The sequence below is a fragment of the Streptomyces sp. DH37 genome (assembly GCF_029813835.1).
In the GTDB taxonomy this organism is placed as follows: Bacteria; Actinomycetota; Actinomycetes; order Streptomycetales; family Streptomycetaceae; genus Streptomyces.
This window is the reverse complement of the sequence record NZ_JARVKV010000038.1, coordinates 1-57,041: the sequence shown is the minus strand read 5'-3', so window position 1 is coordinate 57,041 and position 57,041 is coordinate 1. Positions and strand designations below refer to the sequence as shown.

The 57,041-nt window shown below is 75.1% G+C and carries 50 protein-coding genes (1 of these 50 running past the window's edge); 26 read left to right on the top strand and 24 right to left on the bottom strand.

The genetic code is table 11. From position 1 onward, the window contains the following. The 6 genes from galE to QC029_RS19235 all read right to left on the bottom strand — a co-directional run. On the bottom strand, positions 1–891 hold the 5' portion of the coding sequence (gene galE / locus QC029_RS19260) for a UDP-glucose 4-epimerase GalE (RefSeq protein ID WP_279556953.1). It extends 117 nt beyond the left edge of the window; only the first 891 of its 1,008 coding nucleotides appear in the window; the start codon lies at positions 889–891; its stop codon lies beyond the left edge, outside the window. 158 nt (positions 892–1,049) lie between these two features. After that, positions 1,050–2,297, bottom strand: coding sequence for a M20 family metallopeptidase (locus QC029_RS19255; RefSeq protein ID WP_279556952.1), 1,248 nt, complete (start codon positions 2,295–2,297; stop codon positions 1,050–1,052). 203 nt (positions 2,298–2,500) lie between these two features. Next, complete coding sequence (locus QC029_RS19250) at positions 2,501–3,592, bottom strand: hypothetical protein (RefSeq protein WP_279556951.1); 1,092 nt, start codon at positions 3,590–3,592, stop codon at positions 2,501–2,503. Between the two features lie 198 nt (positions 3,593–3,790). Beyond that, the gene (locus QC029_RS19245; RefSeq protein WP_279556950.1) at positions 3,791–4,726 is read right to left on the bottom strand and encodes an N-acetylneuraminate synthase family protein; all 936 of its coding nucleotides are present in this window, start codon (positions 4,724–4,726) and stop codon (positions 3,791–3,793) included. 2 nt (positions 4,727–4,728) lie between these two features. Next, entirely contained in the window at positions 4,729–5,958 is a 1,230-nt protein-coding gene (locus QC029_RS19240) for an acylneuraminate cytidylyltransferase (protein WP_279556949.1), read from the bottom strand. A gap of 77 nt (positions 5,959–6,035) precedes the next feature. Next, positions 6,036–7,337: a DUF6716 putative glycosyltransferase gene (locus tag QC029_RS19235; RefSeq protein WP_279556948.1), complete on the bottom strand. Its 1,302-nt coding sequence runs from the start codon at positions 7,335–7,337 to the stop codon at positions 6,036–6,038. Positions 7,338–7,575: 238 nt separating this feature from the next. On the opposite strand from QC029_RS19235, the gene QC029_RS19230 reads away from it, so the two are divergent. The 3 genes from QC029_RS19230 (at position 7,576) to QC029_RS19220 (ending at position 10,460) form a co-directional block, all read left to right on the top strand. Next, a complete protein-coding gene (locus QC029_RS19230) occupies positions 7,576–8,595 on the top strand; it encodes a glycosyltransferase (protein WP_279556947.1) in 1,020 nt (339 codons plus the stop codon). Continuing rightward, positions 8,592–10,001, top strand: a complete 1,410-nt coding sequence (locus QC029_RS19225) for a hypothetical protein (protein ID WP_279556946.1) — start codon at positions 8,592–8,594, stop codon at positions 9,999–10,001. The genes QC029_RS19230 and QC029_RS19225 overlap by 4 nt, the downstream gene beginning before the upstream one ends. Before the next feature lie 282 nt (positions 10,002–10,283). Beyond that, a complete protein-coding gene (locus QC029_RS19220) occupies positions 10,284–10,460 on the top strand; it encodes an SCO1431 family membrane protein (protein WP_279556945.1) in 177 nt (58 codons plus the stop codon). A gap of 63 nt (positions 10,461–10,523) precedes the next feature. On the opposite strand, the gene QC029_RS19215 is transcribed toward QC029_RS19220, so the two are convergent. Next, positions 10,524–12,134, bottom strand: a complete 1,611-nt coding sequence (locus QC029_RS19215; protein ID WP_279556944.1) for a methylmalonyl-CoA mutase — start codon at positions 12,132–12,134, stop codon at positions 10,524–10,526. A 267-nt stretch (positions 12,135–12,401) separates the two neighbouring features. Between QC029_RS19215 and QC029_RS19210 the strand changes: the two genes are divergently transcribed. After that, complete coding sequence (locus tag QC029_RS19210; RefSeq protein ID WP_279556943.1) at positions 12,402–13,358, top strand: L,D-transpeptidase family protein; 957 nt, start codon at positions 12,402–12,404, stop codon at positions 13,356–13,358. A 224-nt stretch (positions 13,359–13,582) separates the two neighbouring features. Here the strand turns inward: QC029_RS19210 and QC029_RS19205 are convergent, their stop codons facing one another. Then, positions 13,583–14,788, bottom strand: a complete 1,206-nt coding sequence (locus QC029_RS19205) for a hypothetical protein (protein ID WP_279556942.1) — start codon at positions 14,786–14,788, stop codon at positions 13,583–13,585. Next, the gene (locus QC029_RS19200) at positions 14,785–15,429 is read right to left on the bottom strand and encodes an RNA polymerase sigma factor (RefSeq protein ID WP_279556941.1); all 645 of its coding nucleotides are present in this window, start codon (positions 15,427–15,429) and stop codon (positions 14,785–14,787) included. The genes QC029_RS19205 and QC029_RS19200 overlap by 4 nt, the downstream gene beginning before the upstream one ends. Before the next feature lie 545 nt (positions 15,430–15,974). Between QC029_RS19200 and QC029_RS19195 the strand changes: the two genes are divergently transcribed. From QC029_RS19195 to QC029_RS19175, 5 genes are all read left to right on the top strand, one after another. Then, complete coding sequence (locus QC029_RS19195) at positions 15,975–18,731, top strand: FG-GAP-like repeat-containing protein (protein ID WP_279556940.1); 2,757 nt, start codon at positions 15,975–15,977, stop codon at positions 18,729–18,731. Between the two features lie 304 nt (positions 18,732–19,035). Further along, positions 19,036–19,665 carry an RNA polymerase sigma factor gene (locus QC029_RS19190; protein ID WP_279556939.1) on the top strand — a complete coding sequence of 210 codons (630 nt, stop codon included), beginning with the start codon at positions 19,036–19,038 and terminating at the stop codon, positions 19,663–19,665. Positions 19,666–19,700: 35 nt separating this feature from the next. After that, positions 19,701–20,894, top strand: a complete 1,194-nt coding sequence (locus QC029_RS19185) for a hypothetical protein (RefSeq protein ID WP_279556938.1) — start codon at positions 19,701–19,703, stop codon at positions 20,892–20,894. 166 nt (positions 20,895–21,060) lie between these two features. Continuing rightward, positions 21,061–23,871, top strand: coding sequence for an alpha/beta fold hydrolase (locus QC029_RS19180; protein WP_279556937.1), 2,811 nt, complete (start codon positions 21,061–21,063; stop codon positions 23,869–23,871). After that, the gene (locus tag QC029_RS19175; protein ID WP_279556936.1) at positions 23,868–24,749 is read left to right on the top strand and encodes an ABC transporter permease; all 882 of its coding nucleotides are present in this window, start codon (positions 23,868–23,870) and stop codon (positions 24,747–24,749) included. Before QC029_RS19180 ends, QC029_RS19175 begins: the two co-directional genes overlap by 4 nt. Positions 24,750–24,933: 184 nt before the next feature. On the opposite strand, the gene QC029_RS19170 is transcribed toward QC029_RS19175, so the two are convergent. Continuing rightward, on the bottom strand, positions 24,934–26,595 hold the full coding sequence (locus QC029_RS19170; RefSeq protein ID WP_279556935.1) for a glycoside hydrolase family 20 protein: 1,662 nt from the start codon (positions 26,593–26,595) through the stop codon (positions 24,934–24,936). A gap of 206 nt (positions 26,596–26,801) precedes the next feature. Here QC029_RS19170 and QC029_RS19165 point away from each other — a divergent pair, with 206 nt between their 5' ends. The 5 genes from QC029_RS19165 (at position 26,802) to QC029_RS19145 (ending at position 30,948) form a co-directional block, all read left to right on the top strand. Next, positions 26,802–27,443: a 2-oxo-4-hydroxy-4-carboxy-5-ureidoimidazoline decarboxylase gene (locus QC029_RS19165; protein WP_279556934.1), complete on the top strand. Its 642-nt coding sequence runs from the start codon at positions 26,802–26,804 to the stop codon at positions 27,441–27,443. Positions 27,444–27,577: 134 nt separating this feature from the next. Next, positions 27,578–27,958, top strand: a complete 381-nt coding sequence (sdhC, locus tag QC029_RS19160) for a succinate dehydrogenase, cytochrome b556 subunit (RefSeq protein ID WP_279556933.1) — start codon at positions 27,578–27,580, stop codon at positions 27,956–27,958. A 4-nt stretch (positions 27,959–27,962) separates the two neighbouring features. Further along, positions 27,963–28,394: a succinate dehydrogenase hydrophobic membrane anchor subunit gene (locus QC029_RS19155; RefSeq protein WP_279556932.1), complete on the top strand. Its 432-nt coding sequence runs from the start codon at positions 27,963–27,965 to the stop codon at positions 28,392–28,394. Positions 28,395–28,417: 23 nt separating this feature from the next. Further along, on the top strand, positions 28,418–30,172 hold the full coding sequence (gene sdhA, locus QC029_RS19150; RefSeq protein WP_279556931.1) for a succinate dehydrogenase flavoprotein subunit: 1,755 nt from the start codon (positions 28,418–28,420) through the stop codon (positions 30,170–30,172). Continuing rightward, entirely contained in the window at positions 30,172–30,948 is a 777-nt protein-coding gene (locus QC029_RS19145) for a succinate dehydrogenase iron-sulfur subunit (RefSeq protein ID WP_279556930.1), read from the top strand. Before sdhA ends, QC029_RS19145 begins: the two co-directional genes overlap by 1 nt. 128 nt (positions 30,949–31,076) lie before the next feature. Here QC029_RS19145 and QC029_RS19140 read toward each other — a convergent pair whose 3' ends face one another. The 4 genes from QC029_RS19140 to QC029_RS19125 all read right to left on the bottom strand — a co-directional run bounded on the left by QC029_RS19140 (position 31,077) and on the right by QC029_RS19125 (position 34,634). After that, on the bottom strand, positions 31,077–32,252 hold the full coding sequence (locus QC029_RS19140; protein WP_279556929.1) for a DUF6596 domain-containing protein: 1,176 nt from the start codon (positions 32,250–32,252) through the stop codon (positions 31,077–31,079). Between the two features lie 7 nt (positions 32,253–32,259). Then, the gene (locus QC029_RS19135; RefSeq protein ID WP_279556928.1) at positions 32,260–32,667 is read right to left on the bottom strand and encodes a YciI family protein; all 408 of its coding nucleotides are present in this window, start codon (positions 32,665–32,667) and stop codon (positions 32,260–32,262) included. Positions 32,668–32,921: 254 nt separating this feature from the next. Continuing rightward, positions 32,922–34,316: a metallophosphoesterase gene (locus tag QC029_RS19130; protein WP_279556927.1), complete on the bottom strand. Its 1,395-nt coding sequence runs from the start codon at positions 34,314–34,316 to the stop codon at positions 32,922–32,924. A gap of 69 nt (positions 34,317–34,385) precedes the next feature. Continuing rightward, complete coding sequence (locus tag QC029_RS19125; RefSeq protein ID WP_279556926.1) at positions 34,386–34,634, bottom strand: SCO4848 family membrane protein; 249 nt, start codon at positions 34,632–34,634, stop codon at positions 34,386–34,388. 111 nt (positions 34,635–34,745) lie between these two features. Between QC029_RS19125 and QC029_RS19120 the strand changes: the two genes are divergently transcribed. Then, positions 34,746–36,242 (top strand): D-alanyl-D-alanine carboxypeptidase family protein, encoded by a 1,497-nt coding sequence (locus tag QC029_RS19120; RefSeq protein ID WP_279556925.1) that lies wholly within the window; start codon positions 34,746–34,748, stop codon positions 36,240–36,242. 85 nt (positions 36,243–36,327) lie between these two features. Here QC029_RS19120 and QC029_RS19115 read toward each other — a convergent pair whose 3' ends face one another. Beyond that, positions 36,328–36,909, bottom strand: a complete 582-nt coding sequence (locus QC029_RS19115; RefSeq protein ID WP_279556924.1) for a 2'-5' RNA ligase family protein — start codon at positions 36,907–36,909, stop codon at positions 36,328–36,330. A 57-nt stretch (positions 36,910–36,966) separates the two neighbouring features. Next, positions 36,967–37,980 (bottom strand): tryptophan--tRNA ligase, encoded by a 1,014-nt coding sequence (gene trpS / locus QC029_RS19110; protein WP_279556923.1) that lies wholly within the window; start codon positions 37,978–37,980, stop codon positions 36,967–36,969. Positions 37,981–38,216: 236 nt separating this feature from the next. Here trpS and rocD point away from each other — a divergent pair, with 236 nt between their 5' ends. Next, a complete protein-coding gene (gene rocD, locus QC029_RS19105; RefSeq protein ID WP_279556922.1) occupies positions 38,217–39,539 on the top strand; it encodes an ornithine--oxo-acid transaminase in 1,323 nt (440 codons plus the stop codon). Positions 39,540–39,564: 25 nt separating this feature from the next. Here the strand turns inward: rocD and QC029_RS19100 are convergent, their stop codons facing one another. Beyond that, positions 39,565–41,058 carry a PLP-dependent aminotransferase family protein gene (locus QC029_RS19100; protein ID WP_279556921.1) on the bottom strand — a complete coding sequence of 498 codons (1,494 nt, stop codon included), beginning with the start codon at positions 41,056–41,058 and terminating at the stop codon, positions 39,565–39,567. A 47-nt stretch (positions 41,059–41,105) separates the two neighbouring features. On the opposite strand from QC029_RS19100, the gene QC029_RS19095 reads away from it, so the two are divergent. The 6 genes from QC029_RS19095 (at position 41,106) to QC029_RS19070 (ending at position 45,832) form a co-directional block, all read left to right on the top strand. Then, a complete protein-coding gene (locus QC029_RS19095) occupies positions 41,106–41,600 on the top strand; it encodes a carboxymuconolactone decarboxylase family protein (RefSeq protein WP_336621601.1) in 495 nt (164 codons plus the stop codon). Next, complete coding sequence (locus tag QC029_RS19090) at positions 41,597–42,349, top strand: isocitrate lyase/phosphoenolpyruvate mutase family protein (protein WP_279556919.1); 753 nt, start codon at positions 41,597–41,599, stop codon at positions 42,347–42,349. The genes QC029_RS19095 and QC029_RS19090 overlap by 4 nt, the downstream gene beginning before the upstream one ends. Positions 42,350–42,516: 167 nt before the next feature. Next, complete coding sequence (locus QC029_RS19085) at positions 42,517–43,128, top strand: toxin (RefSeq protein WP_279556918.1); 612 nt, start codon at positions 42,517–42,519, stop codon at positions 43,126–43,128. Next, positions 43,125–44,321: an MAB_1171c family putative transporter gene (locus QC029_RS19080; protein WP_279556917.1), complete on the top strand. Its 1,197-nt coding sequence runs from the start codon at positions 43,125–43,127 to the stop codon at positions 44,319–44,321. Before QC029_RS19085 ends, QC029_RS19080 begins: the two co-directional genes overlap by 4 nt. A gap of 30 nt (positions 44,322–44,351) precedes the next feature. Then, entirely contained in the window at positions 44,352–45,335 is a 984-nt protein-coding gene (locus QC029_RS19075; protein ID WP_279556916.1) for a DNA-binding protein, read from the top strand. Then, on the top strand, positions 45,332–45,832 hold the full coding sequence (locus QC029_RS19070; RefSeq protein WP_279556915.1) for a DUF3574 domain-containing protein: 501 nt from the start codon (positions 45,332–45,334) through the stop codon (positions 45,830–45,832). Before QC029_RS19075 ends, QC029_RS19070 begins: the two co-directional genes overlap by 4 nt. A 118-nt stretch (positions 45,833–45,950) precedes the next feature. Here QC029_RS19070 and QC029_RS19065 read toward each other — a convergent pair whose 3' ends face one another. The 4 genes from QC029_RS19065 to QC029_RS19050 all read right to left on the bottom strand — a co-directional run bounded on the left by QC029_RS19065 (position 45,951) and on the right by QC029_RS19050 (position 49,128). Continuing rightward, the gene (locus tag QC029_RS19065) at positions 45,951–46,130 is read right to left on the bottom strand and encodes a hypothetical protein (protein ID WP_279556955.1); all 180 of its coding nucleotides are present in this window, start codon (positions 46,128–46,130) and stop codon (positions 45,951–45,953) included. Positions 46,131–46,459: 329 nt separating this feature from the next. Further along, positions 46,460–47,449, bottom strand: coding sequence for a malate dehydrogenase (locus tag QC029_RS19060; RefSeq protein WP_279556914.1), 990 nt, complete (start codon positions 47,447–47,449; stop codon positions 46,460–46,462). Between the two features lie 304 nt (positions 47,450–47,753). Further along, complete coding sequence (locus QC029_RS19055; protein WP_279556913.1) at positions 47,754–48,266, bottom strand: DUF3017 domain-containing protein; 513 nt, start codon at positions 48,264–48,266, stop codon at positions 47,754–47,756. After that, positions 48,256–49,128 (bottom strand): bifunctional methylenetetrahydrofolate dehydrogenase/methenyltetrahydrofolate cyclohydrolase, encoded by an 873-nt coding sequence (locus QC029_RS19050; protein ID WP_279556912.1) that lies wholly within the window; start codon positions 49,126–49,128, stop codon positions 48,256–48,258. Before QC029_RS19050 ends, QC029_RS19055 begins: the two co-directional genes overlap by 11 nt. 382 nt (positions 49,129–49,510) lie before the next feature. Here QC029_RS19050 and QC029_RS19045 point away from each other — a divergent pair, with 382 nt between their 5' ends. Next, positions 49,511–50,182, top strand: a complete 672-nt coding sequence (locus QC029_RS19045) for an RDD family protein (protein WP_279556911.1) — start codon at positions 49,511–49,513, stop codon at positions 50,180–50,182. A gap of 228 nt (positions 50,183–50,410) precedes the next feature. Next, positions 50,411–50,974, top strand: coding sequence for a hypothetical protein (locus tag QC029_RS19040; protein WP_279556910.1), 564 nt, complete (start codon positions 50,411–50,413; stop codon positions 50,972–50,974). A gap of 130 nt (positions 50,975–51,104) precedes the next feature. Here the strand turns inward: QC029_RS19040 and purH are convergent, their stop codons facing one another. After that, complete coding sequence (purH, locus tag QC029_RS19035; protein WP_279556909.1) at positions 51,105–52,682, bottom strand: bifunctional phosphoribosylaminoimidazolecarboxamide formyltransferase/IMP cyclohydrolase; 1,578 nt, start codon at positions 52,680–52,682, stop codon at positions 51,105–51,107. Further along, positions 52,675–53,328, bottom strand: a complete 654-nt coding sequence (gene purN, locus QC029_RS19030) for a phosphoribosylglycinamide formyltransferase (protein WP_279556908.1) — start codon at positions 53,326–53,328, stop codon at positions 52,675–52,677. Before purN ends, purH begins: the two co-directional genes overlap by 8 nt. A gap of 222 nt (positions 53,329–53,550) precedes the next feature. On the opposite strand from purN, the gene QC029_RS19025 reads away from it, so the two are divergent. Continuing rightward, positions 53,551–54,510, top strand: a complete 960-nt coding sequence (locus QC029_RS19025) for a hypothetical protein (protein WP_279556907.1) — start codon at positions 53,551–53,553, stop codon at positions 54,508–54,510. 79 nt (positions 54,511–54,589) lie between these two features. Here the strand turns inward: QC029_RS19025 and QC029_RS19020 are convergent, their stop codons facing one another. Then, positions 54,590–55,828 carry a DUF6350 family protein gene (locus QC029_RS19020; RefSeq protein ID WP_279556906.1) on the bottom strand — a complete coding sequence of 413 codons (1,239 nt, stop codon included), beginning with the start codon at positions 55,826–55,828 and terminating at the stop codon, positions 54,590–54,592. A gap of 262 nt (positions 55,829–56,090) precedes the next feature. Here QC029_RS19020 and QC029_RS19015 point away from each other — a divergent pair, with 262 nt between their 5' ends. Then, a complete protein-coding gene (locus tag QC029_RS19015) occupies positions 56,091–57,014 on the top strand; it encodes an RNA polymerase sigma factor (protein ID WP_279556905.1) in 924 nt (307 codons plus the stop codon). Positions 57,015–57,041 lie beyond the last annotated feature (27 nt).

The following is a 57,041-nucleotide window of genomic DNA, read 5'->3' as shown; positions in this document are numbered from 1 at the left end:
GGAGGCGTACGCCCCCGCGCTGTCGCCCGGGCGGCGGCCGGTCTCCACCACGGGCAGCGGCCTGCCGGTGACGTTCTCGAAGGCGCGGACGAGCTCGCGGACCGTGGTGCCGGTGCCCGTGCCGAGGTTGATCACCCGGTACCCGTCCGCCCCGCCCGCCGGGAGGATGCCGTCGAAGCGGCGGAGGGCCTTGACGTGCGCCGCGGCCAGGTCCCACACGTGCACGTAGTCGCGGATGCCGGAACCGTCGCGGGTCGGCCAGTCCACACCGGTGATGTGGAAGTCCTCGCCGCTCCGGAACGCCTCGATCATCTTGCCCAGGGCGTGGGTGGGCCTGCGCACCTGGAGGCCGGTGCGCATCTTCGGGTCGGCGCCGATGGGGTTGAAGTAGCGCAGCGAGACGACGCGGATGTCCCCGGCGCCGCTGATGTCCTCCAGCGCGGTCTCGAACACCGCCTTGGTGCGCGCGTAGGGGCTCAGCGGCCCCAGCGGGGAGTCCTCGTCCACCGCGAAGTCCTCGCCGGTCCTGTAGATGGACGCGGAGGAGCTGAAGACGAGGCGCTCGCACCCGTTGCGGATCACGTGCCCCACGAACTCGATGCCCTTGGCGACGTTCTCGCTGTAGTAGCGCAGCGGCTGCGCCACGGATTCGGGGACCACGATCAGCGCGGCGCAGTCGATGACCGCCTCGATCTCCGGGTGCTCGGAGAAGACGGTGTCCACCAGTTCCCCGTCGGCGATGTCGCCCTCGTAGAAGATCCGGCCGGTGGTGAACTCCCTGCGTCCGGTGACCAGGTTGTCCAGCAGGACGGGCTCGATGCCGCTGTCCAGGCAGGCGGAGGCGATGGTGCTGCCGATGAATCCGGCACCGCCGGCGATGAGAACCTTCATGGGATTCCTTGCGTCGGGCCCGCGACCGGGCGGTCGGGCGAAAACCTGCCGCCATCGTGCCGCAGGCCGCCCCCGGGGAACCCGGCGGCCCCGGGCCGCCCGGCCGGCCGCCGGCCCGTACGCCGTGCGCGCCCCCGGCCGGCCCGCGCGCCGCCGGGCTACTCGCGCTCGGCGTCGAGCAGGGCGGCGGCCGTGAACAGCTCGACGCCCGCCGCGATGGCGTTCTCGTCGACGTCGAAGTCGCCCTGGTGCAGGTCGCGCGGCGCACGGTCGCCCGGCGGGCGCACTCCCAGCCGGGCCATCGCGCCGGGGACGTGCTCCAGGTACCAGGAGAAGTCCTCGCCGCCCAGGCTCTGTTCGGTGTCCTCGACCGAGTCGTGGCCGCGCCGGGCGACCATGGCGTCGCGCAGCAGTTCGGCGGTGGTCCGCTCGTTGACCACCGGCGGGACGCCGCGGATGTAGTTGAGCTCGAACTTGGCGCGGTGCAGCGTCGCGACCTCGTCGATCGCCGCGTGCACCAGGTCGGGCGCGACCCGCCAGGCGGGCAGGTCCAGGCAGCGGATGGTGCCGGACAGCTCGGCGTGCTGCGGGATGACGTTGGGGGCGTGGCCCGCCTCCAGCCGCCCCCAGGTCAGGGCGAGTCCGGCACGGGTGTCCACGCGGCGGGAGAGCACCGCCGGGACCTCGGTGACGATCTTGGCCGCCGCCGTGACCAGGTCGGTGGTCAGATGGGGGCGCGCGGTGTGGCCGCCGGGGCCGTCCAGGGAGAGCTCCAGCCGGTCGCAGGCGGAGGTGATGGGGCCCGCGCGCAGGCCGATGCGTCCGGCCTCCACCTTGGGGTCGCAGTGGACGGCGATGATCCGGCCGACGCCCTCCAGCACCCCGGCCTCGATGGCGTCGGTCGCGCCGCCCGGCAGCACCTCCTCGGCCGGCTGGAACAGCAGCCGCACCGAGTGCGGCAGCTTCCCGCGGCGGGCCAGCTCGGCCAGGACGAGGCCGGCGCCGAGCACGGCGGTGGTGTGCACGTCGTGGCCGCAGGCGTGCGCCCGGTCCGGGACCGTCGAGCGGTACGGGACCGTCTTGGTGTCGGGGATGGGGAGGGCGTCGATGTCGGCGCGCAGCGCCAGCATCGGGCGCACACCGCTCTTGGCGGGGGCCCCGCCGGGGTGGATGTCGCAGATCAGTCCCGTGCCGCCGGGGAGCACCCGGGGCCGGAGCCCGGCCTTCTCCAGCCGCTCCCTCAGGGCGGCGGTGGTCCGGAACTCCTGGTGGCCCAGCTCGGGGTGCATGTGCAGGTCCCGGCGGAAGGCGATGAGCTCGGCACGGAGGGCCTCCGGCACGGCGCCGGGCAGCGGCGTCTCATCGGTGGTCCGGATACTGGACTCTGGCGACAACAACTGGCTCACCCTGTCGAGGGTAAGCCCAGGTGACAGCCGTGTGCAGAGAGAACGGTGAAAGTTCACCCTCCGTAAGGGAGAAAAAACGGGTCGGCGACCGCATACGGCCAGGTGCGGATGGGTATGACCTCCGATTCCGCTCGGTCCTCCCCGTTCCACCATGTGGGAAGGAAACCGGTCACAGGATCGATCAGGGGCCGATCAGGGGTCGATCACGGGGTCGACGGGAGCCGCCGTACGTCCCGCGCGGTGCCGGTGACGCCGGAGAGGAAGCCCCGGGCGCGCGGCGAGGCGTTCTCCGTCAGCCAGGCCGGGTCCACGTCGCAGACCGCGACCGTCACCCCGGTGCCGGCGAGCGCCAGCGGGAGGGTGTGCACGACGGTGGAGGGGAAGCTCAGGATCGTGCGGCCGATGGGGCCGCGGCGGGCCACCAGTTCCAGCGGCAGGTCCGGCCGGACGATCTCCAGGCCCGCCTCGACCGCGACGCGGTGCAGTTTCTCGGCGCTCTCCCGGCGGTGGGCGAAGTAGCGGGTGGCGCCGTGGGCCCGGGCCAGGGAGGCGACGGCCTCCAGATAGCGCTCGGGGTCCACCACTCCGGTCTCGACCAGCGAGGTGCCGACCAGGTCGGTGCCGCGGGTGGGGGAGGGAGGGCCGAAGCGGGCGCGGGTCCAGGCGAAGTCGTTGCGGGTGACGGCCACGTGCTCGGGCGGCTCGACCGGCATCGAGCTGAACACCTCGACCCGGTGGTCCGCCGACGGCGTCATCCGGCGGCGGGCGGACGCGGAGACGGGCGCGAAGAGCGCGGCGCGCGCTCCCCCGGCGCCCCTGCGGTGCCACCGCACCAGGCGCTCGCCGCGGGCGAGCTGCGCGACGAACTCCATGGTGGCCGTCCCGTCGTCGACCACCACCACGTCCCCCGGGCCGGCGGGGCCGCCCGTGGCGCCGGCGGCCCCGCCTCCACCGCTCCCCTCGGTGCGGGCGAGGGAGAGCAGCAGCTGTACGTACCGCGAGAACGGGTCGCCCACCACGACCCGCGCCGCGCGGCGCAGCGGGCCCAGCAGGGAGGCGACCGTCCTCAGCGGCGCGCCCGCGCCGCCGCGCGCCTCCTCCCAGCGGACCGCGATCCCCTCGTCGCGCGCCAGCTCGGCCATCCGCCGCAGCTGGCCGCGCGTCATCGGGTCCCGCGGCGGCAGGACGACCACGGTGAGGTCGCCGGCCCCTTCCCCCGTACGCCCCCGGTGCGCCCCCTGGTACGCCCCCCGGTACACGGCGTGGGCCCACTCCAGGACGTTGAGGAGCTGCACCGGGCTCTCGACGAAGGCGAGGGTGCCCGTGCGGCGCCCGGTGCGCCCGGAGACGCGGCCGGGACGCGCCCCCCGACGCGCCGCGGCCGCGCCCGGCCTCCGGGCCGGCTGGGGCGGGACTCCCCCCGGAGTCCCGCCGGGGACTGCGCCTGCGCTCACCGTGATCGACCCGCCAGACCCGTCGGAACCGTCAACTCGTCAGACCGAGGCCGGCTCGCGGTCGGCGGTGGCCTCCTCGGCCTCGGCCACGACGCCCTTGACCCGGCGCAGCTTCTTCATCGGCCCGATCTCGCTGTCGTAGACCCTCTTCACGCCGTCGCCGAGCGACTCCTCGATGGTGCGGATGTCGCGCACCAGGCGCTGCAGGCCCTGCGGCTCGACGGAGGCGGCCTGGTCGGAGCCCCACATCGCGCGGTCCAGGGTGATGTGCCGCTCGACGAAGGCGGCGCCCAGCGCGACGGCGGCCAGCGTGGTCTGCAGGCCCGTCTCGTGGCCGGAGTAGCCGATCGGCACGTTGGGGTACTCGGCCTGCAGGGTGTGGATCATCCGCAGGTTGAGCTCCTCGGCCTTGGCCGGGTAGGTGCTGGTGGCGTGGCAGAGGACGATGTTCTCGCTGCCCAGCACCTCCACCGCGTGCCGGATCTGCTTCGGCGTGGACATGCCGGTGGAGAGGATGACGGTGCGGCCGGTGGCGCGCATGGCGCGCAGCAGCTCGTCGTCGGTCAGGGAGGCGGAGGCGACCTTGTAGCAGGGCACGTCGAACTTCTCCAGGAAGTCGACGGACTCCACGTCCCACGGGGAGGCGAACCAGTCGATGCCCTTCTTCTTGCAGTAGGCGTCGATGGCGCGGTAGCCCTCCTCGTCGAACTCGACGCGGTGGCGGTAGTCGATGTAGGTCATCCGGCCCCAGGGGGTGTCGCGCTCGATCTCCCACTGGTCGCGCGGGGTGCAGACCTCCGGGGTGCGCTTCTGGAACTTCACGGCGTCGCAGCCGGCGTCGGCGGCGGCGTCGATCAGGGCGAACGCGTTCTCCAGGTCGCCGTTGTGGTTGATGCCGATCTCGCCGGTGACGTAGACCGGGTGACCCGGGCCCACGGTCTTGGCGCCGAGGGTACGGAGGCGGGGGCTGGTCATGCTCAAGACAGTTCCTTTCCGAGGATCCACGAGGCGATCTCGCGAATCGCACCGGCCCCTCCGGGAGTGGAGGTGACCGCGCGGGCTGCGCCGCGTACGACGTCGTGGGCACTGGCCACGGCGACGGGCCAGCCGACCAGGCCGAAGCACGGCAGGTCGTTGACGTCGTTTCCGACGTAGAGCACGCGCTCCGGCGCGATGCCCTGCTCCTCGCACCACTGCTTGAGGGCGAGGTCCTTCCGGTCGACGCCGTGGAGCACGGGGATCCGCAGCTTGCGGGCCCGTGCGGCGACCACCGGGTTCTCCTCCGTGGACAGGATCAGCAGCGGCAGTCCGGCGCGGCGCAGGGCGGCGATGCCGAGCCCGTCGCCGCGGTGGACCGCGACCGTCTCCCGTCCGTCGGAGTCGACGTACACCCGGTCGTCGGTCTGGGTGCCGTCGAAGTCGAGTACGACCGCGTCGACGTCGCCGCGGGCCGGAAGCGCGCCGGGGCGCTCCCCGTCCAGCAGCGGCGCGAGGGCGCGGGCGCGGGCGAGGTCGTGCGGGTCGTCGACCTCCAGCACGCGCGCCGGGTCGGTGCGCACCGGTGCGGTGCGGCCGAAGAAGCGGTGCCCGGCCGCGCGGAAGCCGTCGGCGCGCATGGCGTACGCGGCGCCGGTCTCCAGCAGGTCCTGCGGCCGGTCCTGGCGGCGCGGACGGTACGCCTTGTCGTGGTTGACGCCGAATCCGCCGCCCGCGGTGTCTCCGGAGGCCCCGGTGTCTCCGGCGTCTCCGGAGCCCCCGTCGCGCCAGACGAAGCCGTGGAAGGGGGCGACGGTCAGCGCGCTGTCGGCGTCGCCGCCGGCCACCGCGGCGGCCACGCCGTCGACGTCCTCGCGGGTGAGGAAGGGGCTGGTGCACTGCACCAGCAGCACCACGTCGGCCGCCCGGCCGTGCCGTTCCGCGTGGACGTCCATGGCGTGCAGGACGGCGGCCTCGCTGGTGGCGGTGTCGCCCGCGATGTCGCCGGGCCTGCGGACGACCTCGGCGCCCGCGCCGCGGGCGGCCTCGGCGATGGCCTCGTCGTCGGTGGAGACGACCGTGTGCGTCACCGTCCGCGCCGCCAGGCACTCCCGTACCGCGCGGACGACCAGCGGCACTCCTCCGACGGTGGCGAGGTTCTTCGCGGGCACGCCCTTGGATCCGCCGCGGGCGGGGATCACGGCGAGGACGACGGGGGCGTCGGTGGACACGGATGCGGCTCCTTGCTGGGCTGCTTGCCGGACTGCTTGCCGGACTGGGGTGCTGGCGCGAGGGGTCCCGGTGTCGCTCACAGCTCCCCCATCCGGCGGATGACCGGCGCCACGCGCTGGACGCCGTGGCGGTACGCCCCGCGCGCCGCGTCCCGCACGGCCGCGCGGACGGCGCGGCGCAGCCCGGAGGCCGGCCGGTCGGCCGCCGTCCCGGTCCGGGGCGCGCCCGAGGGGTCGAGCCCGTGGCGGGCGAGGATGCCGGGGAGGTAGCCGGGGGCGGTGGCGAGCGTGTAGTAGGGGGCGATCGGCGGCAGGACGGGGCGGGCCACCAGCGCGGCGACGCGCTCGCGGGCGGCGTCGAAGGCCGCCTCGTAGGAGCCTCCCCCGGAGGAGGGACCCCCGGCCACGACGCCCTGCCGGGCCGTCCAGGCCGGGTCGGCCTCCGGCAGCAGGCCCTCGTCGAGCTGGTCCCAGGAGGCCAGGCAGCCCGAGCCGAGGAAGTGGTGGTTGCCCAGCGCCTCGCGGACGCCGAGGTCGGTGAGGATCGCTGTGGGGATGCCCCGGTGCAGCGACTCCAGGGCGGCGGTGGAGCTGACGGTGACCAGCAGGTCGGTGCGGTCCAGCACCTCGCCCATGTGGCCGTAGACCAGGCGGCAGTTGTCCGGCAGCCCGCCGGGGAGCCGGGCCGCCAGCCTCTGGTACGGCTGCTCCTCGATGTGCGTGGTGTGCTCGCCCGGCTTGCTGCGCAGCTTGACCAGCACCTCGCGGTCGGGGTGCCGGCGGGCGTGCCCGGCGGCGCGGCGCAGCAGGTACTCGCGGTCGGCGCGGCTCGCGGGGACGGACGGCTGGACGGCGAAGACGACGGTGTACGGCCGCTCGTCGGACGTCCGGTACGGCTCGCCGCCGAGGAAGGGCAGCGCGCACTCCACGACGCTGCCGGCGTCCGCGCCGACCCCCTCGTAGACCGCGCGGAAGCGCTCGGCGTCGTGGGCGGAGTTGGCCAGGACGACGTCCGCGCCGTGCCGCAGCAGCAGCCCGTCGGCGAGCTTCTCGTAGACGACGCCGACGTAGCCGGTGACGGTGACCGGGCGGCGCTCGCGCCCGTCGAGGGCGTGGGCCAGGCCGTGCAGCATCGCCTGGACGGTGCCGCCGACGCAGGAGAGCACCACCGCGTCGTACGCGTCGCGGTCGGTCTCCCGCAGGAACTCCGCGGCCGTCACCTCGCGCAGCGAGGCGGCACGGACGCCGACCTCGTCGAGCTGGCGGGCGGTCGGGGTGGCCCGGCCGCGCAGCAGCAGTCCGTCGATGCGCGCGCCGGGGGCGATGCGGTGCGCGGTGAGCGCACCCCATTTCCAGCGGGTGTCGGAATCGGCGAGCACGGCAATGCGCGTCGTCGTGTCCGGGGAATCCGAAGCGGTACGTGATGGCACGTCGCCGACGCTAGGAAGACATTCCGATTCTCGGCCCAACGCAAATACAACAGACGGTTAACAGCACACCGACGGACGGCCAACCAGCCCCCGAAAAAGCGGGGTTCACCGTTCCGACACCGCGATTTCACCCGCCCGTACGACTCTGGACAGCACCGGAGCCGGCCGGGCCCCTAACCTCTCCGGAGTGGTCAAGCTCTCCGTCATCGTGCCGTTCCGCAACGTTCGGCCGTACGCCCCCGACGCGCTCCGGAGTCTGCGCGCCAACTCGGCGGACTTCGGAAAGGGGGACATCGAATTCATTCTGGTCGACGATTTCTCGACCGACGGCACCCTGGAACTCCTGGAACGCGCCGAAAAGGAAATCCCCGGCGCGCATCTGGTGCGCCACCGGCGGCCGGGCGGCGTCTCCCGCGCCCGCAACACCGGTCTGGAGGCGGCGCGCGGACGGTACGTCACCTTCCTCGACGGCGACGACTGGACGGCCCCCGGCCACTACCGCGAACTGCTCGACGCGGCCGAGTCGCTGGGCTGCGACTTCCTGCGCACCGACCACGTGCGGTGCACCGGCCGCAGGCGCACCCTGGTCCGCGTCCCCGAGGGGCGCCGCGGCACCGTGCTGGACCCGCGCGACGCCATCCTCCCCGCGCACCGCACCACCGCCGTCGACTACGCCTACACCTGGGCGGGCGTCTACCGCCGGCGGCTGCTCGACTCCGGCCTCCTGCGCTTCGACGACGGGCTGCGCACCGCCGAGGACCGGCCCTGGATCTGGCGGCTGCACCGCGAGGCGGCGTCCTTCGCCGTGGTGGGGCTGACGGGCCTCTTCTACCGGCGCGGGGTGCCGACCTCGCTCACCCGGACCGGCGACGAGCGGCAGCTCGACTTCCTCCGCGCCTACGACCTGCTGGTGGAGGAGACCTCCCGGGACCGGGATGCCGCCGCGCTGCTGCCGAAGGCCGTCCGCACCTACTGCGCGGTCATCCACCACCATCTGACCGGCGACCGGTTCGAGCCCCGGCTGCGGCGCACCCTGCGCGCCCGCTGCGCGGCGGCCCTGCGGCGGATGCCCGCCGACCTGGTGGAGGAGGCGCTGGACGCCATGGACGCCGAGCGCTCCGCGCGGCTGCGCCGGCTGCGCCGCCGCCCCGTCCTCTCCTCCGCCCCGTCCGCGCAGGCCGCCCCGTCCCCGGAGGCCGCGCGATGACCGCCGCCGCGAGCACCCCGCCCCCTGCCCGTACGCAGCTGCTGGTGGCCTCGACCCCGCACGGCGCCGCGCTGCTGGCCGCCGCGGTGGACGCGGGCCTGCTGGGGGCGGCCCGCGAACGGCTGCTGCTGGTCGCGAACACCGCCGCGGTCCCCGAGACCGCCCCCGCCCCGGACGCCCTGCCCGGTTTCGCGCCGCTGCGCGGCCGCTTCGGCCGGGTGCTGTCCTGGAACGCCGCCGTCGCCCCGCTGCACCCCGGCGCCTGGACGCCGCGCCCCGACGACGCGCCCCTGTGGGAGCGGCAGTTGCGCGCGCTGTGGGGGCTGGGCGACGCGGAGGTGGAGCTGGTGGCGGAGCGCGTCGAGGCCGGTCCGGGGCGGGCGCTGGCCCGGATCTTCCCCGACGCCCCGCTGGACGTGTACGCCACCGGCCTGTCCGCCTACGGCCCCACCCCCGGCAAGCTGGACCCGCTGGTGGGCACCCGCGTACGGCGGCTGCTCCACCTCGGCACGGTCCCCGGACTGCGGCCGCTGCTGCTGGCGGAGTTCGGCGTCCCGGCCGAGGAGGTGCCGGCCGGCGCCTTCCGGGCCGTCGTCGCGGAGTCGGCGCGGGAGCTGCCGGACCCGGGCGTCCCCGAGGGGGCCGCACTGCTGCTCGGCCCGGACCCGGACGCCCCCGGCGCGCTCCCGCCCGGCGACGAGGAGCGGCTGTACGGGCGGCTGCTGCGCGGTCTGCGGGAGGCGGGCCACCGCGCGGTGGTCCTCGTGCCCCACCCCGCCGCCCCGGCGCACCGGGTGCGCGGACTGGCGGAACGGGCCGCCGGACTGGGCCTGGAGCCGTACGAGCCGCGGGACGCGCGGCCGGTGGAGGTGCTGTACGAGCGGCTGCGCCCGGCGCTGGTGACCGGGTGCTCCTTCGGGGCGCTGCTGACCGCGAGCACCCTCTACGGCCTGCCGGCCGCCCACGGCGGCACGGCCTCGCCCCCGGCCGGCCCGGCCGCGTTCGAGGGCGGCGGCCCGGTCCCGGCGGTGATCGCCGACGCGCTGCTGCCGGACCTGCCCGGCGCCGGGGAACCGGCCGGCCCCGGGGACCCGGGCGGGACGCCGCGAGCGCCGGATCCGGCCGACCCGGTCGACCCCGCCGACCCGGTCGAGCTGGCCCGGCTGGTGAAGGCGGTGGCCTTCTGCGCGCAGCCGCAGGTCCACCCGGGGCTGCGCGGCGAGACCGAGCGCTTCCTGGCCGCCCACCCCGAGGAGCGCGTACGGCGCTGGTTCCCGCGCCGCCTCCTCGCCTCCCTCGCCCTGCCCGGCGGGCTCCCCGCCGGACTGGGACCCGTCGTCCGCAGCCCGGCCGTACGGCGCGCGGCGCGGCGGGCCCGTGCGCTGGGGCGGAGGGCGCGCCGGTGAGCGGGCCGTGCGGAGGGCGTCCGCCCGGGGGCCCGAACGGCCGCCGCCACGCGTGTCGTTCGTCACAGCCGCGCGGCCGCTCGACCGCCGCCGGGCCCATCACCGCAGGACGGACGGTGCGTTGGGGGCGGCTTCGCCGCCGGTGCCCGGCCGCGGAGTGATCTGCGTCTCTGTTTAAACGGCGCGAACCCCCGCATGCTGGAGGTCCGCGGCGCCCATTCACGGCGATCGCGGACAGATGCAGACCAACGGCGCGCCGGTGCGTCAGCACACCGGCGCGCCATGACGCGAGACGAGGACACCACCATGGGGCACACGATGGCGGCGAGGATCGCGGCACCCTGGTTCCGTACCGGCGGGCCGTCCGAGGAGGACCGCGAGAAGCTGGTCGAGCAGGCGCTCGGCTGGACGCTCACCGTGCTGGTCGCCGTGATCGTCACCGGCCTCGGCCTGATGTGACCCCGATGCGACTCGGCCCGCTGTGAGGCGTTCCCGTCCGGTCTCCCCGCGGCGGGGCCGGGGTCAGAAGGCGTCGGTGGGGACGTAGGCGCCCCACACCTCCCGCAGGGTGTTGCAGACCTCCCCGACGGTGGCGCGGGCCCGCAGCGCCTCCTTCATCGGGTACAGCACGTTGTCGCCGCCCTCGGCGGCCTTGCGCAGCCCGGCCAGCGCGCCCTCCACGGCCGCCTGGTCGCGCTCGGCGCGCAGCCGCGCCAGCCGCTCGGCCTGCTGGGCCTCGATGGCCGGGTCCACCCTCAGCGGCTCGTACGGCTCCTCCTCGTCGAGCTGGAACCGGTTGACGCCGACGACGACCCGCTCGCCGGAGTCGGTCTCCTGGGCGATGCGGTACGCGCTGCGCTCGATCTCGCCCTTCTGGTAGCCGCGTTCGATGGCGGCCACCGCGCCGCCCATCTCCTCGACCTTGCCCATCAGTTCCAGCGCCGCGGCCTCGACCTCGTCGGTCATCGACTCGACCACGTAGGACCCGGCGAAGGGGTCGACGGTGGCGGTGACGTCCGTCTCGTAGGCGAGCACCTGCTGGGTGCGCAGCGCCAGGCGGGCCGACTTGTCGGTGGGCAGCGCGATGGCCTCGTCGTAGGAGTTGGTGTGCAGCGACTGGGTGCCGCCCAGCACCGCGCCCAGTCCCTGGACGGCCACGCGCACCAGGTTGACCTCGGGCTGCTGCGCGGTCAGCTGCACGCCCGCGGTCTGGGTGTGGAAGCGCAGCATCATCGACTTGGGGTTCTCGGCCCCGAACTCCTCCTTCATCACCCGCGCCCAGATCCGGCGGGCGGCGCGGAACTTGGCCACCTCCTCCAGGATCGTGGTGCGGGCGACGAAGAAGAACGACAGGCGGGGGGCGAAGTCGTCCACGTCCATCCCGGCCGCCACCGCCGTGCGCACGTACTCGATGCCGTCGGCGAGGGTGAAGGCGATCTCCTGCGCGGGCGTCGCCCCGGCCTCGGCCATGTGGTAACCGGAGATGGAGATGGTGTTCCAGCGCGGGATCTCGGCCCGGCAGTACTTGAAGATGTCCGCGATCAGCCGCAGCGACGGCTTGGGCGGGAAGATGTAGGTGCCGCGGGCGATGTACTCCTTGAGCACGTCGTTCTGGATGGTGCCCGTCAGCTTCTCGGACGGCACGCCCTGCTCCTCGGCCACCAGCTGGTAGAGCAGCAGCAGCACGGCGGCGGGGGCGTTGATCGTCATCGAGGTGGAGACCTCGCCCAGCGGGATGCCGTCGAACAGCACCCGCATGTCGTCGATCGAGTCGATCGCCACGCCGACCTTGCCGACCTCGCCGTGGGCGATGGGGGCGTCGGAGTCGTGGCCCATCTGGGTCGGCAGGTCGAAGGCGACCGACAGGCCCATGGTGCCGTTGGCGATCAGCTGCTTGTAGCGGGCGTTGGACTCCACCGCCGTGCCGAAGCCGGCGTACTGGCGCATGGTCCACGGCCGCCCGGTGTACATCGTCGGGTACACGCCCCGGGTGTACGGGTACGAACCCGGCTCGCCCAGCTTCCGCTCCGGGTCCCAGTCCCGGAGCGAGTCGGGTCCGTAGACCGGCTCGATCGGCAGCCCGCTCTCCGTGAGCCGGGCCCTGCCCGTGTCGCGGCCAGTCTCGCGTGCCATGTTCGGTGCCTCCCGCTTCGTCGCCCTGTCCGATACGGACTGTAGCGATCGGCGGGAGAGCGGCGGGAGAGCCACAGCCTGGGACCTTGCTCACAAACGAGCGGGGTGGTGCGCGGACGGGCTCGTGCGGGGTGTCGCACAAAGAACCGCACGGGTCTCGCCAATCGTCCGGGGTTCGGGCAGGGTGGCCGCCGGGAATCCACGTCAGTGGGGACGAACAGCGGAATCCAGCAGGTTCTGGGGGGCCCGATGTCTCGGGGAGAGTCCATGCCGCACAGGTCAGTGGGCCGCACCGCGCTCGCCGCGGCGGCCGTGGTGCTGCTGGGAGCGGGGTGCACGGCGCACCCGGCGGGCGCGGAGCCGCGGGCGTCCGCGGCGACGGCGACGGAGACGGCGGCGGCCACGACACCGCCGGCCGCACCGTCCGTGACGGAGAGCACGTCCCCGCCCGCGCCGACGCCCACGCCGACGCCGTCCGCGGGCGGGGAGGAGACGGAGCGTCCGTCGGCGCCGCCGGCGGAGACCTCCTCGGCTCCCCCGGAGCCCCCGGCCTCCTCGGCGCATCCGACGCCCGCGGCCTCCCGCCCGGCCGCGCCCCCGCCGATGCTGCGGGAGGGCGCGCAGGGGCCCAAGGTCCGCGAGCTCCAGGCGCGGCTGCGCCAGGCGGGGCACTTCGACCTCAACCCGACCGGCTACTACGGGCCGGTCACCACCGCGTCCGTCTCCGCCTTCCAGCGGCGGCGGGGCCTGCCGGCCGGCGGCCAGGTCACCGAGGCCACCTGGAGCGCCCTGACGGCGCTGACGAAGGCGCCCACCCGGACGGAGCTGTACCCGCCCACCACCCGGCCGATCTCCGACCCCGACCCGCGGTGCCTGACGGGCCGGGCGCTGTGCATCAGCAAGGAGAGCCGCACGCTGGCCTGGATGGTCGACGGGAAGGTCGTCTCCGCCATGGACGTGCGCTTCGGTTCGGAGCTCACCCCCACCCGCGAGGGCGAGTTCGGCGTCACCTTCAAGAGCCGCGACCACCACTCGACGCTCTACGACACCCCGATGCCGTACGCGATGTTCTTCAGCGGCGGCCAGGCGGTGCACTACTCCGCGGACTTCGCCGCCAACGGCTACAACGGCGCCTCGCACGGCTGCGTCAACGTGCGGGACAAGGGGAAGATCGCCGCGCTCTTCGAGCAGGTGGGGGTGGGCGAGAAGGTGATCGTCTACTGACGTCCGCCGCGCCCGGGGAACGGGGGCGGAGCCGGGTCGGGAAGAGGCGCGGGCGGGGCCGGGGGAACGTGCCCCGCCCGCGCTACGCGCATCCCGCAGGTACGGGGGGAACCTTGGGTGGCGCGCTCGCCGATGACCAGTCGGCTCGTTATGTACTGCGTCAGTGGCTCGAAAAGTGTCACACCCGCCGGGCGGCGGGCTCCGTGACGCCGCTCACGCGCTCCTCAGGGCGTGGCAGCGGCGGCGGCCGAGGGGCGGCCGGAGGTGGCGGGAGCGGTGGGAGCGGTGGGAGCCGTCGGCCGGGCGCCGGCGGGGAGGGTGCCGACGTCCTCGGCGCCGTCACCGGCCTCGTCGGGCAGGGTGTCACCGCCTTCGACGCCGTCACCGCCCTCGACGGGGACGGCGTCGCCGCCCTCCCCGCCGTCCTGCCCGCCCGTGGAGGGGCCGCCCGTGGTGGGACCCGCGGAGCCGCCCGTGCCGGAGGAGCCCCCTGCCGAGGGGTTCCCGCCGGACGGACTCCCGCCGCCCGCACCGTCGCCCGTACCGCCGCCCGCGGCGGTGTACCGGCGGCAGAAGCCGTCGACCCCGCCCGGGCCCTCCGCGGCGCGCTCCAGTTCCGCGCGCCCGTCCCTGCCCAGCCCGCCGGCCAGGAACTCCTGGCACAGCGTCCTCAGGCGCGCTTCGGCGCGGGGCGTCCGGACGGCGGGGGCCTCGCTCCTGTCGCCGCCCGTACCGCTCGTGCCGCCCGTGCCGTCCGTCGCGCCGGAGGAACCGCCCGTGCCGCCCGTGTCGCCCGTGCCGCCCGCCGTGCCGGAGGAGCCGCCCTCCGGGCGGTCGCCGGGTCCGGCGTTGGCGGGGTCCCCCTCGCCCGGGGCCGCCGGGCCGCCGCGCGCCTCCCCGTCCCGCCCGGCCCCCGGGCCGTGCCCGGCGGAGGGGGAGCCGGCGGTGCCGGAGGGCTGGCGGAGGCGGCCGTCGGGCGCGGCCGTGACGCTCGACGCCGGGGCGGGCGAATCGTTCCCCCGTCCGAACGGAGCGGGCAGTACGCCGGTGCCCGCCGCGACGGCGACGCCGCCCAGCACACCGCCCAGCGTCGCCGCGGCGATGCCCACCCGCAGGGGGCGGCCGAGCGAGCGCAGGCGCGTCCGGCGCACGGCGCGGGCGCGCGGGCCGGACCGCGCGCGGGCCGCCCGGAAGGCCGCCAGCGCGGCGGCCTCCCCGGGCAGCTCGCCGTCGTCGCGTGCGCCGGGCACGGCGGTGCGGCCGGCTGTGGCGGCAGCGGCCGCGCGGACGGCGGCGAGTTCCTCGAGGGCGTCGGCCAGCGCGGACGGGCCGGGCCCGTCCGCGGGAAGCGGGCCGTGGGCGGGCCGGCCGCTCAGCAGACGCTCCGCGGTCTCCTCGTCCAGCCAGCTGTACCGGTCGTCGGCCCTCACGTTTCCCTCAGCGTCCGTCTGGCCTTTTCCGTCACAGTGCGTGGGGCTCCCGCCCTCGGTGCGGGCACCCCGTCACCGATCGCGTCCTCGCCGTCGAGCAGCTCCGCCAGCTTCCGCAGGCCCCGGTGCGCGGCGGTGCGCACCGCGCCCGGCCGCTTCCCCAGCACCTGTGCGGCGCCCTTGGCGTCGAGGCCGACGACCACCCGGAGCACGACGGCCTCGGCCTGGTCGCGCGGCAGCCGGGAGATCAGGGCCATGGTGCGCCCGGTGCCGATCGACTCCAGTGCCTCGTCGAAGGTGTCGGACCCGGCGGGCAGCACCGCCAGTTCGTTGTCGTCGTCGACCGGGCTGGAGGCCGGCCGCCGTCCCCGCGCCCGGATGTGGTCGAGCGCGCGGTTGCGGGCGATCCTCGCCGTCCAGCCGCGGAAGCGGTCGGCGTCGCCGTCGAACCGGTCCAGGTCCCGGGCGATCTGCAGCCACGCCTCGGAGGCGACGTCCTCCGCGTCCGCCTCCGGAACCAGCGTCCGTACGTATCCCAGCAGGCGGGGGTGCACGGCGCGGTAGACGGTGCGAAAGGCGCATTCGTCCCCCTCCCGCGCCGCGAGCACCGCTGCGGTGAGTTCCGCGTCTTCCCCCTGCACGCCTTAGTCCTGCCCCACTTCGCGATGTAGCGCTCGCCCGCGCCCCTGGCCGAGCGCGGTCCCGCCGTGATGCTTCGATCTGCGTCTATGCGAAGCAGCACGCTACGACCAAGTGTGCTCTCCCGTCCATGCGGGCGGGGAGGCAGTTGCCCGGACGATCACCGTGGGAAGGGTTCGGGGAAGACCCGGGGAAGAGGAGCGGAGGCCGGGCGGAGGGAGTGTGGAGGACCGGAGTAACAGTTTTCGGCCTCCCGGCGCTGAGGGGGGTGACGGACCTCGCTCGGCGCGGCGGTCCGTACTCGACGACGGCCGGGGTCTCTCCTGTGGGGGGTGGCGACCCCGGCCGTCTTCGCACTCCCGTCCCGGTCACGGGCCGCGCCCTGTAACGGTTCAGGACGGGCGTCCTCCCCGGAGTGACGTTTCCTCTACGGTGAGCGCCTACCGAAGGGTCCCGCGACGGACGGGACGAGTGGGTCTCCGGACAACGATCCAGACGACAAGGGGCGGGACATTTGAGTCCGCGAAGAGCACGAGCGCGTAGAACATTGAGCCTGAGGGGGCGGACCTGGCTGGCGCTGGGCGCCGTCGCGATCGGCGGAGCCGGTGTGGTGACCGCCGCCGTGGCCAGTCCGTCCGACGAGAACGGCAACCCCGTGGCCGCCTCGCCGGTCAAGGTGTACTCCGTGAACCTCAAGGCCAGGGGCGAGGGGCAGAGCGGCGTGACCCGCCGCGACACCAGGCCGTTCAGCCTGCTGGGCATCTCCTGGCCGCGGGCGACCGCGGAGATCGACGGCCGGGCCGAGGTGCGCACCCGCGACGCCGAGACCGGCGCGTGGACGCCGTGGCGGGAACTGGAGCTGGACATCCACGTCCCCGAGGGCGAGGAGGGCCGTGAGTCCACCGCCCGCGGCGCGACCGCGCCCCGCTGGGTCGGCCCCTCCGACGGCGTCGAGGCCCGTGTGGTCTCCGCCGACGGGCGGACCAGCGACGAGTTCCCCGCCGGGATGCGGCTGGACCTGGTCGACCCCGGCGTGACGCCGCGCGAGGCGAAGAGGGCGAACGCCGGAGCGGACCTCGACCCGGCGGCCTTCGAGGCGGCCGCCGGCACGGACCTGGCGCCCGCCGCCTACGTGGCCGAGGACCCGGTCCCCAGCCCCACGGCGAGCGACCCGGCCGACGACACGTCGACCACCGGACCGCAGCCGGACGAACCGTCGCCCGCCGAACCGTCGCCCGCCGAGTCGTCGACCACCGAACCGGCGCCCACCACGCCGGCGCCCTCGGCGAGCGCTCCGGCGAGTCCGACGGCGAGCCCGTCGCCGACCGCGACCGTGCCGACCGCGCCCGAGTCGACGGTCACCCGGCCTCCGATCGTCTCGCGCACCGCGTGGGGCGCCGACGAGTCCATGGTCGAGGAGCCCTCGGCGTACCTGGAGGACGGCGTCAAGGCCGCCTTCGTCCACCACACCACGGACGCCAACAGCTACAGCTGCTCCCAGTCGCCCGCGATCGTCCGGGCGATCATGACGTTCCACATCAAGAGCAACGGGTGGAACGACCTGGGCTACAACTTCCTGGTCGACAGGTGCGGCACGATCTACGAGGGCCGGCACGGCGGTGTCGACCTGCCGGTGGTGGGAGCCCACACCTACGGCTTCAACAGCTACTCCACCGGCATCGCGGTGATCGGCAACTACGCCACCGACGGCAGGCCCACCCCCGTCGTGACCAACGCCGTCGCCCGGATCGCCGCCTGGAAGCTCGGCCAGTACGGCGTGAACCCCACCGGCAAGGTGACGCTCACCGCCATGGGCGACACCGGCGTGTGGAAGGCCGGCCAGCAGGCCACCCTGAACACCATCTCCGGCCACCGCGACGGCTACGCCACCGAGTGCCCCGGCCGGCCCCTGTACGACAGGCTGCCGGAGATCCGCCGCTTCGCCGCCGGCCCGGCCGCGAGCTCCGCCGCGCCGACCGCCGACTTCAACCGCGACGGCATGGCCGACATGGTCGCGGGCACCTACCGCGCCGCCGTGGGCGACCGGGCCGCCGCCGGCACCGTCACCGTGGTGCCCGGCGGCGTGGACGGACCGGTGGACACCGCGAAGATCACCCTGTCCCAGTCCAGCCCGGGCGTCCCCGGCGCCGCCGAGGCCGGCGACGGCTGGGGCGCGGCCACCGCGTACGGCGACGTCAACGGCGACGGCCACGCCGACCTGGCGGTCGGCTCGCCCGGCGAGGACGACACGGTGGGCAACACCGACTCCGGCGCGGTGACCGTCCTGTACGGTCCGGGCTTCGACACCGGCAGGTGGCTGGAGGCCGACGCCGCGGACCGCACCAGCGGGGCCCGGCTCGGCTCGACCGTCGCCGTCGGCGACTTCGACAGCGACGGCACCGCCGACGTCTTCACCGCCTCCCGCAACGGCCCGGCCGGCTGGTGGGCGTACGACGTCGCGGACGGCACCGTGCGCAAGGGCGCCCTGAGGACCGGCGCGTCCGGCGGCATCGGCTACCTGTCCTCCACCACCGGCGACTTCAACCGCGACGGCTACACCGACGTGGTCATGAACCACCGGGACTCCGACGGCATCGGCCGGCTCACCCTCCTCAACGGCTCGGCCGAGGGCCTGACGTACGTGGGCCTGTCGTCCGTCAGGGGCGGCCGCTCGGTCGCCGCGGGCGACATCAACGGCGACGCGTACGCGGACCTGGTGGTCGGCCAGGCGTTCACCTCCGAGTCCGGCGCCTACAGCGGCGGCCAGATCACCGTGCTGCCCGGCTCGGCCGGCGGCCCGACCACCACCGGCCAGAAGGTGATCCACCAGGACACCTCCGGTGTTCCGGGGGCCGCCGAGGCCGGCGACGCGCTGGGCTGGTCGGTCGCGGTCGGCGACGTCGACGGCGACGGCCACGCCGACGTCCTGTCCGGCCTGCCCGGCGAGGACCTCACCCGCGACGGCGTCGACCGCAGGGACGCGGGCGCGTCCCTGCTGCTGTACGGCACCCCCTCCGGGCTGAGCACCTCCGGTTCCGCGACGTTCCACCAGGACACCTCCGGCATGCCGGGGGCGTCCGAGAGCGGCGACCAGCTCGGCACCGCGGTCCTGCTCGCCGACCTGTCCGGCTGGGGCCGCGCCGACCTGGCCATCGGCGCCGGCGGCGAGGACTCCGGGGACGGTGTGATCCTCCAGCTCGACGCCGGGAGCAAGGGCGTCTCCCCGGCGGGAGGGGTCTACTACAACCGCCACAAGCTGGGCACGCCGCAGGGCGTCCAGCTCGGCCACCTGCTGGCGCCGTGAACCGGCGGCCGGTGAACTGACGGCCGGTGAGCCGGTGAGCAGCCGAGCCGGTGCGAACGGCCGGGGGCCGGGCGGGACTTCCCGCCCGGCCCTTGCCGTGTTCTGTTTCCCCGCGCCCCCGCCCCCGCGTTCCGGGTCCTCACGCCGGCACCCGCGGACCGGCGCCCCGCCCGTCCGGCCGCCCGGGGGCGTGCCGATCACGCGTTCGCGGTGCGGGGGGCGTTCACGCTCACATCACGCCAACTCCGTTCCCGCGGAGGTACCGTGTCGACGCGTCGCCCGGGAGCGTGGAAGGATCCCGTCCGTGAGTGATGCGGCGGATGGCGGCAACGATGTCTGCCCGGAGCGCACCGGGGACCTGAACGCTGCGGTTGCCGGTGTGCGGCGGGGGGACGAGGCTGCCTTCCGCACCGTCTACCGCTGCCTCAACCCCGAACTGCTCCGCTACGCGGCGGTCATCGTCGGCCAGGACGCGGAGGACGTCGTGGCCGAGACGTGGTTACAGATAGCCCGGGACGTGCTGCGCTTCGAGGGGGACGGCGCCTCGTTCCGCCGTTTCGCCCTGGCGGTGACGCGGAACCGGGCCCGCGACGTCCTGCGTCGCAGAAGGAGGCGGGTGCAGGAGATCACCGTACCGACCGACGAACTGCCCGAACCGCGCGCGTCCGGCTCCCCCGGCGGGGGGAGCGCCCCGGACACGGCGGAGGTGGCCGGGGCGACACTGTCCACGCGTGAGATCGTCTCCCTCATCGCCACCCTGCCGGTCCCCCAGGCGGAGGCGGTACTGCTGCGAGTGGTCCTGGACCTGGACACGCGGAGCACCGCCGAGATCCTCGGCAAGCGGCCGGGGGCGGTGGCGATGGCGCTGTCACGCGGTCTGAAGAAACTGGCCCGGCTGGTGGAACGGCCCGAGGCAACGGCGGTACGGAGGTGAACGACCCGATGCGGGACGGGGAGGAAAGGGCCCGTGTGACCGAGGCCGCGCTGCGCCGTCTGATCGCGGAGGGCGCCCGGCCGGGCTCCGGTCCCCGGGGTTCCGGCGACCAGCCGTCCGACAGGGGGCTCCGCGCCCTCGCGGCCGTCCTCAGCGCCGCGGTTCCGCCGCCGGCCTCCGGCGAGCTCAAGGGCGAGGAGGAGGCCCTGGCCGCCTTCCGCGCCGCACGCGACGAGCGGGCCGCCGCCCCGGCGGCCGGCCTGCGGGGCCGTCTCGCCCGGCTGGCGAGGCGTCTGGGCCGGACGCGTACGGGCGCGCTCGGCGTCGTCGTGGCCGCCGTGCTCGGCAGCGGGGTGGCGGTGGCCTCGGGCGGGGTCTCGTTCCTGCCCGGAGGCGGCCCGGACAGGGCGCCCGGCACCTCCCCGGCGACGAGCTCCCCGACCCCCGCCGTCCCCGCGTCCCCGAAGGCCCCCACGACGGGGGACGCCGGAGCGGCCGAGCCGCGCCCCGACGGCGTACGGTCCTCCGAGGCGTCGCAGCGGCTCGTCGCGCTCTGCCGGGCCCGGACGCGGAAGCCGGACGGCGCTCCGGAGAAGGCACTGGTCGCCGCGGCGGGCGGGGGCGACCGGATCGGCGCGTACTGTGCGGCGCTCCTGGAGGGCCCGGCGGCGCGGCCGGACCCCGGCGACGGCGGGAACCAGGGCGGCGGCCGGAACGGCAGTCAGAGCGGTGGTCAGAACGGCGGCCAGAACGGCGGTCAGGGGACCGGCCGGAACGGCGGCCAGGACGACGGGACGCGGGGGAACCCGAGGCAGGACGGCGGCCAGGGCGGCGCCGGCACCGGGAACCCCGGCATCCCCGACAACCCCGGGGGCCCGGGCAACCCCGGCAACCCCGGCAGCGGCAACCAGGGCGGCGGCACCGGGAACCCGGGAAACGGCAGCGGCCGGGGCAACGCCGCCCCGGGAGGCGCCGACCGCGGGGACAGGGGCCGGGGCCAGGGCAGCGGGAACGCGGACCAGAACGGCGGCGGCCAGGGCGGCGGTCAGAGCAGCGGTCGGCAGGACAGCGGGAAGGACGGCCGGAAGGACGGTCAGAAGAGCAGTCAGAAGAACACAGCCCCGGGCGGCAGCGGCAGCGGTCCCCGGGCCGACGCGGCGCCGGGCCGGGGCGTCCCGGCGGACGCGTCCGGCGCCTCCGCGGACCGTCCCGCGGCCGTCCGCGGCTGAGCCGCCGCGCCCCCGCCGGCCCGCCCCACCCGTCGCGGGAGGACGCGGCCGGCCTCCTCTTCCCCGGCCCCCTCCCAGCCCCTTCCCCGACCCCCCTCCCCGGCCGGTGCGCCCGATCCCGCCGGGGGACGTCGGCCGCCGGCGGGGCACACCGTAGGGTCGGGGCATGGATCTCCGACTGCCCAGGCCCCGCGGGCGGCTGCTCGCGGCGGCGGCCGCCGTCGCCGTCCTCGCCGGAGGCGGTGTGTGGGCGGCCCTCCCGGACGACGCGCCGCCCGTGCGCCATTCGGAACGGACGCTCACGCTGCCCGAGTCCGCCGGGGGCGGCGAGGACGGCGGGGACGGCAACAAGGGCGGCGGGGACACCGTCCGGATCGACACCTCCTACTTCACCTCCGGCGACCCGTCCGTGCGCCGCCCCGCGGTGCTGCTGGGCCACGGGTTCGGCGGCAGCAAGGCGGACCTGCGCGGCCAGGCCGAGGAGCTGGCCCGCTCCGGCTACGCCGTGCTGACCTGGTCGGCCCGCGGCTTCGGCGCCTCCACCGGCCGGATCGGGCTGAACGACCCCGACCGCGAGGTAGCCGACGTCAGCGGTCTGATCGACTGGCTGGCGAAGCGGCCCGAGGTACGGCTCGACGGCGAGGGCGACCCTCGGGTGGGCGTGGCGGGGGCCTCCTACGGCGGCGCGGTCTCGCTGCTGGCCGCCGGGCACGACGAGCGGGTCGACGCCATCGCCCCGCGCATCACCTACTGGGACCTGTCCGAGGCACTCTTCCCCGGCGGCGTCTTCAAGGAGCTGTGGGCGGGGATCTTCTTCACCACCGGCTCGGCCGGCCCCGCCGCCGCGGCCCCCGGCGCCGACGCCGCCCCGGCGGCGGGCGCGGCGCCCGGCAGGCCCGGCAGGCCCGGCTGCGGACGGTTCGCCGCGGAGCTGTGCGCGATGTACGAGCGGGTCGCCGTCGCCGGGAAGCCGGACGACGCCGCCCGCGAACTGCTGCGCGAGCGCAGCCCGGTGGCGGTCGCCGACCGGATCGACGTGCCCGCCCTGATCGTCCAGGGGCAGTCCGACTCGCTCTTCCCGCTCGATCACGCCGACGCCATGGCGAGGGCGATCCGCGCGAACGGCGCGCCCGTGGCGGTGGACTGGATCGCGGGCGGCCACGACGGCGGGCCCTCCGAGGACGAGCGGGTGGACGCCCGTACGCGCGCCTGGTTCGACCGCCACCTCAAGGGCGAGGCGAACGAGGGGGGCGGAGGAGACGGCGAGGGCGGCGAGAGCACCGGCACCGGGCCGGCCTTCCGCGTCACCCGTACCGGCGGCATGGACACCACCGACGGCGAGACGCGGCTGCGCGCCGCCACCGCCGACGGCTACCCCGGGCTGGCCTCCGGCACCCGGGAGATCGCCCTGCGCGGGCGCGAGCAGGCCTTCGCCAACCCGGCGGGCGGCAGCCCGCCCGCCATCTCCGCCGTCCCCGGCCTGGGGGCGCTCGGCGGGCTGCCGGACGTCGGCGCGGCGCTGTCGGTGGACTACCCCGGCCAGCACGCCCGCTTCGAGTCGGCGCCGCTGGAGGAGGCCGTACGCGTCACCGGCGCGCCCACGGTGCGGGTGGACGTGGCCTCCTCCGCCTCCGGGGGAGACGCGGTGCTGTTCGCCAAGCTCTACGACGTGGGCCCCGACGGACGCCGGACCCTGCCCTCCCGGCTCGTGGCGCCGGTGCGCGTCACCGGCGCCGGGGACGGCCGGAGCGTGGAGGTGCGGCTGCCCGCGGTCGACCACCGCTTCGAGGCCGGCCACCGCATGCGGCTGGTGCTCGCCGCCACCGACCTGGCCCACGCCTCGCCGGTCGAGCCGGCCGTCTACACCGTCTCCCTGGCGGGGGCCGGACTGAGCGTGCCGACCGCGCCCGGTCTGGACACCGTGGCGACCGGCACCCCCTGGTGGGTGTGGGGGATGCCGCTGATCGGCGCGGGGGCGGCGGCCGCGCTGCTGCTGACCGGACGCCGCCGCGGAGCCGCACCCGTCCCGTCCGCCGGTCCGGGGACGGACCCCGGGCGCACGGACGTCCCACTGGAGATCACCGGCCTGTCCAAGCGGTACGCGGGCTCGGCCGACCGCTACGCGGTGCGCGACCTGTCCTTCCGCGTGGAGCGCGGCCAGGTGCTCGGCCTGCTCGGCCCCAACGGCGCGGGCAAGACGACCACCCTGCGCATGCTGATGGGCCTGATCACCCCCGACAGCGGCGAGATCCGGGTCTTCGGCCGCGTGGTCCGCCCGGGCGCGCCCGTGCTGTCGCGGGTCGGCGCGTTCGTCGAGGGCGCGGGCTTCCTGCCGCACCTGTCGGGCCGGGCCAACCTGGAGCTGTACTGGCGGGCCACCGGCCGTCCGGAGGGGGACGCGCACATCGAGGAGGCCCTGGAGATCGCCGGGCTCGGCGACGCCCTGGAGCGCGCGGTGCGCACCTACTCGCAGGGCATGCGGCAGCGGCTGGCGATCGCCCAGGCCATGCTGGGCCTGCCGGACCTGCTGATCCTGGACGAGCCGACCAACGGCCTGGACCCGCCGCAGATCCGCGAGATGCGGGACGTGATGATCCGCTACGCGGCCGCCGGCCGCACCGTGATCGTCTCCAGCCACCTGCTGGCCGAGGTCGAGCAGACCTGTACGCACCTGGTCGTCATGGACCGCGGGCGGCTGGTGCAGGCGGGCCCGGTGGAGGAGATCACCGGCTCCGGCGACACCGTGCTCGTCGGGGTGCGGGGCGCGGTGCCGGACGCGCTGCCGGAGAAGGTGGCGGCCCTGCCCGGCGTGGGCTCGGCCGTCGCCGTCGACGAGGGGCTGCTGGTACGGCTCGACGGCATCACGACCGCGCGGCTGCTGGCCGAGCTCCTGCGGCTGGAGGTGCCGGTGGAGCGCGCCGGGCCGCACCGCCGCCTGGAGGACGCCTTCCTCACCCTGATCGGAGGAGAGCGATGACCGCCACCACTCCCCCGCCCCCGGCGCCCGCCCCGTCGGGCGCCGCGCCCGGCTACCACCCGCGGCGCACCCTGCCGCTGCGCGTGGAGGCGGTGCGCCAGCTCCGGCGCCGCCGGACCCTGGTGACCGGCCTGGTGCTGGCCGCGCTGCCGTTCGTGCTGATCGCGGCCTTCGCGATCGGCGGCGAGCCCGAGCGCGGCGGTCGGCGCATCAACCTGATGGACACCGCCACCGCCTCCGGGCTGAACTTCGCCGCCATGGCGCTGTTCGTCTCCGCGGGCTTCCTGCTGGTGGTGCCGGTGGCGCTGTTCTGCGGCGACACGGTGGCGTCCGAGGCGAGCTGGTCCTCGCTGCGCTACCTGCTGGCCGCGCCGGTGCCGCGCTCGCGGCTGCTGCTGAGCAAGCTCGCGGTCGCGCTGGCGTTCAGCGCGGCGGCGATGGCGCTGCTGCCGCTGGTGGCCCTGGCGGCGGGCTCGGTGGCGTACGGCTGGGGTCCGCTGGAGCTGCCCACCGGCGGCACCCTGCCGGTGGGCGAGGCGGTGGGCCGGCTGGCGCTGGCGGTGGCGTACGTCTTCGCCGGCCAGCTCGTCACGGCCGGGCTGGCGTTCTGGCTGTCGACGGTCACGGACGCGCCGCTGGGCGCGGTCGGCGGCGCGATCGGGCTGACGATCGTCGGCAACATCCTGGACGCGGTCACGGCGCTGGGCGACTGGCGCGAGCTGCTGCCCGCGCACTGGCAGTTCGCCTGGGCGGACGTCTTCCAGCCGGAGCTGGAGACCGGCGGGATGCTGCGGGGCGCGTCGGTGTCGGCGTCGTACGCGCTGGTGCTGTTCGCCCTGGCCTTCCGCCACTTCCGCACCAAGGACATCGTGTCCTGAGCCGTGTCCCGACCCCTGTCCCGGGCCCTGTCCCGAACCCTGTCCCGGGCCGTGTCCCGAACCCTGTCCCGGGCCCTGTCCCGAACCCTGTCCCGGGCCGTGTCCCGAACCCTGTCCCGGGCCGTGTCCCGAACCCTGTCCCGGGCCGTGTCCGGAAGCCGTGCGAGCCCCTCCCCCGCGTCCCCTACGTCACCCGGTCCGCCAGCTTCCGGAAGTCCTCCCACTCCAGGGCGGTCGGGGAGGGGTCCCACAGCTTCTGGGCCACGGCCCGCAGCGGCATGCGGATGCCGCGGGCGACCTCGGCCGCGGTCTGCGCCCCCGACAGGTCGCACCAGACGGCGAACCGCCCGCCCACCACGCGGTCCGGCCCGGTCAGCTCCGCGGGCTCGGGCTCGCTGCCGCGCAGCACGGCCGGGGTCCACTCCTCGTAGATCCGCTCGCCGGTCGGGTAGGTGAACTCGTTGGGCTCGCCGAGGACGTAGTAGAGGTACTCGTCGTTGAGGTTGATCACCTCCCAGCCCTCGCGCAGGTACTCCCCGGGCGGCCGGGCGCCGATCTCCTTGCCCGTCCAGTAGGCCACCTGCCTCGGGCGGCTGGGCTCGACGACCCCGCCGGCGTGCTGCCCGTCGTTCCACACCTGGGGCGTGAAGCCGGCCTTCCGCACGGTCTCGGCGCGGTCGTTGAGCCAGGCCGCCGCCAGGTCCCGCACCCGGGCCCGGGGGCCGTGCTCGCGGCGGGCCGCCTCCGCCAGGTCCGGGTAGGCGGCCTCGGGGTCGGACCGCATCAGCGCCCGGTACTCGTCGCCGCCCAGGTGCCAGTACGGGCCGGGGCCGGGCTGGTCGCGGAAGAGGGGGGCGTACTCGCGCAGCAGGTCGTCCACCAGCCGTGCCGAGCGCGGGTCGGAGATGTCGATGGCGCCGGGCGCCGGGTCGCCGTCGGCGTCGCGCAGCCGGAGTCCGGGGTGGGCGTCGAGGACCGCGCCGAGGTGGCCGGGCGAGTCGATCTCGGGGATGACGGTGATGTGCCGGGAGTTGGCCAGCTCGACGATCCGGCGCAGCTCGGCCTTGGTCAGGTGGGGGTCGGAGACGACCTCCGGGTGGGAGTCGCTCTCGACGCGGAAGGCCTGGTCGTCGGAGAGGTGGAGCTGGAGCTGGTTGAGCTTGAGGTCGCCCATCTCGCGGATGCGGTCCTCGATCCACTCCGCGCTGAAGTGCTTGCGGGCGATGTCGAGCATGAAGCCGCGCTGGGGGCGGTCGGGCCAGTCCCGGATGGTGCCCCGGGGGATCCGGCCGCCGTCGCGGAGGGCCTGGAGGAGGGTGCGGGTGCCGTAGAAGACGCCCGCGTCGGTGCGGCCGGCGACGGTGACCCGGCCGGTGGCGGCGGTCAGCACGTAGCCCTCGCGGCCCCCGTGTCCCTCCTCGTGCCCCTCCTCGTCCCCCTCCTCGGCGGCGCCGGGCTTCCCGGACTCCAGGACCAGCTCGACGTCGCCGGGCCCGGCCGGCCCGGCGGAGTGCTCCACGTCCAGCTCGTCGGCCAGCAGCTCGGCCTCGTCGGCGAGCGGCCCGCCGGGGTCGGCCACGACGCGGGTGCCGGGGCCGGGCTGCCAGCCGATGCCGGGCTCGGGCGTCCACTGGCGCACGGCGGGGACGGTGTCGGGCGCGGCGGGCAGGGCGACGGCGGGCACGCCGGGCGTGCCCCGGGCGCCCTCGGCCGGGTCGCCGCCGCCGTCCGGCGGGTCGCCGGGCAGCACGAGGAGGGTGACGGCCGTCGCGGCGGCGGCCGCACCGGCCACGGCCGCGACGGCGGCGGCCTTCCTGCGGGGGTTGCGTCTACGCCTGCGTCCCATGGAGTGACCGTATTGCGCCTTTCACATCCTCATTCGTCAATCATGCGCCCGGGCCCCTTCTCATCCGGGTGAAAAACCCCTGCGCACCGGGCGCCCTCTGCCCCGTATCGTTACCGTTGCGTCATCTTCCGTCACACGATCACCCCGGTCACCAGCACTTCCGTGTCCCGCGACGTCCCTGACGTCTCCCCGCGCCCGAGGAGCCCATGCGCCTGCCCCCTCAGCGAAGCGAGGCAACGCCGCTCCACCGCCTCAACAACGCCTCTCCCGCCGACCTCCGGGAAGCCCTGCTCTCCTGCTGCGGCAGCCGGCGCTGGGCGGGGAGCATCGCGGCCCACCGCCCCTACCCGGACGTGGACTCGCTGCTCGCCGCCGCCGACGAGGCCAGCTACGACCTCACCGACGAGGATCTGTCCGAGGCGCTGACCAGGGAGTCCTCCGCCGGTCTGGGGTACGGCGGCCCACTGTACGGCGGCCGGCCCATCGTCATCGCCGGGCCCGGCGCGCTCGCCGCGCACACGGCCCTGCGCGCCGCCCACGCCGCCTACGAGAGCCGCTTCGGCTACGCCTTCGTGCTGTGCGTCGACGGGGTGCGCGAGGAGGAGGCGCTCGGTCACGTCCTCGCCGCGATCCGCACCCGGCTGGGCAACGAGGCCGAGCGGGAGCGGGCCGTGGCCGCCGACGAGCTGCGCCGCATCGCGCGCGGCCGGCTGCTGCGGCTGGCCCGGGAGGGGCTCGCGGGGGCGGGCGGGAGGCCCGGTCCGGACGCCCCCGTCCCCGCTCCCGTCCCCAGCACGGCCCCCGGCGCGCCCCCCGGCCAGGCCCCTGATCCGTCCGTGCCTGATTGATCACATCTGACCCCCCGGGGGAACCACACCGACCGGACCTCGTTACCATGGCCATCGGCCGGTGGACCGTACCCGGCCGGGCCAGACCGACACCGAAGCCGGCCGGCCCCGTAACCGCTCCCGGAGGGTTTTCCGTGCCGGCTGGAACGCTGTACCGCGGCCGGGAAGGCATGTGGTCCTGGGTGGCTCACCGAGTCACCGGCGTCCTCATCTTCTTCTTCCTGTTCGTGCACGTCCTGGACACGTCGCTCGTCCGCGTCTCCCCGGAGGCCTACGACGACACCGTGGCGGTCTACAAGACGCCTATCGTCGCGCTGCTGGAGTACGGCCTCGTGGCCGCCATCCTCTTCCACGCGCTCAACGGCCTTCGGGTCGTCGCCGTCGACTTCTGGTCGAAGGGCACCAAGTACCAGCGTCAGATGCTGTGGACCGTGATGGGCATCTGGATCGTGCTGATGATCGGGGCGCTGTACCCGATCCTCGGGCACGCCGTGAGCGAGCTGTTCGGGAGCTGACGACATGGCCTTCGACGTAGACAACCCCGCCCCCCTCATCGAGCCGCCCCGCGCGCGTACGAGCCGGACCCCCAAGGTCACGCGCGGCAACTTCGAGATGCAGGCCTGGCTCTTCATGCGGCTGTCCGGCATCGTGCTGGTCCTGCTCGTGGTGGGCCACCTGCTGATCCAGCTCGTCCTGGACGGCGGTGTCAGCAAGGTCAACTTCGCCTTCGTGGCCGGCCGCTGGGCCTCGCCCTTCTGGATGACCTGGGACCTGCTGATGCTGTGGCTGGCGATGCTGCACGGCGCCAACGGCCTGCGGGTCATCATCAACGACTACGCCGAGCGGGACGGCACGCGCTTCTGGCTGAAGACGCTGCTGTACACCGCCACGGTGTTCACCGTCCTGCTGGGCACGCTGGTGATCTTCACCTTCGACCCGAACATCCGCTAGAGCCGGGGCTGAGGCGTTACATCATGAAGATCCACAAGTACGACACCGTCATCGTCGGCGCGGGCGGCGCCGGTATGCGCGCCGCCATCGAGGCGACGAAGCGCAGCCGCACCGCGGTGCTGACGAAGCTCTACCCCACCCGCTCCCACACCGGCGCCGCCCAGGGCGGCATGGCCGCCGCCCTGGCGAACGTCGAGGAGGACAACTGGGAGTGGCACACCTTCGACACGGTCAAGGGCGGTGACTACCTGGTCGACCAGGACGCCGCCGAGATCCTGGCGAAGGAGGCCATCGACGCCGTCCTCGACCTGGAGAAGATGGGCCTGCCGTTCAACCGGACCCCGGACGGCACCATCGACCAGCGCCGCTTCGGCGGCCACTCCCGCAACCACGGCGAGGCCCCGGTCCGCCGGTCCTGCTACGCCGCGGACCGCACCGGCCACATGATCCTCCAGACGCTGTACCAGAACTGCGTCAAGGAGGGCGTGGAGTTCTACAACGAGTTCTACGTCCTGGACCTGCTGCTGAGCGAGGTCGACGGGGTCAAGCGCACCGCGGGCGTCGTCGCCTACGAGCTGGCCACCGGCGAGATCCACGTCTTCCAGGCGAAGGCCGTCGTCTTCGCCTCGGGCGGCAACGGCAAGTTCTTCAAGGTCACCTCCAACGCGCACACCCTGACCGGCGACGGCCAGGCCGCCGCGTTCCGCCGGGGCCTGCCGCTGGAGGACATGGAGTTCTTCCAGTTCCACCCGACCGGCATCTGGCGCATGGGCATCCTCCTGACCGAGGGCGCCCGCGGCGAGGGCGGCATCCTCCGCAACAAGGACGGCGAGCGCTTCATGGAGAAGTACGCGCCCGTCATGAAGGACCTGGCCTCGCGCGACGTCGTCTCCCGCTCGATCTACACCGAGATCCGCGAGGGCCGCGGCTGCGGTCCCGAGGGCGACCACGTCTTCCTGGACCTCACCCACCTGCCGCCGGAGCAGCTCGACGCCAAGCTGCCGGACATCACCGAGTTCGCGCGGACCTACCTGGGCATCGAGCCGTACACCGACCCGATCCCGATCCAGCCGACCGCGCACTACGCGATGGGCGGCATCCCGACCAACGTCATGGGCGAGGTGCTGGCCGACAACACCACGGTGGTGCCGGGCCTGTACGCGGCCGGCGAGGTCGCCTGCGTGTCCGTGCACGGCGCCAACCGCCTGGGCACCAACTCGCTGCTGGACATCAACGTCTTCGGCCGCCGGGCGGGCATCGCCGCCGCCGAGTACGCCGCGACCGCCGACCACGTCGACCTGCCGGAGGACCCGGCCGCGTTCGTCCAGGGCCAGGTCGAGGCGCTGCGCTCCTCGGAGGGCACCGAGCGGGTCACCGAGATCCGCAAGGCGCTCCAGGAGACCATGGACAAGAACGTCATGGTCTTCCGCACCGAGCAGACGCTCAAGGAGGCCGTCGAGGAGATCGCCTCCCTGCGCAAGCGGTACAAGAACGTGTCCGTCCAGGACAAGGGCAAGCGGTTCAACACCGACCTGCTGGAGGCCATCGAGCTGGGCAACCTGCTCGACCTGGCCGAGGTGACGGCCGTCTCCGCGCTGGCCCGCAAGGAGTCCCGCGGCGGCCACTACCGCGAGGACTACCCGAACCGCGACGACGTCAACTTCATGCGCCACACCATGGCGTACCGCGAGGTTGGCGACGACGGCACCGAGTCGATCCGGCTGGACTACAAGCCGGTCGTGCAGACCCGCTACCAGCCGATGGAGCGTAAGTACTGATGGCCACTCCCGTCATGGACAAGAGCCAGTCCGAGGCAGGTGCCGGCGGCACGGCAGCGGACTCCCCCTACATCACCGCGACCTTCCGCATCCGGCGGTTCAACCCGGAGGTCTCCGCCGAGGCCACCTGGGAGGACTTCCAGATCGAGATCGATCCCAAGGAGCGCGTCCTGGACGCCCTCCACAAGATCAAGTGGGAGGTCGACGGCACGCTGACCTTCCGGCGCTCCTGCGCGCACGGCATCTGCGGCTCGGACGCGATGCGCATCAACGGCCGCAACCGGCTGGCGTGCAAGACGCTGATCAAGGACATCAGCCCGGAGAAGCCGATCACGGTCGAGCCCATCAAGGGGCTCACGGTCCAGAAGGACCTGGTGGTCGACATGGAGCCGTTTTTCCAGGCGTACCGGGACGTGATGCCCTTCCTGATCACCAAGGGCAACGAGCCGACCCGCGAGCGCCTGCAGTCCGCCGAGGACCGCGAGCGCTTCGACGACACCACCAAGTGCATCCTGTGCGCCGCGTGCACGTCCGCGTGCCCGGTGTTCTGGAACGACGGCCAGTACTTCGGCCCGGCGGCGATCGTCAACGCCCACCGGTTCATCTTCGACTCCCGCGACGAGGGCGGTGAGCAGCGTCTGGAGATCCTCAACGACCGCGAGGGCGTCTGGCGCTGCCGGACCGTCTTCAACTGCACGGAGGCCTGCCCGCGCGGCATCGAGATCACCAAGGCCATCCAGGAGGTCAAGCGCGCGCTGATCACGCGTCGCTACTGAGGCCCGTACCGGGCCGCCCCGCCGAGGGGCGGCCCCCGGCGCCGGTGAGGGCCCGCTCCCTTCGGGGGGCGGGCCCTCACCGCATTTCCCGGCCGCCGGGGGCCGCGGGAGGTTCCGGGCGCGGCCCGTCAGCGACGCCGGCGGGCGTTGAGCCGGGCGGCCTGGCGCGTCAGGTGATCGCGCTCGGCGAGGTTGGGCGCCTGGTGGGCCGCCTCGGCGTACAGCCGTGCCGCCGTCGCCAGGTCGCCGTCGCGCTCGTGGAGGTAGGCCGCCACCGCGGCGCGGCGCGGCACGGGGCGTCCCCCGCCCGAGGAGCCCGGGGAGGAGTCGTCCAGCGCCGCGAGCGCCGCCAGGCCGGCGCGCGGTCCGTCGGCCTCGCCGACGGCCACCGCGCGGTTGAGCCGGACGACCGGGCTGTCGGTCAGGCGCACGAGCTCGTCGTACCACTCGACGATCTGCACCCAGTCGGTCTCCTCGGCGGTGGGCGCGTCGGCGTGGAGCGCCGCGATGGCGGCCTGGGCCTGGAACTCGCCCAGCCGGTCGCGGGCCAGGGCCGCCTGCAGGACCCCGACGCCCTCGGCGATCGCCCCGGTGTCCCACCGGCCGCGGTCCTGCTCGGCGAGCGGCACCAGACTGCCGTCGGGCGCGGTCCGGGCGGCGCGCCGGGCGTGGTGGAGCAGCATGAGGGCGAGCAGACCCGCCACCTCGGGGTGGTCGACGGCGGCCGCGAGCTGCCGGGTGAGCCGGATGGCCTCGGCGGCGAGGTCGACGTCGCCGGAGTAGCCCTCGTTGAAGACCAGGTAGAGGACGCGCAGCACGGTGGCGACGTCGCCGGGCCGGTCGAGGCGCACGCCGGAGACGGTGCGCTTGGCCCGGCTGATGCGCTGCGCCATGGTCGCCTCGGGCACCAGGTAGGCCCGGGCGATCTGGCGTGTGGTCAGCCCGCCGACGGCGCGCAGCGTGAGCGCGACCGCGGACGAGGGCGTCAGCGACGGGTGGGCGCACAGGAAGTAGAGCCGGAGCGTGTCGTCCACGGCGGGCGCGGGCCCGGGCGGCGGCTCCTCCTCGACGAGGTCCTCACGCCGGCGGCGGGCGGCGTCCGCCCGGGCCGCGTCGAGGAACCGGCGCCAGGCCACGGTGACCAGCCAGCCCTTCGGGTCCCGCGGCGGATCGGCGGGCCAGACGCGGACCGCCTCGACCAGCGCCTCCTGCACGGCGTCCTCGGCCGCCGCGAAGTCGGCTCCACGGCGGACGAGGACGGCGAGCACGCTCGGCGTGAGGCTCCGGAGCAGGGCCTCGTTCACTCGGGGGTCACTCCGTGACGGTGGGCGGCGCGGCCAGGAACGGGCGCACCTCGAGCCACTCGTGGATCGGCTCCCCGCCCGCCCCGGGGGCGGCCGACAGCTCCCCGGCCAGCTCGACGGCGCGCTCGTGGCTGTCGACGTCGATCACCATCCAGCCGGCGATGAGGTCCTTGGTCTCGGCGAACGGGCCGTCGGTGACCGGCGGGCGGCCCTCGCCGTCGTACCGGACGAAGGTCCCCTCGGGGGCGAGCGCCTGGCCGTCGACGAACTCGCCGGTCTCCTCGAGCCGGGCCGCGAAGTCGTGCATGTACCGCATGTGGGCCGAGATCTCCTCCGGCGTCCACTGGTCCATGGGCACGTCGTTGACCGGAGCCGGGGCACCGCGGTAGTGCTTGAGCAGCAGGTACTTGGCCATCGTGTCTCTCCTCGGCGCTGGTGCGACCCATTGTGGTCGCCTTCACCACGGGGACGGAGCCGGTCATGGGTTCTCGACATCGCCGGGCGGATTTTTTTCCGGCCCGTGTGAACGGGCCGGTCCGAGCCCGGCTCGGCCCGGTCCGGCCACGACGCGGCCACGACGCGGAGCCCCCGGTGCCGGGCGCCGGGACCGCGGTGGGCGGCCCCCGCGATCCCCGGACCACCGGTGAGGCGGCCGGCGCCGGACGCCTGTCAGGCCTGCGCGGAGGCCAGCTCCACCACGGTGATGTCCGACTCCGCGCCCACCCGCACCGGCGGACCCCACGCGCCCGCGCCGCGCGTGACGTAGAGCTGGGTGTCGCCGTAGCTCTCCAGGCCCGCGAGGGTGGGGTTGGCGAGGCTCGCGAGGTAGTTGCCGGGCCACATCTGGCCGCCGTGGGTGTGGCCGGAGAGCTGGAGGTCCACACCGTGGTCCACGGCGTCGTGGATCATGACCGGCTGGTGGGCCATGAGGACCACCGCGCGGGAGGTGTCGCGGTCGCCGAGCGCCCGCCGGAAGTCCGGGCCCTGGCCCTCCTCCTCGCCCGCGATGTCGTTGACCCCGGCCAGATCGAAGTGGCGCAGCTCGTGGCGGGCGTTCTCCAGCGGCCGCACGCCCAGCTCGCGGACGCGGTCGACCCACTCCCCGGCGTCGCCGAAGTACTCGTGGTTGCCGGTGACGAAGTACGAGCCGTCGCGCGAGCGGAGCCCCGCCAGCGGCTCGGCGGCGGTGCCGAGCTCGGCGACGGTGCCGTCCACCAGGTCGCCGACGATGGCGACCATGTCGGCGTCCGCCCGGTTGATGGTGTCCACGATCCGCTGGGTGTGGGCGCGGCCCAGGATCGGGCCGAGGTGGATGTCGCTGACCACGGCGATGCGGTAGCCGTGGGCGGCCCGGGGCAGCTTGGCCAGCGGGACGGTGACGCGCTTGAGCTTCGGGCCGCGCAGCACGCCGTACGTGCCGTACCCGACGGTCCCGGCCGCCGCGACGCCCGCGGCGGCGGCCACGGTGCGGGCCACGAACAGCCGCCGCGTCGGCCCGGCCGCCGGGCGCTCCCCGGCGCCGGAGCCCGCCGCCGCACCGGAGCCGTCGCGGACCGCGACCGCCGTGCGCGCCGCCCCGTCCGGCGTACGGCCGTCCGCTCCCGTCCCCTCCGCGGCGGAGGCGGAGGCGGCAGGGGAGGCGGAGGCGGCGCGCGCCGCGCCGGCGGTGTTCCGGCCGGTGTCCCAGTCGGCGTCCCGGTCAGTGTCCCGGTCGGCGTCCCGGTCAGTGCCCCGGCCGGTGTCCCGCCGCTCCAGGAAGCGCCGCAGCAGCGGCCGTACGGCCTCGCCCACGAGCAGGGCCAGCAGCAGGTAGAGCATCAGGGCGAGCCAGAGGTAGCCCGGCCAGGCGAGGGCCCGCTTCAGGGCGAAGGGCACGTCCGCGCGTCCGGCGGACTGCGCCGCGACGGCGGTCAGCGGCAGCAGGACGGCCAGCGCCGTGCCCACCCGTCTGTACCAGGTGCCGCGCGCCGCCACGTCGCGGACCAGACGCCGCCACAGGTACCAGTGCGCCGCCGCCAGCACGGCGACCACCAGCAGCACGACGCCCACGAAGACCACGACCATGCCCCGCTCCACTCCCCTGCCCGATTGCCCGTCCCCCGCCGAACGTTCCGCCGGCGGTCATGCGTTCCTTCAGCCCGCGCGCGAGGCGCGCAGGGCGCGCAGACCGCGCAGGCCGATGATCCCGATGGCCGTGCCGAGCACCAGCGACACCGCGGCCAGCACCAGGTGGATCCAGAAGTACGCGGTCGGGTCGCCCGCGTCGTCGAACGCCAGGCCACCGCTGTCCTTCCACAGGTTCCTGGTGAAGTTGGTCCACACGAACCAGCTCCACACCCCGAAGACGAGCAGGAACCACGAAACGGGGCGAGAGAGTTTCACACCTACAAGTATGTCTATCGGACCAACGGAATCACCGGCAGGGGCGTCTCCAGGCACCGCGATGGTCCCCTCGGCGGCCCCTCACCGGCGCCGAGCCGATACGTTCGCTCCGTGTCGAAGACCCACCGTGTCATCGCCCGCGCGCGCCGAGTGCGCAGCGCCCGCGGCCTCGCCGCCGCCACGACCGTCCTGCTCCTGCCGTGCCTCCTCGCGGGTGCCCCGGCCGCGGCGCACGCCGTGTCGGAGAAGCCCGGGGAGGCGACCCCGCCCGCGCGGATGTCCGCCGTGGGCGGTGAGCGCCTCGGCCTCCCCGGTGTCCAGATAGAACCGCGGGCCGGGGCCGACGCCCCCGAACTGCCCGACTCGATCACCTCGCGCTCGTGGATCGTCGCCGACGCCGAGACGGGCGAGGTGCTGGCGGCGAAGAACGCGCACTGGCCGCTCGCCCCGGCCAGCACCATCAAGATGCTGTTCGCGGACACCCTGCTGCCGAAGCTGGACAAGGACCTGGTCCACCGGGTCACCCGGGAGGAACTGCTCCGGGTCGGCCCGGGCAGCAGCATGGTCGGCCTCAAGGAGGGCCTCCCCTACACGGTGGACCAGCTGTGGCAGGGCGTCTTCCTCCGCTCGGGCAACGACGCCGTGCACGCGCTGGCCGAGCTGAACGGCGGCGTGGACAAGACCGTCCGGGAGATGAACGAGCACGCCAGACGGCTGGGCGCGGGGGACACCCATGTCGTCAGCCCCGACGGCTACGACGCCGAGGGACACGTCTCCTCCGCCTACGACCTCACCCTGTTCGCCCGCTCCGGGATGCAGAAGCCGGACTTCCGCGCCTACGCGGCGACCGTCCGGGCGCAGTTCCCCGGGGACGTGAAGAAGGGGAAGGACGGGAAGGAGGAGCGCGAGACCTTCGAGATCCAGAACACCAACCGGCTGCTGACCGGCGCCCCGGGCATGGAGCCGTACGAGGGCATCGCCGGCGTCAAGAACGGCTACACCACCAACGCCGGGTCCACCTTCACCGGAGTCGCCCAGCGCGGCGACCGGGTGCTGCTGGTGACCGCCATGCACCCCGAGGGAGGCGGTCTGCGCGTCTACGAGGAGACGGCCGAGCTCCTGGACTGGGGTTTCGAGGCCGCCGGGGAGGTCGAGCCCGTCGGCGAGCTGGTGCCGCCGGAGGGGAGCGGGGAGGGAGGCGGGGAGGGGAACGGCAAGAACACCGACGACAGGCCCGGGAACCAGGCGGGCGGCAGCGGCGTGCAGCCCTCCGGGCCCACCGCGGCCGGGACGCAGCAGCCCTCGGGCGGCGCCGGCACGGCCCTGATGATCGTGGTGGCGCTCCTGGTCGCACTCGGCGCGGGAGCGTACGGGGTGCACCGGCGCTGGCCGCTGCCGGGCGTGTCCGGCCTGTCGCGCCCGGGACGCGGGCCGCAGGGCCCGGCGGTCCTGGGCGGCCCGGGGAACCCGGGCGCCCTGGAGCGGATCGTGGGGAGGGCGGCGGCCCCCGGGACGCCGGGGAGGTCCGAGGCCCCGAAGAAGCCCGGGGGCCCGGGGAGGCCCGGGGCCGGAGCCGGGGAGGCCGCGGCTCCCGGCGAGGGGTCCTGAGGGCCTGCCGGCGGCCCCGGGCGGGAGAGGGGCCCACCGGCCCGGACGGCCGGGGCCGGCCCCCTGACCTGCGCGCCGGAGCGCGTCAGAGCGAGGGGGCCGGAGGCCTGGAGAAGGCCGGCTGGTGCGGCAGCGGCAGCGGCGCGGCGCCGAAGACGAACTCTCTCTGGAGCCGCCACACGCGGTCCTCGCCCTGCTCGTACAGCGCGAAGCCCGTCGCCGTCCAGGCGGCCTCGAAGTCGGCCAGCTCCGCGTACGCCCGGTCCATCGCCTCGTCGGCGATGCCGTGGGCGACCGTGACGTGCGGGTGGTACGGGAACGGGAGCTCGCGGGCGAGCGGACCGCCCTCCTCCCGGACCTGCTCCTGGAGCCGTCCGCAGGCCGTGGACCCCTCGACGACCTGGACGAAGACCACCGGCGACAGCGGGCGGAAGGTGCCCGTGCCCGACAGCCTCATCGGGAAGGCCCGCCCCGCCGCGGCCACCTGGGCGAGGTGCTCCTCGATCTCGGGACGGCGCGCCGGGTCCACCTCGGTCGGCGGCAGGAGGGTCACGTGGGTGGGGATGCCATGGGCAGCGGAGTCGCCGAAGCCCGCGCGCCGCTGCTGGAGCAGGCTGCCGTAGGGCTCCGGGACCGCGATCGATACGCCGAGCGTGACGGTCCCCACGTGGTTCTCCTTCCTCGTACCTGTCCCTCTGGTTCCCCCTGGTCGCCCGGTGCCCTGTCAGTGCTTGGCGGGTACGAAGCCCACCTTGTCGTACGCGGTGGCCAGTGTCTCCGCGGCGACCTCGCGTGCCTTCTCGGCTCCCCTGGCCAGCACCGAGTCCAGCGTCTCGGGGTCGTCCAGATATTCCTGCGTGCGCTCCCGGAAGGGCGCCACCCAGGCCGCGACGACCTCGGCGAGATCGGTCTTGAGGGCACCGTAGCCCTTGCCGGCGTACTGCTGCTCCAGTTCCGGGATTCCGGTTCCGGTCAGGGTGGAGTAGATCACCAGCAGGTTGCTGATGCCGGGCTTCTCCTTCTCGTCGTAGCGGATCTCGGTCCCGGTGTCGGTCACCGCGCTCTTGATCTTCTTGGCGGACGCCTTCGGCTCGTCGAGCAGGCTGACCACGCCCTTGGGGGAGGCCGCCGACTTGCTCATCTTGACCGTCGGCTCCTGCAGGTCGTAGATCTTCGCCGTCTCCTTCAGGATGAAGGCCGAGGGGACGGTGAAGGTGTGGCCGTAGCGGCTGTTGAAGCGCTCGGCGACGTCGCGGGTCAGCTCGATGTGCTGGCGCTGGTCCTCGCCCACGGGGACGCTGTCGGCCTGGTAGAGCAGGATGTCGGCGACCTGGAGGACGGGGTAGGTGAACAGGCCGACCGTCGTGGCCTCGGCGCCCTGCCGCGCGCTCTTGTCCTTGAACTGGGTCATCCGGGAGGCCTCGCCGAAGCCGGTGAGGCAGTTCATCACCCAGGCGAGCTGCGTGTGCTCGGGCACGTGGCTCTGGAGGAACAGGGTGCAGCGCTCCGGATCGAGCCCCGCGGCCAGGAGCTGGGCGGCGGCCAGCCGGGTGGCGGCACGCAGCTCCTTCGGGTCCTGGGGGATGGTGATGGCGTGCAGGTCGACGACGGCGTAGAACGCGTCGTGGGTGTCCTGCAGGTCGACCCACTGGCGGACGGCACCGAGGTAGTTGCCGAGGTGGAAGGAGCCCGCGGTGGGCTGGATGCCGGAGAGTACACGGGGACGGTCAGTGGCCATGGCGTCATTCTCGCAGAGGGCCGCCGCCGGGCTCACGCGTGTTCCGGCCCCGGTCCGGGGGCCGGGCGGGCCGGGGCACGGGTCCCGAGGGCGGGTCGGCGTACCGGAACGCGACGCACCGGAGGGTTTCTTCGCGAAGCGGGCGTACGACGATAGAGATAGGCATCACACGCGGCGACCGCCGCACGATCGCCGGTGCACACGTCCACTCCGCCCACCCGACACGGAGCGTTCCCATGGCCACCTCGGCAGAGTCGTCCGCCACCCCCGCCCCCCATGCCGCCTCCCACACCGCCGCCCACGCAGCCCCCCATGCCGCCGCCCACGCAGCCGCCCCCGCCCCCGGTGCCGCCTCCGCCGGTCTGATCGCCGCCGCCGACGCGCACAGCGCGCACAACTACCACCCGCTGCCGGTCGTCGTCGCCTCGGCCGAGGGCGCGTGGATGACCGACGTCGAGGGCAGGCGCTTCCTCGACATGCTCGCCGGCTACTCGGCGCTCAACTTCGGCCACGGCCACCCCCGGCTGCTGGCCGCCGCCCGGGCGCAGCTGGACCGGCTCACCCTCACCTCGCGCGCCTTCCACCACGACCGCTTCGCCGCCTTCTGCACCGAGCTGGCCGAGCTGTGCGGCATGGAGACGGTGCTGCCGATGAACACCGGCGCGGAGGCGGTGGAGACGGCGGTGAAGACGGCCCGCAAGTGGGGCTACCGGGTCAAGGGCGTCCCCGAGGGGCGGGCGAGGATCATCGTGGCGGAGAACAACTTCCACGGCCGCACCACCACGATCGTCAGCTTCTCCACCGACCCCGAGGCGCGCGCCGACTACGGCCCCTACACCCCGGGCTTCGAGATCGTCCCCTACGGCGACCTGGCCGCGATGGAGGCGGCGCTCGACGAGGCCCCCGAGGACACCGTCGCCGTGCTGCTGGAGCCGATCCAGGGCGAGGCGGGCGTCCTGGTGCCGCCGCCGGGCTACCTGGCGGGCGTGCGCGAGCTGACCCGCGAGCGGAACGTGCTGTTCGTCGCGGACGAGATCCAGTCGGGCCTGGGACGCACCGGCCGGACGTTCGCGTGCGAGCACGAGGGTGTGGTGCCGGACGTCTACGTGCTGGGCAAGGCGCTCGGCGGCGGCATCGTGCCGGTCTCGGCGGTGGTCTCCTCGGCCGAGGTGCTGGGCGTCTTCCGGCCCGGCGAGCACGGCTCGACGTTCGGCGGCAACCCGCTGGCCTGCGCGGTGGCGCTGGAGGTGATCGCGATGCTGCGCACCGGCGAGTTCCAGCAGCGGGCGGCGGAGCTGGGCGACCACCTCCACCACGAGCTGGGCCTGCTGGCGGGCGGCGGCGCGGTCGAGGCGGTGCGCGGGCGCGGGCTGTGGGCGGGCGTGGACGTCACCCCGTCCCTGGGCACGGGCCGGGAGATCTCCGAGCGGCTGATGGAGCGGGGCGTCCTGGTCAAGGACACCCACGGCTCGACGATCCGCATCGCCCCGCCGCTGGTGATCTCCAAGGAGGACCTGGACTGGGGCCTGGACCGGCTCGGCGCGGTGCTGGGCGCCTGAGGCGCCCGGGGCCTGCGCGGCGCCCTCACCGGAGGGCGCCGCGCAGCACCCGGCACAGCGCCTCCACGGCCGCGGCGAAGCCGTGCTCCGGCGGCGTCCCGTAGCCGACGACGAGCGCGTCGCGCACGGGGCCGGGGGCGGGGGCGGGGGCCGCCGGGTGGCGGAAGCGGGCCAGGCCCTCCACGGCCACCCCCGCCCGCGACGCCGCCTCCAGCACCGTCTCCTCGGTGCCCGGCGGCAGCTCCAGCACGGCGTGGAGCCCGGCCGCGATGCCGCTGACGCGCACGGCGGGCACGCGTTCGGCGAGCGCGGCCACGAGCCGGTCGCGGCGGCGCCGGTAGCGCAGCCGCATGGCGCGCACGTGCCGGTCGTACGCGCCCGACTCGACGAAGTCGGCGAGGGTGAGCTGGTCGAGGACGCCGCAGGTCTCAGCCGTCTCGCGGCGGGCGGCCAGGACGGGGCCGAGCAGCGCCTCGGGCAGCACCAGCCAGCCCAGCCGCAGCCCCGGCGCCAGGCTCTTGCTGGCGGTGCCGAGGTAGACCACCCGCTCCGGGTCGAGGTCCTGGAGCGCGCCGACGGGCTGGCGGTCGTAGCGGAACTCGCCGTCGTAGTCGTCCTCCAGGACCAGTCCCCCGGTGGCCCGCGCCCAGTCGACGACCGCCGCGCGCCGGTCGGGGTGGAGGGGGGCGCCGGTCGGGTACTGGTGGGCGGGCGTGAGGAGGGCGGCGTGCGCCCCGGTGCCGTACAGGGCGGCCACGTCGGCGCCGCGGTCGTCCACCGGGAGCGGGACGGTGCGCGCCCCGGCGCGGGCCAGCAGGTCGCGGTGGACCCACAGGCCGTACGACTCCACCGCCACCGTGGTGGCGCCCAGCACCTCCCCCAGCAGCGCCAGCCCGCGGACGACGCCGGCGCAGACCACGATCCGTTCGGGGTCGGTGCGCACGCCCCGCACGCGGGCGAGGTACCCGGCCAGCGCGCGCCGCAGTTCGGGCCGCCCGCGCGGGTCGTCGTAGCCGAGGGCCTCGCTGGGCGCGGCGGTCAGGGCGCGGCGGGCGGAGGTGAGCCAGGCGGCGCGGGGGAAGGCGGAGACGTCCGGCCGCCCGGAGCACAGGTCGTGGAGGATCCGCGGGGGCGTGCGCGCGGGCGGGACCGGATGCGGGGAGTGGCGCGGGGGCGTGGGGCGCGTGCCCGGCGGCGTGTCCGGCGGCACGGCCGGTTCGGCGCGCGGGGCGACGCGGGTGCCGGAGCCCTGGCGGGCGGCGAGCCAGCCCTCGGCGACGAGTTCGGCGTACGCGTCGGCCACGGTGTTGCGGGCGACGCCGAGGTCGGCGGCGAGCGAGCGGGAGGAGGGCAGCCGGGTGCCGGGGGCGAGGCGGCCGGTGCGCACGGCGTCGCGCAGGGCGCGCATCAGCGACGCGCGCAGCCCGCCCGGGCCGCCGAGGTCCAGATGGAGGTCGCCGCCGGTCCCGATGGCCCGGCCGCCCGAACCGCCGTCTGGAGTGGCCCGGGATTCCCGCATGGAAGTGGACCATACCCCCGGGCCGTCGCGGCCCTAGTGTCGTCACCATGACGACAGTCCACGAACACGGTCCGCGCATGAACCTCTGGGAGCTCGCTCCCGAGGTGTACCGGGGGATGTCCGCCTTCCAGGCCGCCGCGTCCCAGGGACTCGACCCGGTCATCGGCGAGTTGGTGAAGATCCGGGCCTCCCAGATCAACAAGTGCGCGTTCTGCATCGACATGCACCTCACCGATGCCCGGAAGATGGGCGAGTCCCAGCTCCGCCTGGACCTGATCGCCGCCTGGGAGGAGGCCCCCGGCCTGTTCACCGAGCGGGAGCGGGCGGCGCTCGCCCTCACCGAGGCGATCACGCTGCTGACCGGAGGCTCCCCGCAGGGACCGTTCGTGCCGGACGAGGTGTACGAGCGCGCGGCCAAGCACTTCGACGAGACCGAGCTCGCCCGTCTGATCGCCCAGATCGTCGCCATCAACGCCTGGAACCGCTTCCAGGTGGCCACCCGCGCGGTCCCCGAGTCCCTGAAGGGGGACGGGCCGCGGTGAGCGCCCGCGACCCGGGCGCGGTGGACGCCTTCCGGGCCCTCCACCACGGCGGCGGGCCGCTGGTCCTCCCCACCGTGTGGGACGCGGTGAGCGCCCGCGCCTTCGCCGGCGCGGGCTTCCCCGCGCTCGCCACCTCCAGCAGCGCGGTGGCCGCCACGCTGGGGTACGCGGACGGCGAGGGCGCCCCGCCGGACGAGATGTTCGCGGCCGTCGCCCGGATCGTCCGCGCGGTGGAGGTACCGGTCACCGCCGACGTCGAGCGGGGTTACGGCCTCGCGCCGCGGGAGATCGCCGAGCGGCTGCTGGAGGCCGGGGCGGTCGGCTGCAACCTGGAGGACTCCGACCCGGCCACGCGGAAGCTGCTCGATCCGGGCCGCCAGGCGGAGTGGCTGGCCGAGGTGTGCGCGGCGGCGGACGGGGGACTGCTGGTCAACGCCCGCGTCGACGCGTACGTGCGCGGCGCGGACGACCCGCTGGCGGCGGCGGTGGAGCGGGGGCGGCTGTACGCGGCGGCGGGCGCGGGCTGCGTCTACCCGATCCTCGCGCCGCCGGACCACCTGCCGGTGCTGGCGGCGGAGACCGGCGCCCCGGTCAACGCCCTGTGCGTCCTCGGCCAGTCCCCGCCGCCCGCCGAACTGGGCGCCCTGGGCGCGGCCCGCGTCACCTTCGGCGGCTCGCTCCACGACCGTGCGGCCGCCGCCGTCGCGCGGACGGCGGCCGAGCTGTACGGTGGCCGGGGACGTCTTTGAGCCAACCTGCCGCCGGTCCCGCCGCAATCGCGGTGAGAGGTTGCGCGCGGCCCGGCGGTTGGTGACGATCTCTCAGGAGGCGCCGAGGGACCGGCCGACCGCCCCGCGGCGCCGTCCCCTCCAGGACCCCGAAGGCGACGCGGCGCGGAGCCGGAAAGGACGTGCCGGTGGCAGCGTCTCCCCTGCGCTTACCAGGCCGCCGGCGTGCCCGGTTCCGGGAGATGCAGCGCACCTGCGAGAGACGCCTCACCGAGACCGGCATCCTCCCCGGGCACGACGGCGTGGCGGACGTCACGGGCGCCGCGGGCATCACGGGCGTCGCTGGCATCACGGCCGTCTGCGAGCAGGTGGGCCGGAGGCGCGGGCGCACCATCCGCCTCGCTCCGATGGAACTGGAGGAGCCGCTGCTCCACGGCCTGTGGATCGCCCTGCCGGACACGGACGTCATCGTCTACCGGGCGAACACCAGCGGGCCCCACCAGGAGCACATCATCGCCCACGAGCTCTCCCACATCATCTGCGAGCACGACTTCGGCGCGCTCCCCGGACCGGCCGTCCCGGCGAGCCTCCTCCCCGACGCCGGCCCGGACCTCGTCCGCGGGTCCCTGCAACGCTCCGCCTACGACGACCGGGCGGAGCAGGAGGCCGAGATGATGGCGTCGCTCATCCTGGCGCGGGCCCGCCGCGGGGCCGCCCCGGACCCCGGGGACGCCACCGCCCTGACGCCCGAGGACGCCACCGTCATGGCCCGCGTGGAAAGCGTCGTCGGCCGCGGATGATCTACGACGTCCTGTCCCACGTGTGCGCCTTCGTCGGGCTCGCCGCGTTCTGCTACAAGCTCCCCGAGCTCCTGCGGCGCAGGAGCGACCCGGCGCTGTGGGCCCTGGAGACCTACTTCCTGTGCTCCGGGATCAGCTTCCTCATCGACCTCAACTGGCTGCGCGACGACGTCTCCCGCCTGTTCGGCTATCCGAACCTGACCACGATCATGACGCAGGCCGCGGTGGTCGTGCTGACGGCCGCCCAGCAGGTCGTACTGGTCCACTGGTCGCACCCGCCCGAGCGGGCGGCGGTCCTGGCGAGACGGCGCGTGCGGGCGTTCGCCGTCGCGCTGGTGGTCCTGGTCGTCCTGTTCTTCGTCGTGGAGCCCTACCGGCAGACCGCGTCCGCCGAGGGCACCCTGCTGCGCAACATGCAGGACCGCGACTACGCGGGATACCTGCTCCTCTACATCACCGTCTGCGCGGTGGGGCAGGTCGGGGCCGTCCGGCTGTCCTACCGCTACGCGCGCATCGCCCACCGCACCTGGCTGCGCGCGGGCATGTGGACGGTCACCGCGGGCGCCTCGCTCATCCTGGTCTACTGCGCCATCCGCTACACCCAGACGGCCGGCACCCAGCTCGGCCACGACATGAGCGCCTGGGAGCCCGCCTACTGGCTGGCCGGGAGCGTGGGGGCGCTCCTCCAGGTGTTCGGCTGGACCGTGCCCTCCTGGGGCCCGGCCGTCTCCGCCTGGCTGCGCGGCTACCGCTCCTACCTGCGGCTGCGCCCCCTGTGGTGGGCCCTGTACGAGGCGGTGCCGGTGATCGCGCTCGAACCGCCGCCGAGGAGGCCGCTGGACCGGCTCCCGCCGGCCGACCTCGACTACCGGCTCCACCGCCGCGTCATCGAGATCCTCGACGGGTACCACGCCCTGGGCCCGCACCTGCCCCGCGGCGCGGAGCGGGGCTCCCCCGCCGACGAGGCCCGGCTGCTGAGGGCCGCCCTCGACGCGCGGGCCGGGGCCCCGGCCGCGCCCCCGTCCTCCGCGCCGGCCCCGCCGCCACCGCCGGCCGACCGCCGGGGCGGCCCCGGCGACTTCACGGAGGAGGTGGCCTGGCTGTCCGAGGTGGCCAGGTCCTTCGCCCGGCTCCCCGCCGCACGGGCCACCGCTCCTCGGGCCACCGCCCCGCGGGGAAGCGACCATCCCTGACCCGCCAGGACCGAACCCGCCAGGAAACCGATGGAACCCCAGACAGCCCGGGCAGGCCGCGCGGCCCCGATGCCCTCCCCGCCGGACGTCCGCGCCATGACGGCCGAACTCCTCGCGCTCGACCGGACGCTGGGGGCACGCCGCGCGGCCCCTGTGGCGATGCGGTCCGTGAGGGCGGTCGAGGCGGCGGGCGCGGCCGTCCCGGCCGGTACGGCGGGCGCGGACCTCGCGGAGTTCTTCGAGGTCGCCGCCTGGATCCTGTTCGACGCCGAACGGCACGGGCCGTCGTACCGCCTCAACCGGCGGGCGCTCGCCCTGGCCCGTCGCCTCCCGCAGGAGGAGCGCTCCATCGAGCTGCTGGTCCTGTCCGTGCTGAGCATGCAGCAGGCCCACCTCGGGCGCCCCGGCGCCTCCCTGCGCACCTCCTCGTCCGTCCTGGCCCGGAGGGACCTGCCGCCGCGGGTGGCCGCCCTGTTCCACGTGCGCGAGGCGCGCGCGCACGCCCAGCTCGGCAGGAGGGCGGAGGCGCTGCGCTCCCTGGCCGCCGCCCGGGAGATGTCCGCGGACGGGCCCTCGGACCGGGACCCGGCCTGGAGCTGGTGGTTCGACCGCGCGGAACTGGACGGCCACCACGGACTCGTCCTCGCCGACCTGGGAGACGCGGAGGGGGCGGCGGCCCTGCTGCACGCGGCCGTGGCGTCCGACGGCGGCCCCGCCTACCGCGCCCTGTTCGCCGCCGATCTCGGCCGCGTCCTGGCCGGCGCGGGCGCGTGGCGCGAGACGGACGCCTGGCTGTCCGCCCTGGCCCAGAGCGCGCCCCGCATGGGTTCCGTACGGGCTCTGAACTCCCTGCGGCAGGCGATCGCCGCCGTCGACGGAGGCCGCCGCGTGCCCCGCGGACTCCGCGGCACCACCCGAGACCTGGCCGAGCTGCTCGCGCGGGAACTCCCCCGCGAGCGGCACGGTGAAGGACATGTCCACCACCTGCCCACCGAACCACCGGAGCCCCGATGAAGCCTCAGCCGCACACGTCCCGCCGCGTCCGCCTCGCCGTCCTCCTGGCCGCCCTCGTCTGCGCGGCGGGCGCGTCCACCGCCTTCACCACGGCGCTCCAGGAGCGGGACGACAGACCCGCCGCCGCCCGCGCCGAGGCGTCCGGAGCCGGCGCCTCCGCCCACACCAGACCGTACGTACGCACCCAGCTCTTCTTCGGCACCGGCCGCCACCACGGCGAACCGCCGATCACCGAGGAGCAGTTCATGGACTTCCTGGACGAGTACGTCACCCCGCGCTTCCCCGACGGCCTCACCCTCCAGGAGGGCTACGGCCAGTGGCGCGACAAGACCGGGTCCATCAACGGGGAGCGCTCCTACGAGCTGATCCTGCTCTACCCCGCGGAGAAGGCGAAGGCGCACGACGACGACATCGAGTACCTGCGCGACCGGTACACCGAGATGTACGACCTGGAGTCCGTCGGCCGGGTGGACGAACACGTGCGGGCCGACTTCTGACCCCTTCGCGCCCGTCCCGTCCCGCCCCGCGCCGGTACCGGTGGCGACCGCTGCCCGGCCCCGCCACCGGTGCCGGTGCCGGTGCCGGCGGGGCCCGTGGGCCGGGAGGGCGCGGCGGTCAGTGACCGCCGGCGCCGGGCAGGCAGGTGCCGTCGTTGGTGCGCCCGGCGACCCCGGCGCCGCCCTCGGAGACGACCGCGAGCACCGTCGCGTCGGCGGGGTCGAGGACCTCCCCGGTGTTTCCGGAGGCGGCGGGGCGCCACTCCCCGTCGATGTGCATGATCTCGATTGCCGACACGTTCCGTACTGCCTTCCTCGCATGGTGCTGTTGCCGCCCGGTGGGGCCGAGCGACCTGGGCCCATGCCCTGCGCCGAGGAATTCGTTCTTTAAATCCATGCCAAGTGGCGTGCTCTACATAAGAAAGCATGATCCACTCGGGATTATCTAAAGGAATTTAAGGGGATGTACGGGTATGAAGGACATCGCGGGCACCACACGGCGCAGCCGGGTGCCCACGGGGAGCAGCCGGGCGCGAGGACGCGCGGAGGCCCCCGGCGCGAGCGCCGGGGGCCTCCGTGCGGGACGTTCCGGATCAGCTCCGGATCAGATTCCGGATCAGCTCCGGTTCAGATGAGGCCGAGACCGCGGACGGCCTCGCGCTCCTCCTCCAGCTCCTTCACGGAGGCGTCGATGCGCGCCCGCGAGAACTCGTTGATCTCCAGGCCCTGGACGATCTCGTACGTCCCGCCGGAGCAGGTGACGGGGAAGGAGGAGATCAGGCCCTCCGGAACGCCGTAGGAGCCGTCCGACGGGATGCCCATGGAGGTCCAGTCGCCCTCCGGGGTGCCGTTGACCCAGGTGTGGACGTGGTCGATGGCGGCGTTGGCGGCGGAGGCGGCCGAGGAGGCGCCGCGGGCCTCGATGATGGCGGCGCCGCGCTTGGCGACGGTCGGGATGAAGTCCTCGGCCAGCCACTTCTCGTCGTTCACGGTCTCGGCGGCGTTCTTGCCCGCGACCTCGGCGTGGAAGATGTCCGGGTACTGGGTCGCGGAGTGGTTGCCCCAGATGGTGAGGCGGCGGATCTCCGACACCGGGGCGCCGGTCTTCTTCGCGAGCTGGGACAGGGCCCGGTTGTGGTCCAGACGGGTCATCGCGGTGAAGCGCTCGGCCGGTACGTCCGGGGCCGCGGCCTGGGCGATCAGGGCGTTGGTGTTGGCCGGGTTGCCGACGACCAGGACCTTGATGTCGTCCGCGGCGTGGTCGTTGATGGCCTTGCCCTGCGGCTTGAAGATCCCGCCGTTGGCCTCCAGCAGGTCGCCGCGCTCCATGCCCTTGGTGCGCGGGCGGGCGCCGACGAGGAGGGCGACGTTGGCGCCGTCGAACGCCTTGTTGGGGTCGTCGGTGATCTCGATGCCGCTGAGCAGCGGGAAGGCGCAGTCGTCCAGCTCCATGGCGGTGCCCTCGGCGGCCTTGAGACCCTGCGGGATCTCCAGGAGGCGCAGCGCGACCGGCACGTCCGCGCCGAGGAGCTGACCGGAGGCGATGCGGAACAGCAGCGCGTAGCCGATCTGGCCGGCGGCGCCGGTGACGGTGACATTGACGGGAGTGCGGGTCATGGCGGTCTCCGTTTACCTGACAGTGGCGGCTGGGTCTCCAACGTATCTCTACATCAAGAGACCTGGCGTCAGGCTATCCGACGGCCCGGGCGCGGGGGCAGCCGCCCGCCGGAGGGGGGATCGGCGGGCGGCTGCGAGGGGGGGTACCGCGCCCGTGGGGGGTCACGGCGGTCCGTGTGCCCGGAACCGCCGCCGTCATGCCGTCCGGAACCAGCCGTGTCGCGGCGCGCCGGGGCACCGTGTGCGGGCGGGAGCCCCCGGACGGTCCCGGACGGCCCCGGGCGAGACCGGACGGCGAGCCCCGCTAGCGGATCGTGAAGTGGACGACGTCCTCCAGGAAGGGGAACTCCAGCCAGGGTTCCGGCTGGGCCATCATCGCCAGCAGCGCGATCGCCGTGCCCAGCACGCCGTACGTGACCACGTCCGTGAAGCGGGAGCGCACCGCGAGCATCCCCACCGACGGCACGGCCCAGCGCAGCACCGCGCCGGAGAGCACGGACAGGCCCATGACCAGGGTGCCCGCGCGGAAGTCGCCGAGCGTCACCAGCAGCCCCGCGGCCGTCCCGGCCAGCACGCACAGCAGCGGCCACTGCCGCGCGGGCGCGGGGGCGTCGCCGGGGGCCGCCCGTCCGCCGCCCTCGGGCCGGGCGGTGTCACGGGTGATCAGCGGGAACCGCCGCGAGGGCCGCCGGGCGGCCCCGGCCGGCTCTCCGGCGTCCCCGGTCCCTGCGGCTTCTCCGGCCTCCCCGGTCCCGGCGGCCTCCGCGGCGTCCCCGGCCGGATCCGTGTCCGCGGCCTTCCCCGTATCAGCCGACACGGTCCGTCCCCGCGACGCGCTCCGCGGCCTCCACGACGTTGGCCAGCAGCATCGCCCGCGTCATCGGGCCGACGCCGCCCGGGTTCGGGGAGAGCCACCCGGCGACCCCGGCGACGTCCGGGTGCACATCGCCGACGATCTTCCTCGTCGTCTCGTCCCGGCTGACGCCCACGTCCAGCACGGCCGCGCCCGGCTTGATGTGCTCGGGCCGCACCAGGTGCGCCACCCCGGCCGCCGCCACCACGATGTCCGCCCCGCGCAGGTGCGCCCCCAGGTCCCGGGTGCCGGTGTGGCACAGGGTCACCGTGGCGTTCTCGGAGCGGCGGGTGAGCAGCAGGCCGATGGAGCGGCCGACGGTGATGCCGCGGCCGACGACGGTCACGTCCGCCCCGTCGATCTCCACCCCGTGGCGGCGGAGCAGCTCGATGACGCCGTTGGGGGTGCACGGCAGCGGCGCCGGCTCGTTCAGCACCAGGCGGCCGAGGTTCGTCGGGTGGAGTCCGTCGGCGTCCTTGGCCGGGTCCATCAGCTCCAGGACGCGGTTGGTGTCGATCCCGCGCGGCAGCGGGAGCTGCACGATGTAGCCGGTGCAGGCCGGGTCCTCGTTGAGTTCGCGGACGACCGCCTCGACGTCCTCCTGGGAGGCGGTGCCGGGCAGCTCGCGCTCGATGGAGGCGATGCCCACCTGGGCGCAGTCGCGGTGCTTGCCCGCCACGTACTTCTGGCTGCCGACGTCGTCGCCGACCAGGAGCGTGCCCAGGCCGGGCTGGATGCCGCGCGCCCTGAGGGCTTCTACGCGGGCGGCGAGTTCGGTCTTGATCGCGGCTGCGGTGGCCTTGCCGTCGAGAATCTGGGCGGTCATGGGCCCATCCTCCCGGATGCGGGGACCCGGTCTCCAATCGCGTCCACGCCGCGGGCCCCCGCCGGGACGCGGTGTGACCGCAGCGTCGCGGAACGCGCGGGCCGGCGGCGCGTCCGGGTCGGCGGAAGGTCCCCGGCGCGTTGCGGATTCGCCACATTCCCCGATCTTGTCTGGACAGCGTCAGCCGCCCCGACCAGCATGGTCGCCGGTGCCGCACCCGCGGGGGGCCGACGGGCACGGCACACGGGGGAGGCACGCTCATGTACGACCCGATCCTCACGCGGCGGAGCTGCGGGGGCGCCGAGTTGTTCCTCCGGACGTCCCCCGGGACCTCCACTCGGCCCCGATCGTCCCCGTCCCTTCCGCTCGCAGGAGAACCCGCATGAGCTATCCGCAGCAGCCCGGCGGCCAGCCGCAGAACCCGTACGGCCAGCCCCCGCAGCCCGGCTACGGCTACCCGCAGCAGGGTGTGCCGCAGCAGGGCGCGTACCCGCAGCAGCCCGGTGGGGCGTACCCGCAGCAGCCCGGCGGTGCGTACCCGCAGTACCCGCAGCAGCCCTACGGCGGCGGCATGCCGCCGTACGCGGGCTGGGGCGCCCGGGTCGGCGCGTACCTGCTGGACGGCCTGATCGTCGGCCTGGTCCCGATGATCCTGATCGGCATCGGCTACGCGCAGATCATCGGCGCCGCCATCGACACCATCGAGAACTGCCCGGTCAACGACGCCACCTGCGCGTCGCCCGAGGTCGCGGTGCCCGGCAGCGCCTGGACGATGATCGCCATCGGCGCCCTCCTCTCCCTGGCCGGCCAGATCTGGCTGATCTACAAGGAGGGCAAGACCGGGCAGACGCCGGGCAAGAAGGCCCTGAAGATCAGCGTGCTGCGGGAGGCCGACGGGCGTCCGCTCGGCTTCGGCATGGCCTTCGTGCGGAAGCTGGCGCACTTCCTGGACGGCGCGGCCTGCTACATCGGCTACCTGTGGCCGCTGTGGGACGACAAGAAGCAGACCTTCGCCGACAAGGTGATCAGCAGCGTCGTCGTGAAGCAGCAGTAGCCGTGAAGCAGCAGTAGTTCCGCCCGCCGGTCCCCTCCCGCCTCCCGCGGTCCACCGGACGGCCAGGGATGGTCCGGCCGGTACGGGGAAGGGTGGTCATGAGGGAGTGGCGCGGCCCGCCAGGCGGGCGTCGCGCACGGGCGCAGGCGTCGAGGGCCGTACCGCGGGGGACCGCGGCACGGCCCTCGAGCGTCCGGTCACCGCTGAGACCGTTCGGAGGAACCCGGCATGAGCAGCTCCGACCCCAACACCCCGAACGACCCCTACCGGAAGGATCCCCACGACCCCTACGAGAGGAATCCCTACGACCGGCCCCCGGGCCGCCCGGCCGGCGGGCCCGTCGAGCACCCGCTCGCCCCGCCGCCCGGCCCGCTGGGCTCCCCGAGCGGTCCGACGGGAGGGATGCCGAGCAAGGTCAACTCGTCCCGCATGATCTTCTTCATCACCGGCGGGCTCCAGGCGCTCTTCTCGCTGCTGGCGATCGTCACCTTCGCGGCGGCCCAGAGCGACCTGAAGGAGAGGTACGGCGACCTGGGCGTGGGCACCGGCATCTACTACACGATGTTCGCCCTCTTCCTGGTCCACGCGATCGCCGGCATCGTGCTCGCCGCGAGGTTCCCGCGGGGCGGCAGCGGCCTGCGGATCGCGGGCATCGTCTGGTCGGCCCTCCTCGTCCTGGTCGGCCTGGTCACGCTGCCGCTCGGACTGCTGTGGATCGCGCTCGGCGTCATCTGCCTCGTACTGCTGTCCTCCGCCGAGTCGGCGGCCTGGTTCACCCGCCCGCGGGCCTGACCCCGCACGCCGCGGCGTCCGCCGCCCGTGCACGGGCGTGCACGTCCCCGTACGCGGCCGGGCCCGGGCGGGTCCCTGCGCACGCCGGAGGCCGCGCCCCGGCCGGGGCGCGGCCTCCGTGCCGTCCACCTCAGTGGAAGAAGTGCCGGGTGCCCGTGAGGTACATCGTCACGCCCGCCGCCTTCGCCGCCTCGATCACCTGCTCGTCGCGGACCGAGCCGCCGGGCTGGACGACCGCCCGCACGCCCGCGGCCGTCAGGACCTCCAGGCCGTCGGGGAAGGGGAAGAAGGCGTCGGAGGCCGCGTACGAGCCGCGCGCCCGCTCCTCGCCCGCGCGCTGGACCGCGAGCTTGGCGGAGTCCACGCGGTTGACCTGGCCCATGCCGACGCCGACGGTGGCGCCGTCCCTGGCCAGCAGGATCGCGTTGGACTTCACCGCCCGGCAGGCCCGCCAGGCGAAGGCCAGCTCGGCCAGCTCCGCCGCGTCCAGCGCCTCGCCGGTGGCCAGGGTCCAGTTGGCGGGGTCGTCGCCCGCGGCCTGGAGGCGGTCGGCGACCTGGAGGAGCGCGCCGCCGTCGACCGGCTTGTGCTCCAGGCGCGCGGCCGGCGCCTCGGGGCAGCGCAGCACGCGGATGTTCTTCTTGCGGGCCAGCACCTCCACCGCGCCGTCCTCGTAGCCGGGGGCGACGATGACCTCAGTGAAGATCTCGGCCACCTGCTCGGCCATCGCCACGGAGACCGGGCGGTTGACGGCGATCACGCCGCCGAAAGCGGACAGCGGGTCGCAGGCGTGGGCCTTGCGGTGGGCCTCGGCGACGTCCGCGCCGACGGCGATGCCGCAGGGGTTGGCGTGCTTGATGATCGCCACGCACGGCTCGGCGTGGTCGTAGGCGGCCCGGCGCGCGGCGTCGGTGTCCGTGTAGTTGTTGTAGGACATCTCCTTGCCGTGCAGCTGCTCGGCGCCGGCCAGTCCGCCGCTGCCGTCGGTGTAGAGGGCGGCGGCCTGGTGCGGGTTCTCGCCGTAGCGCAGCACGTTCGAGCGCTGGTACGCGGCCCCGAGGAAGTCGGGGAAGCCGGAGTCGTCGGCCGGGGCGTAGTCGCTCGCGAACCAGGAGGCGACGGCCACGTCGTACGCCGCGGTGTGCTGGAACGCCTCGGCGGCCAGCCGCCTGCGCGCCGCGAGGTCGAAGCCGCCGCCGGCGACCGCCTCCAGCACCTCGCCGTAGCGGTCGGGGTTGACGACGACCGCCACGGACGGGTGGTTCTTGGCGGCGGCGCGGACCATCGACGGTCCGCCGATGTCGATCTGCTCCACGCACTCGTCCGGGGAGGCGCCGGAGGCGACCGTCTCCCGGAAGGGGTAGAGGTTGACGACGACGAGGTCGAAGGGCTCCACGTCCAGCTCGTCGAGCTGCCGGCGGTGGTCCTCCAGCCGCAGGTCGGCGAGGATGCCGGCGTGGACGCGCGGGTGGAGCGTCTTGACCCGGCCGTCCAGGCACTCGGGGAAGCCGGTCAGCTCCTCCACCGGGGTGACCTCCACGCCCGCCGCGGCGATCCGCGCGGCGGTCGAGCCGGTCGAGACGAGCCGGACGCCCGCCGCGTCCAGGCCGCGGGCCAGCTCCTCCAGGCCCGTCTTGTCGTAGACGCTGACCAGCGCGCGGCGGACGGGGCGCCGGGTGGTCGCGGTGCCCTCAGAGCCTTCAGTCATGTCCGAGAATGACCTTTCTTGCCTCGATGCGGTAGCCGTGGCGGGCGATCCGTCGCACTGTGTCGACGAGCAGCCGCCGCTCGACTTCCTTGATCCGCTCGTGGAGCGTGGATTCGTCGTCCTCCTCCCGCACCTCGACCACGCCCTGGGCGATGATCGGGCCGGTGTCGACGCCGTCGTCGACGAAGTGGACGGTGCACCCGGTGACCTTCACGCCGTACGCGAGCGCGTCGCGCACGCCGTGGGCGCCGGGAAAGCTGGGGAGCAGGGCGGGGTGGGTGTTGACGAACCGCCCGCCGAACCGGGCGAGGAACTCCTTGCCCACGATCTTCATGAAGCCGGCGGAGACCACCAGGTCGGGCTCGTACGCCGCCGTCGCCTCGGCCAGCGCGCGGTCCCAGGCGTCCCGGGTCCCGTGGTCGCGTACGCGGCAGACGAAGGTGGGCAGCCCGGCGCGCTCGGCGCGCTCCAGCCCGGCGATGCCCTCGCGGTCGGCGCCGACGGCGACGATCCCGGCGCCGAAGGCGTCCGGTCCCTCCTCGGCGATGGCGTCGAGGAGCGCCTGGAGGTTCGTCCCCGAACCGGACACGAGCACCACGACGCGGGCTGGGGAGTGGGAGGCGGAGGAGCGGGAAGCGGAAGCCACGACGAGGCTCTTTCTCGGAGGGTGGTGCGGCTTTGTGTGGTCGTACGAGTCCATGGGGCGGACGAATCCGGGGAACCCTACGAAGCGGCCGACCGTCAGCAACGATACCGGCACACCGGACGGCCCCCTCGGGACGGGGGGACGGCCGCCAGGTAGCGTCTGGGCCACGCATCCGTACACGGCCCGGGGCCGGGACGACACCTAGGGGAAGACACAGAGCACATGACGGACCGACGCCGCCGCCCGGCCCTCGCCACTCCCACCGGCATCCCGGCCGGCATTCCGACCGGTACCGCTCCGGTCCTGCTCCGGCAGCGGTGGTCCCTCTCCGGCCCGTCCCGCTCCACCGACCGGGCCTCCCGCGGTCCCGCGGACGACAACCCCTTCGCCGCGCCTCCCGAGGGGCGCCCCGAGCAGCCGTGGCGTCCGCGCGGCCGGCGCGGCTCCGACCCGTCCGGTGAGCCGGGCGGGCCGGAGGGGAACGGCGGGGACGGCGGGCGGGACGGCGACCGCCCGGAGGACTCCTCCCCCGACTGGGGCGGCCGGTGGAGCAGCCGCCAGCCGCGCCGCCAGGGCGGCGGTTTCGGCGGGGGCTTCGGCGGAGGCGGCCGTCCGGAGGGATCCGGGCGGGACGGTGGCGCGCCGGGCGGGATGCGCTGGGACCCGACCGATCCGGTCCAGCGGCAGGCGCGGTACGCCCTGCTGTCGGGCATGTGGGGCTTCTTCTTCGCCCTCTTCGGCCTCCCCTGGCTGGCGACGCCGCTGGGCGCGCTGGCCGTGTACTGGGGCATCGGCTCGATCCGCGCCAAGCCGGGTGCCGGCGGGGCCCGCGGCACCGGCGCGGGCACGGGCGCGGGCACGGCGGACGGAACCCGGGCGGCGGCCCGGCCCGAGGACGTGGCCGGCACGGACCGCGCCCCCGCCGGAGCCGCCGAGCCCGCCGGGGCGACCCCGCACCCGGCGGCCGGGCAGGGCGCCAGGCCGCAGTTCGCGGCGGCGGTGAGCGGGCTGGTCGCGGGCATCATCGCGCTGCTGATCATCGCGGCGCAGTTCTCGGTGCAGCTCGTCTACCGGGACTACTTCGTCTGCGTCGAGGACGCCCTCACCAACTCCTCGCGCGAGGCGTGCGAGCGGCACCTCCCCGAGGAGCTGCGCCCCCTCTTCGGCGAGCGCGACCAGTAGGACGGGCCGGGCGGTACGGGCCCACGGCCGGTGGCGCGGTGGCGCGGTGACGCGGTGACGCGGTGACGCCCCGCGGGCGTCACCGCCGGGGCGGCCGGAGCCGCCAGGCCCGCAGGACCAGCGCGCCCGGCACTCCCAGGGCGGCGGTCCAGCCCAGCGCCGCCGCCCCGGTCAGCCGCCAGTCCGGGCCCAGGTGGGCCAGCGTCCCCGTGCCCAGCGGCCCGCCCGCGCACACCGCCAGCAGCGCCATCGCCGCCCCGCAGCCGCAGGCGGCCAGCGCGGCGGCGCACGCGGTCGCCCCCGCGCCCAGCGCGCACCGCCCCCGTCCGGGAACGGCCGTACCCGCCACGCCCCACGCCGCGACCAGTCCGCCCGCCAGCGGCACCGTGCCCGCCAGCGCCCAGGCCACGGGAGTGCCGGGGCCCTCGGCCGGTACGGCGGCCAGCAGCGGGAAGTCCGGCAGCGGCGGCAGGCCGGTCACGGCCAGCGGTCCCACCGAGCTGCCCCCGCCGAGCGTGAAGCCGGGGCCGAGGCCGTACGCCGCGCCCCAGACGGCCGCGTTGGGCGTCAGGGCCAGGGCGAGCAGCAGCGTCGCCACGAGCCCGGACCACGTCGGGGTCAGCGGCGGGAACGCCGCCCGCTGCGCGGTGGCCACGTGCCAGAGCAGGGTGCCCGCGGTCAGCAGCGCGCCCGCGGCGCACAGTGCGGCGGTCGCCGCGGCGGCGCCGCGCAGCGCGGCCGATGCGCCGGGACGCGTGAGCGCCGCCCGTACGGCCCCCGGCGCACCGGCCGGGGCGTGCCGACCGCGCCCCCGCCCGCGGCGTGCGGGCGGGGGCGCGGGCAGGGGCCGGCCGAGGCCCGTCCACGCCCCCGCCGCCGCCGCGCCGACCACCACGGCGGGCAGGCGCAGCGCGGCGGCGACCGGGTCGACCTGGATGGGGCCGGTGGTGGCGTAGGCGGTGACGCCCGCCGCGACCAGCAGGTAACCGGCGCTGATCCACCCCACGGAGCGCCACGGCGGGCCCCCCTCGTCCTCGCCGAGGAAACCGCCGGGGGCCGCCGGCCCGCGGACCGCGCCGCGGGCCGTGCGGTGGAGCAGCCACACTGGCACGGCGCACAGCAGCAGCGGCACCAGCCCCACCGGCGCGGGGGCGCCGTCGAGGGTTTCGGTGCGGACGAGAGGGGCACCGTGTGCCATCAGCCACAGATCGGCGGCGATGTGCAGCGCGCCGCCGGGGCCGCCGTCGGGGTAGGGCGAGGTGATCCACAGCAGCAGGACGAGGACGGTGAGTCCGCCCAGGCCGAGGCCGGCGGCCATCACACCGTCGAGGAGACGATCTCGGGGAGGGACCGGTGCATGGCGGGCGAGCGCAGGGGCATGCGGGGGCGGTGGGGACGGCGACGCGTCGCGTCGGGTCATGGGATGCACGCCGTCATGCTGCCAACAACGCCCGATTGGTCCGGGTAGCGGGGAAACCATCGATGTGTCGCACACCATACGTGAGGAACTTCTTCATACAGTGCGGCGGTACGACTTCCGTACCGCCGTTGCCGATGACGATCCGCAGGGGGCGGGCAGCATGACCAGGACACTCTCCATCCCCGCGCCCACCAGGGACGCCGACGCCGGGACCGGGCACACACCGCCCCCGGCCGGGCCGCCGTCCGGACTCGCGGAGACCGCGGACCTCCCCCACCCGGCGGCGGCGGACGGACCGGCCGAGGCGTTCGACCTGCTGTACGCGCGTCTGGCCCGCCCGCTGCTCCGGCAGGCGTTCCTGCTCACCGGCGACCGGTCACTGGCCGAGCGGTCCGTACGGCACGCCTTCCGCCTGGCGTGGGAGCGGTGGCCCGAGGTCGCCGTGGACCGCGACCCGGCCGGCTGGGTGCGGGCGGCCGCGTACGACCACGCGCTCTCGCCCTGGCACCGGCTGGATCCCCGCCGCCGCGCGGCCCGGAGGAGCGGCCCGGAGCGGGACGGGTCGCGGAAGGACGGCGGGGCGCTGCCGCTGGAGGCGCTGCTGGACCTGCCGCCCTCCTACCGCCGGACACTGCTCCTGCACGACGGCCTCGGCCTGGAGCTGTCGGAGGCGGCCGCCGAGAGCGAGGCGAGCACCGCGGCCACGGCCGCGCGGCTGATGCACGCGCGCGAGGCGCTGGCCGAGTACGTGCCCGGACTGCGCCGCGTCGCGCCGGACCGGCGCCGGGAGATCATCCGCTCGCTGCTGGCGGAGCTGGCGGACGCCGAGGCCCTGCCGGAGCCGCCGTCCGCCCGCGCGGCGCGCGACGGCAGCGAGCACCTGGTCCGGCTGCGCACGGGCGCGGCGTTCGGGGCGACCGCGCTGGTGGCGGCGGCGTCCCTGCTGACGGCCCTCACCGGACCGCAGGGGCCCGCCCCCGCGCAGCAGGCGCCGCAGAAGGCGAAGGCCCCGGCCGTCTCCGGGACCTCCCCGGACGGCGGCGGGGACGGGAGCGCCGCCCGGGAGGACCGGGCGGCGGGCTGACGGCCGCGGGCCCGCACCCCCGGGGGG

Coding starts and splice junctions, on each gene's coding strand:
- QC029_RS19145 (WP_279556930.1), top strand. CDS start 30,172: ATGGCCACTCCCGTCATGGACAAGAGCCAGTCCGAGGCAGGTGCCGGC.
- QC029_RS19180 (WP_279556937.1), top strand. CDS start 21,061: ATGGATCTCCGACTGCCCAGGCCCCGCGGGCGGCTGCTCGCGGCGGCG.
- QC029_RS19020 (WP_279556906.1), bottom strand. CDS start 55,828: ATGGCCGCCGGCCTCGGCCTGGGCGGACTCACCGTCCTCGTCCTGCTG.
- QC029_RS19155 (WP_279556932.1), top strand. CDS start 27,963: ATGGCCTTCGACGTAGACAACCCCGCCCCCCTCATCGAGCCGCCCCGC.
- rocD (WP_279556922.1), top strand. CDS start 38,217: ATGGCCACCTCGGCAGAGTCGTCCGCCACCCCCGCCCCCCATGCCGCC.
- QC029_RS19215 (WP_279556944.1), bottom strand. CDS start 12,134: ATGGCACGCGAGACTGGCCGCGACACGGGCAGGGCCCGGCTCACGGAG.
- trpS (WP_279556923.1), bottom strand. CDS start 37,980: ATGGCCACTGACCGTCCCCGTGTACTCTCCGGCATCCAGCCCACCGCG.
- QC029_RS19165 (WP_279556934.1), top strand. CDS start 26,802: ATGCGCCTGCCCCCTCAGCGAAGCGAGGCAACGCCGCTCCACCGCCTC.
- QC029_RS19070 (WP_279556915.1), top strand. CDS start 45,332: ATGAAGCCTCAGCCGCACACGTCCCGCCGCGTCCGCCTCGCCGTCCTC.
- QC029_RS19210 (WP_279556943.1), top strand. CDS start 12,402: ATGCCGCACAGGTCAGTGGGCCGCACCGCGCTCGCCGCGGCGGCCGTG.
- QC029_RS19080 (WP_279556917.1), top strand. CDS start 43,125: ATGATCTACGACGTCCTGTCCCACGTGTGCGCCTTCGTCGGGCTCGCC.
- sdhA (WP_279556931.1), top strand. CDS start 28,418: ATGAAGATCCACAAGTACGACACCGTCATCGTCGGCGCGGGCGGCGCC.
- QC029_RS19075 (WP_279556916.1), top strand. CDS start 44,352: ATGGAACCCCAGACAGCCCGGGCAGGCCGCGCGGCCCCGATGCCCTCC.
- QC029_RS19130 (WP_279556927.1), bottom strand. CDS start 34,316: ATGGTCGTGGTCTTCGTGGGCGTCGTGCTGCTGGTGGTCGCCGTGCTG.
- QC029_RS19045 (WP_279556911.1), top strand. CDS start 49,511: ATGAGCTATCCGCAGCAGCCCGGCGGCCAGCCGCAGAACCCGTACGGC.
- QC029_RS19060 (WP_279556914.1), bottom strand. CDS start 47,449: ATGACCCGCACTCCCGTCAATGTCACCGTCACCGGCGCCGCCGGCCAG.
- purH (WP_279556909.1), bottom strand. CDS start 52,682: ATGACTGAAGGCTCTGAGGGCACCGCGACCACCCGGCGCCCCGTCCGC.
- QC029_RS19050 (WP_279556912.1), bottom strand. CDS start 49,128: ATGACCGCCCAGATTCTCGACGGCAAGGCCACCGCAGCCGCGATCAAG.
- QC029_RS19170 (WP_279556935.1), bottom strand. CDS start 26,595: ATGGGACGCAGGCGTAGACGCAACCCCCGCAGGAAGGCCGCCGCCGTC.
- QC029_RS19015 (WP_279556905.1), top strand. CDS start 56,091: ATGACCAGGACACTCTCCATCCCCGCGCCCACCAGGGACGCCGACGCC.
- QC029_RS19245 (WP_279556950.1), bottom strand. CDS start 4,726: ATGACCAGCCCCCGCCTCCGTACCCTCGGCGCCAAGACCGTGGGCCCG.
- QC029_RS19135 (WP_279556928.1), bottom strand. CDS start 32,667: ATGGCCAAGTACCTGCTGCTCAAGCACTACCGCGGTGCCCCGGCTCCG.
- QC029_RS19220 (WP_279556945.1), top strand. CDS start 10,284: ATGACGCGAGACGAGGACACCACCATGGGGCACACGATGGCGGCGAGG.
- QC029_RS19175 (WP_279556936.1), top strand. CDS start 23,868: ATGACCGCCACCACTCCCCCGCCCCCGGCGCCCGCCCCGTCGGGCGCC.
- QC029_RS19100 (WP_279556921.1), bottom strand. CDS start 41,058: ATGCGGGAATCCCGGGCCACTCCAGACGGCGGTTCGGGCGGCCGGGCC.
- QC029_RS19040 (WP_279556910.1), top strand. CDS start 50,411: ATGAGCAGCTCCGACCCCAACACCCCGAACGACCCCTACCGGAAGGAT.
- QC029_RS19095 (WP_336621601.1), top strand. CDS start 41,106: ATGACGACAGTCCACGAACACGGTCCGCGCATGAACCTCTGGGAGCTC.
- QC029_RS19025 (WP_279556907.1), top strand. CDS start 53,551: ATGACGGACCGACGCCGCCGCCCGGCCCTCGCCACTCCCACCGGCATC.
- QC029_RS19225 (WP_279556946.1), top strand. CDS start 8,592: ATGACCGCCGCCGCGAGCACCCCGCCCCCTGCCCGTACGCAGCTGCTG.